At 69.8% G+C, this 57,671-nt stretch carries 45 protein-coding genes, 1 tRNA gene and 5 pseudogenes (1 of these 51 running past the window's edge); 32 read left to right on the top strand and 19 right to left on the bottom strand.

Annotation, left to right across the window (positions count from 1 at the left end; all coding sequences use genetic code 11):
* Nucleotides 1-477, top strand: partial view of a class I SAM-dependent methyltransferase gene (locus tag ACFY1J_RS35025; RefSeq protein ID WP_390732607.1) — the 3' portion only. 423 nt of this gene lie to the left of the window's left edge; the window shows 477 of its 900 coding nt (coding positions 424-900); the start codon falls outside the window, past its left edge; the stop codon is at nucleotides 475-477.
* Between the two features lie 19 nt (nucleotides 478-496).
* Here the strand turns inward: ACFY1J_RS35025 and ACFY1J_RS35020 are convergent, their stop codons facing one another.
* Entirely contained in the window at nucleotides 497-1,867 is a 1,371-nt protein-coding gene (locus ACFY1J_RS35020) for a glycosyltransferase family 39 protein (protein ID WP_390732606.1), read from the bottom strand.
* A gap of 266 nt (nucleotides 1,868-2,133) precedes the next feature.
* Here ACFY1J_RS35020 and ACFY1J_RS35015 point away from each other — a divergent pair.
* From ACFY1J_RS35015 to ACFY1J_RS35005, 3 genes and pseudogenes are all read left to right on the top strand, one after another.
* Nucleotides 2,134-3,210, top strand: a pseudogene (locus ACFY1J_RS35015) (helix-turn-helix domain-containing protein); the annotation flags it as partial.
* A 2-nt stretch (nucleotides 3,211-3,212) separates the two neighbouring features.
* Nucleotides 3,213-4,487 (top strand): WD40 repeat domain-containing protein, encoded by a 1,275-nt coding sequence (locus ACFY1J_RS35010; protein WP_390732605.1) that lies wholly within the window; start codon nucleotides 3,213-3,215, stop codon nucleotides 4,485-4,487.
* Between the two features lie 58 nt (nucleotides 4,488-4,545).
* The gene (locus ACFY1J_RS35005) at nucleotides 4,546-5,247 is read left to right on the top strand and encodes an SDR family oxidoreductase (RefSeq protein ID WP_390732604.1); all 702 of its coding nucleotides are present in this window, start codon (nucleotides 4,546-4,548) and stop codon (nucleotides 5,245-5,247) included.
* 59 nt (nucleotides 5,248-5,306) lie between these two features.
* Here ACFY1J_RS35005 and ACFY1J_RS35000 read toward each other — a convergent pair whose 3' ends face one another.
* Nucleotides 5,307-5,999 (bottom strand): glycoside hydrolase family 75 protein, encoded by a 693-nt coding sequence (locus ACFY1J_RS35000; RefSeq protein WP_390707024.1) that lies wholly within the window; start codon nucleotides 5,997-5,999, stop codon nucleotides 5,307-5,309.
* A 204-nt stretch (nucleotides 6,000-6,203) separates the two neighbouring features.
* On the opposite strand from ACFY1J_RS35000, the gene ACFY1J_RS34995 reads away from it, so the two are divergent.
* Nucleotides 6,204-6,815 carry a hypothetical protein gene (locus ACFY1J_RS34995; RefSeq protein WP_390707023.1) on the top strand — a complete coding sequence of 204 codons (612 nt, stop codon included), beginning with the start codon at nucleotides 6,204-6,206 and terminating at the stop codon, nucleotides 6,813-6,815.
* A gap of 125 nt (nucleotides 6,816-6,940) precedes the next feature.
* On the opposite strand, the gene ACFY1J_RS34990 is transcribed toward ACFY1J_RS34995, so the two are convergent.
* The gene (locus tag ACFY1J_RS34990) at nucleotides 6,941-7,777 is read right to left on the bottom strand and encodes an aldo/keto reductase (RefSeq protein ID WP_390707022.1); all 837 of its coding nucleotides are present in this window, start codon (nucleotides 7,775-7,777) and stop codon (nucleotides 6,941-6,943) included.
* A gap of 307 nt (nucleotides 7,778-8,084) precedes the next feature.
* Between ACFY1J_RS34990 and ACFY1J_RS34985 the strand changes: the two genes are divergently transcribed.
* From ACFY1J_RS34985 to ACFY1J_RS34930, 12 genes are all read left to right on the top strand, one after another.
* Entirely contained in the window at nucleotides 8,085-8,225 is a 141-nt protein-coding gene (locus ACFY1J_RS34985) for a pyrroloquinoline quinone precursor peptide PqqA (protein WP_390707021.1), read from the top strand.
* Nucleotides 8,226-8,248: 23 nt separating this feature from the next.
* Nucleotides 8,249-8,986, top strand: coding sequence for a pyrroloquinoline-quinone synthase PqqC (gene pqqC, locus ACFY1J_RS34980; RefSeq protein WP_390707020.1), 738 nt, complete (start codon nucleotides 8,249-8,251; stop codon nucleotides 8,984-8,986).
* Complete coding sequence (gene pqqD / locus ACFY1J_RS34975) at nucleotides 8,983-9,237, top strand: pyrroloquinoline quinone biosynthesis peptide chaperone PqqD (RefSeq protein ID WP_390707019.1); 255 nt, start codon at nucleotides 8,983-8,985, stop codon at nucleotides 9,235-9,237. The genes pqqC and pqqD overlap by 4 nt, the downstream gene beginning before the upstream one ends.
* Nucleotides 9,234-10,319 (top strand): pyrroloquinoline quinone biosynthesis protein PqqE, encoded by a 1,086-nt coding sequence (gene pqqE / locus ACFY1J_RS34970; protein ID WP_390707018.1) that lies wholly within the window; start codon nucleotides 9,234-9,236, stop codon nucleotides 10,317-10,319. Before pqqD ends, pqqE begins: the two co-directional genes overlap by 4 nt.
* Nucleotides 10,316-11,920 carry a glycoside hydrolase family 88 protein gene (locus ACFY1J_RS34965; RefSeq protein WP_390707017.1) on the top strand — a complete coding sequence of 535 codons (1,605 nt, stop codon included), beginning with the start codon at nucleotides 10,316-10,318 and terminating at the stop codon, nucleotides 11,918-11,920. Before pqqE ends, ACFY1J_RS34965 begins: the two co-directional genes overlap by 4 nt.
* Nucleotides 11,917-12,702, top strand: a complete 786-nt coding sequence (locus tag ACFY1J_RS34960) for a Tat pathway signal sequence domain protein (protein WP_390707016.1) — start codon at nucleotides 11,917-11,919, stop codon at nucleotides 12,700-12,702. The genes ACFY1J_RS34965 and ACFY1J_RS34960 overlap by 4 nt, the downstream gene beginning before the upstream one ends.
* 12 nt (nucleotides 12,703-12,714) lie before the next feature.
* Nucleotides 12,715-14,637: a glycosyl hydrolase family 28 protein gene (locus ACFY1J_RS34955; RefSeq protein WP_390707015.1), complete on the top strand. Its 1,923-nt coding sequence runs from the start codon at nucleotides 12,715-12,717 to the stop codon at nucleotides 14,635-14,637.
* Nucleotides 14,634-16,814, top strand: coding sequence for a discoidin domain-containing protein (locus tag ACFY1J_RS34950; protein WP_390707014.1), 2,181 nt, complete (start codon nucleotides 14,634-14,636; stop codon nucleotides 16,812-16,814). Before ACFY1J_RS34955 ends, ACFY1J_RS34950 begins: the two co-directional genes overlap by 4 nt.
* Entirely contained in the window at nucleotides 16,811-18,550 is a 1,740-nt protein-coding gene (locus tag ACFY1J_RS34945) for a carbohydrate-binding protein (RefSeq protein WP_390707013.1), read from the top strand. Before ACFY1J_RS34950 ends, ACFY1J_RS34945 begins: the two co-directional genes overlap by 4 nt.
* A gap of 130 nt (nucleotides 18,551-18,680) precedes the next feature.
* Nucleotides 18,681-20,087, top strand: a complete 1,407-nt coding sequence (locus ACFY1J_RS34940; protein ID WP_390732603.1) for a carbohydrate-binding protein — start codon at nucleotides 18,681-18,683, stop codon at nucleotides 20,085-20,087.
* Nucleotides 20,088-20,106: 19 nt separating this feature from the next.
* On the top strand, nucleotides 20,107-21,747 hold the full coding sequence (locus ACFY1J_RS34935; RefSeq protein ID WP_390732602.1) for a glycosyl hydrolase family 8: 1,641 nt from the start codon (nucleotides 20,107-20,109) through the stop codon (nucleotides 21,745-21,747).
* 44 nt (nucleotides 21,748-21,791) lie between these two features.
* Nucleotides 21,792-24,230, top strand: coding sequence for a PQQ-dependent sugar dehydrogenase (locus tag ACFY1J_RS34930; RefSeq protein ID WP_390732601.1), 2,439 nt, complete (start codon nucleotides 21,792-21,794; stop codon nucleotides 24,228-24,230).
* 7 nt (nucleotides 24,231-24,237) lie between these two features.
* Here the strand turns inward: ACFY1J_RS34930 and ACFY1J_RS34925 are convergent, their stop codons facing one another.
* Both ACFY1J_RS34925 and ACFY1J_RS34920 read right to left on the bottom strand, forming a co-directional pair.
* Complete coding sequence (locus tag ACFY1J_RS34925) at nucleotides 24,238-26,064, bottom strand: AMP-dependent synthetase/ligase (RefSeq protein ID WP_390707010.1); 1,827 nt, start codon at nucleotides 26,062-26,064, stop codon at nucleotides 24,238-24,240.
* A 301-nt stretch (nucleotides 26,065-26,365) separates the two neighbouring features.
* The gene (locus ACFY1J_RS34920) at nucleotides 26,366-27,244 is read right to left on the bottom strand and encodes a LysR substrate-binding domain-containing protein (protein ID WP_390707009.1); all 879 of its coding nucleotides are present in this window, start codon (nucleotides 27,242-27,244) and stop codon (nucleotides 26,366-26,368) included.
* Nucleotides 27,245-27,409: 165 nt separating this feature from the next.
* Here ACFY1J_RS34920 and ACFY1J_RS34915 point away from each other — a divergent pair, with 165 nt between their 5' ends.
* Entirely contained in the window at nucleotides 27,410-28,420 is a 1,011-nt protein-coding gene (locus ACFY1J_RS34915; protein WP_390707589.1) for a bile acid:sodium symporter family protein, read from the top strand.
* Here the strand turns inward: ACFY1J_RS34915 and ACFY1J_RS34910 are convergent.
* Both ACFY1J_RS34910 and ACFY1J_RS34905 read right to left on the bottom strand, forming a co-directional pair.
* Nucleotides 28,353-29,588 carry a DUF4185 domain-containing protein gene (locus tag ACFY1J_RS34910; protein ID WP_390707008.1) on the bottom strand — a complete coding sequence of 412 codons (1,236 nt, stop codon included), beginning with the start codon at nucleotides 29,586-29,588 and terminating at the stop codon, nucleotides 28,353-28,355. The genes ACFY1J_RS34915 and ACFY1J_RS34910 overlap by 68 nt on opposite strands.
* A gap of 10 nt (nucleotides 29,589-29,598) precedes the next feature.
* Nucleotides 29,599-31,512 (bottom strand): exo-alpha-sialidase, encoded by a 1,914-nt coding sequence (locus tag ACFY1J_RS34905; protein ID WP_390732600.1) that lies wholly within the window; start codon nucleotides 31,510-31,512, stop codon nucleotides 29,599-29,601.
* 158 nt (nucleotides 31,513-31,670) lie between these two features.
* Between ACFY1J_RS34905 and ACFY1J_RS34900 the strand changes: the two are divergent.
* Together ACFY1J_RS34900 and ACFY1J_RS34895 are read left to right on the top strand one after the other, a co-directional pair.
* A pseudogene (locus ACFY1J_RS34900) lies at nucleotides 31,671-31,748 on the top strand (MarR family transcriptional regulator); the annotation flags it as partial.
* Nucleotides 31,749-31,767: 19 nt separating this feature from the next.
* Nucleotides 31,768-32,298, top strand: coding sequence for an isochorismatase family protein (locus ACFY1J_RS34895; RefSeq protein WP_390707006.1), 531 nt, complete (start codon nucleotides 31,768-31,770; stop codon nucleotides 32,296-32,298).
* Between the two features lie 258 nt (nucleotides 32,299-32,556).
* Here ACFY1J_RS34895 and fdhD read toward each other — a convergent pair whose 3' ends face one another.
* Nucleotides 32,557-33,405, bottom strand: coding sequence for a formate dehydrogenase accessory sulfurtransferase FdhD (gene fdhD / locus ACFY1J_RS34890; protein ID WP_390707005.1), 849 nt, complete (start codon nucleotides 33,403-33,405; stop codon nucleotides 32,557-32,559).
* Nucleotides 33,406-33,412: 7 nt separating this feature from the next.
* On the bottom strand, nucleotides 33,413-34,663 hold the full coding sequence (locus ACFY1J_RS34885; RefSeq protein ID WP_390707004.1) for a 2-dehydropantoate 2-reductase: 1,251 nt from the start codon (nucleotides 34,661-34,663) through the stop codon (nucleotides 33,413-33,415).
* 384 nt (nucleotides 34,664-35,047) lie between these two features.
* Here ACFY1J_RS34885 and ACFY1J_RS34880 point away from each other — a divergent pair, with 384 nt between their 5' ends.
* Together ACFY1J_RS34880 and ACFY1J_RS34875 are read left to right on the top strand one after the other, a co-directional pair.
* Entirely contained in the window at nucleotides 35,048-35,995 is a 948-nt protein-coding gene (locus ACFY1J_RS34880; protein WP_390732599.1) for a beta-ketoacyl-ACP synthase III, read from the top strand.
* Between the two features lie 151 nt (nucleotides 35,996-36,146).
* Nucleotides 36,147-36,824, top strand: coding sequence for a GntR family transcriptional regulator (locus ACFY1J_RS34875; protein ID WP_390732652.1), 678 nt, complete (start codon nucleotides 36,147-36,149; stop codon nucleotides 36,822-36,824).
* Between the two features lie 246 nt (nucleotides 36,825-37,070).
* On the opposite strand, the pseudogene ACFY1J_RS34870 reads toward ACFY1J_RS34875, so the two are convergent.
* The 3 genes and pseudogenes from ACFY1J_RS34870 to ACFY1J_RS34860 form a co-directional block, all read right to left on the bottom strand.
* A pseudogene (locus ACFY1J_RS34870) lies at nucleotides 37,071-38,204 on the bottom strand (acetate--CoA ligase family protein); the annotation flags it as partial.
* Between the two features lie 4 nt (nucleotides 38,205-38,208).
* Nucleotides 38,209-39,441 (bottom strand): formyl-CoA transferase, encoded by a 1,233-nt coding sequence (gene frc / locus ACFY1J_RS34865; RefSeq protein ID WP_390707002.1) that lies wholly within the window; start codon nucleotides 39,439-39,441, stop codon nucleotides 38,209-38,211.
* An 11-nt stretch (nucleotides 39,442-39,452) separates the two neighbouring features.
* Nucleotides 39,453-41,150, bottom strand: a complete 1,698-nt coding sequence (locus ACFY1J_RS34860; RefSeq protein WP_390732598.1) for a thiamine pyrophosphate-binding protein — start codon at nucleotides 41,148-41,150, stop codon at nucleotides 39,453-39,455.
* A gap of 142 nt (nucleotides 41,151-41,292) precedes the next feature.
* Between ACFY1J_RS34860 and sucC the strand changes: the two genes are divergently transcribed.
* The 4 genes from sucC to ACFY1J_RS34840 all read left to right on the top strand — a co-directional run bounded on the left by sucC (nucleotide 41,293) and on the right by ACFY1J_RS34840 (nucleotide 45,493).
* Nucleotides 41,293-42,423, top strand: a complete 1,131-nt coding sequence (gene sucC / locus ACFY1J_RS34855) for an ADP-forming succinate--CoA ligase subunit beta (RefSeq protein WP_390732597.1) — start codon at nucleotides 41,293-41,295, stop codon at nucleotides 42,421-42,423.
* An 11-nt stretch (nucleotides 42,424-42,434) separates the two neighbouring features.
* Nucleotides 42,435-43,334 carry a succinate--CoA ligase subunit alpha gene (gene sucD / locus ACFY1J_RS34850; protein WP_390732596.1) on the top strand — a complete coding sequence of 300 codons (900 nt, stop codon included), beginning with the start codon at nucleotides 42,435-42,437 and terminating at the stop codon, nucleotides 43,332-43,334.
* A 326-nt stretch (nucleotides 43,335-43,660) separates the two neighbouring features.
* The gene (locus ACFY1J_RS34845) at nucleotides 43,661-45,223 is read left to right on the top strand and encodes an aldehyde dehydrogenase family protein (protein ID WP_390706998.1); all 1,563 of its coding nucleotides are present in this window, start codon (nucleotides 43,661-43,663) and stop codon (nucleotides 45,221-45,223) included.
* 185 nt (nucleotides 45,224-45,408) lie between these two features.
* Nucleotides 45,409-45,493: transfer RNA gene (locus ACFY1J_RS34840), tRNA-Leu, on the top strand.
* Here the strand turns inward: ACFY1J_RS34840 and ACFY1J_RS34835 are convergent.
* The gene (locus ACFY1J_RS34835) at nucleotides 45,458-47,167 is read right to left on the bottom strand and encodes a recombinase family protein (RefSeq protein ID WP_390706997.1); all 1,710 of its coding nucleotides are present in this window, start codon (nucleotides 47,165-47,167) and stop codon (nucleotides 45,458-45,460) included. The two genes, ACFY1J_RS34840 and ACFY1J_RS34835, sit on opposite strands and share 36 nt — an antisense overlap.
* Before the next feature lie 714 nt (nucleotides 47,168-47,881).
* Between ACFY1J_RS34835 and ACFY1J_RS34830 the strand changes: the two genes are divergently transcribed.
* The 6 genes and pseudogenes from ACFY1J_RS34830 to ACFY1J_RS34805 form a co-directional block, all read left to right on the top strand.
* Nucleotides 47,882-48,322, top strand: coding sequence for a hypothetical protein (locus tag ACFY1J_RS34830; protein ID WP_390732595.1), 441 nt, complete (start codon nucleotides 47,882-47,884; stop codon nucleotides 48,320-48,322).
* A gap of 35 nt (nucleotides 48,323-48,357) precedes the next feature.
* On the top strand, nucleotides 48,358-48,810 hold the full coding sequence (locus tag ACFY1J_RS34825) for a hypothetical protein (protein WP_390732594.1): 453 nt from the start codon (nucleotides 48,358-48,360) through the stop codon (nucleotides 48,808-48,810).
* A complete protein-coding gene (locus tag ACFY1J_RS34820; RefSeq protein WP_390732593.1) occupies nucleotides 48,807-49,088 on the top strand; it encodes a hypothetical protein in 282 nt (93 codons plus the stop codon). Before ACFY1J_RS34825 ends, ACFY1J_RS34820 begins: the two co-directional genes overlap by 4 nt.
* On the top strand, nucleotides 49,085-49,873 hold the full coding sequence (gene istB, locus ACFY1J_RS34815; RefSeq protein ID WP_390706994.1) for an IS21-like element helper ATPase IstB: 789 nt from the start codon (nucleotides 49,085-49,087) through the stop codon (nucleotides 49,871-49,873). Before ACFY1J_RS34820 ends, istB begins: the two co-directional genes overlap by 4 nt.
* Before the next feature lie 109 nt (nucleotides 49,874-49,982).
* A complete protein-coding gene (locus ACFY1J_RS34810) occupies nucleotides 49,983-50,567 on the top strand; it encodes a GNAT family N-acetyltransferase (RefSeq protein WP_390706993.1) in 585 nt (194 codons plus the stop codon).
* A gap of 314 nt (nucleotides 50,568-50,881) precedes the next feature.
* A pseudogene (locus ACFY1J_RS34805) lies at nucleotides 50,882-51,460 on the top strand (transposase); the annotation flags it as partial.
* Between the two features lie 95 nt (nucleotides 51,461-51,555).
* On the opposite strand, the pseudogene ACFY1J_RS34800 reads toward ACFY1J_RS34805, so the two are convergent.
* The 6 genes and pseudogenes from ACFY1J_RS34800 to ACFY1J_RS34775 all read right to left on the bottom strand — a co-directional run.
* Nucleotides 51,556-52,828 (bottom strand): annotated as a pseudogene (locus tag ACFY1J_RS34800) (IS256 family transposase); the annotation flags it as partial.
* Nucleotides 52,829-52,884: 56 nt separating this feature from the next.
* Nucleotides 52,885-54,102 (bottom strand): cytochrome P450, encoded by a 1,218-nt coding sequence (locus ACFY1J_RS34795; RefSeq protein ID WP_390732592.1) that lies wholly within the window; start codon nucleotides 54,100-54,102, stop codon nucleotides 52,885-52,887.
* Complete coding sequence (locus ACFY1J_RS34790) at nucleotides 54,099-55,322, bottom strand: MAB_1171c family putative transporter (protein WP_390706991.1); 1,224 nt, start codon at nucleotides 55,320-55,322, stop codon at nucleotides 54,099-54,101. Before ACFY1J_RS34790 ends, ACFY1J_RS34795 begins: the two co-directional genes overlap by 4 nt.
* Before the next feature lie 4 nt (nucleotides 55,323-55,326).
* The gene (locus tag ACFY1J_RS34785; protein WP_390706990.1) at nucleotides 55,327-55,860 is read right to left on the bottom strand and encodes a hypothetical protein; all 534 of its coding nucleotides are present in this window, start codon (nucleotides 55,858-55,860) and stop codon (nucleotides 55,327-55,329) included.
* Between the two features lie 43 nt (nucleotides 55,861-55,903).
* Nucleotides 55,904-57,106, bottom strand: a complete 1,203-nt coding sequence (locus ACFY1J_RS34780) for an IS110 family transposase (protein ID WP_390706989.1) — start codon at nucleotides 57,104-57,106, stop codon at nucleotides 55,904-55,906.
* Nucleotides 57,107-57,309: 203 nt separating this feature from the next.
* On the bottom strand, nucleotides 57,310-57,671 hold a 362-nt coding region (locus ACFY1J_RS34775; protein ID WP_390706988.1), incomplete at its 5' end, for a transposase.

The raw sequence follows: 57,671 nt of genomic DNA, 5'->3' as shown, positions 1-57,671 counted from the left end.
CGGGCCGGGCTCGCGGCCTTCGCGGCCCGGCTGGCCCCCGGCGGCACCCTGGCCCTGCTGGAGGGCGGCCTGCCCTCCCGGTTCCTGCCCCGGGACATCGGCATCGGGCGGCCGGGGCTGCAGGCGCGGCTCGACGTGGTCGAGGAGGAGTGGTTCGCACGGATGCGGGCCGACCTGCCCGGCGCCGTCGCCGTGACCGAGGACTGGCCCGCCCTGCTGGCAGCCGCAGGTCTGAAGCACACCCGCACCCGCAGCTTCCTGCTCGACCTGCCCGCACCCGCCTCCGACCGGGCCCGCGCCTACATCGCCACGACCCTCTCCCGGGTCCGCGAGGCCGCCGCCGACGCCCTCGACGCCGACGACCGCGCCACGCTGGACCGGCTCCTCGACCCGGCCGACCCGGCGAGCGTGCACCTGCGGCCGGACGTGTTCGTGCTGTCCGCGTACACGGTGCACACGGCCGTACGGCCCGTGTAGCCGCCAGGGCCGCGGCGGTTCAGCACCGTCCCGGGTGCGCGTACACACTGACCCGCGCGCCTCGCACGGTGCGGGTGCCGCACTTGTCGAAGTGTTCGGCGAGCGCCTGCCGCTTCGTCTCCTCCTGCGTGGTGGTGTCCAGCGGCTGCCCGGCCGGGTCGTGCAGGACGACGATCCGCCGGGCGGCGAGGACGCGGGCGCGGATGACGGAGGGGGCGGCCTCGGTGCCGTACAGCGTGCCGGAGTCCGCCGGGCCGCGGTCCAGGGCGAGATCACGCAGGCCGCGGAAGGAATCCGGGTCGACCAGGGACCACACCCGGCGCCGCGAGGGCGTGTACAGGATGCCGTCGGCGCCCTCGCCCGCCGTGCGGACGGCCGCGGCCACGGCGGTCACGTCGTCGACGCGGCTGTGCGGGGTGCGCAGACTCAGGGTGACCGGAAGCAGCGCCACGACGGTGGCCCCCGCGGCGAGCGCCGCTCTGGCCCGGATCAGGCCTCCCGCGCGCAGCAGCCGGTCCAGCGCCGCGCCGACCAGCAGCGCCGTCCCCGCCTGGCCGTAGAGGACGTAACGGTCCACGTACAGCGGCTTCACCAGCGACACCAGCAGGAGCAGCAGCCCGGTCACGATGAAAAGGGGCAGGGCCAGCTCCACGAGACCGACCCGACCCGCGTCCCTCCGCCGCGGCAGCAGCGCGGCACAGGCCGTCCCGAGCAGCGTCAGCCCGGCGAAGCCCACGAGCGCGCCCGTCCGGGTGCCGCCGATCCAGGCCACCTGCTCGGACTGGCCCATGCTCACCACCGCCAGGGGAGCCACGCCCACCCCGGCGAGCAGCGCCACACGCGCCCAGTCGCGGCGGGCCGCGCGGGGTACGGCCACCGCGTGCGCGGCCGCCACCAGCACCGCGAACTCGTGCAGCAGGCAGGCGGACAGCACGACCGTGCCGTAGGCCGCCCAGGCCCGCCCGGTGCCCGACTCCACCGCCCGGACCAGCAGATACGACGCCCAGACGACCAGCGCGCACACCAGCGCGTACGAACGGCCCTCCTGCGCGTACCGCTGGACCGGCGGCAGGACCGCGAACACCAGCCCGGCCGCCAGCCCCGCGCGCGGCCCGGCGAGCCGGCGGCCCAGCAGCGCCAGCGTCCCGGCCGCCACCGCGGTCGCCAGCACCGACGGCAGCCGCAGCACCAGCAGCGGATCGGCCCACCCGAAGACCCGGAACAGGGCGTGCATCAGCAGGTAGTACAGGCCGTGCACCGCGTCCGCCCGCTCCAGCGTCCGCCACAGCTCGGGCAGGCCGCGCCGCGCCATGTCGTACGTCACCGCCTCGTCCCGCCACAGGCTCCCGTCGCGCCGTACACCCCACAGGCCGAGGGCCAGGGAGAGCACGACGGGGGCGAGTACATGGACGTACCGGCGGGGGATGCTCGGGGCGGCGGTCGGGAGTGCGGTCCTCGGGGACCGGGTGACGGTGGCGATGGCGGGCTCCGGTACGTGTCGGGACGGCGGGTCCCGGTGAGCGGGGCCGCGTGGACGTGCACCGACGAGTCCAGGCGCCGCACGATTGATGGGCAGCCCCCGTCCCGAGCGCCAATCAATCGCCGTACGCGGGTTGTTAGCGTGGAAGGCGGCCGCGATGGACGGGGGAGACGTGCATGGGGCGTCGTGAGAAGCCGCTGGATCCGGGGGCGGGAGCGGTGCAGCGGTTCGCCTACGAGCTGCGCAAGCTGCGCGACGAGGCGGGCACGCCGACCTATCGCGCGATGGCGCACCGGGCCGGCTACTCCGGGCCGACGCTGTCTGCGGCGGCCGCCGGAGAGCGGCTGCCCACCCTGCCGGTGGTCACCGCGTACGTCACCGCGTGCGGCGGCGACCCGGGGGAGTGGGAGCGGCGCTGGCGGGCGGCCCTCGCCGAGGCGGCCGACGAACGGTCCCCCGGGGAGGACACCGACAGCCCGTACCCGGGACTCGCCCGGTTCGACACCGGGGACCGCGACCACTTCCACGGCCGCGACGACCTCGTCGCCGAACTCGTCGCCCACGTGGGGCGGTTCAGGGTCGGGGCGGTCGTCGGTGCGTCCGGCAGCGGCAAGTCGTCACTGCTGCGGGCGGGACTGATCCCCGCCCTGCGGGAAGCACACGACCGGCCTCCGTCCGCGATCCGCGTCCTCACCCCCGGCAGCCGTCCGGCCCGAACCCACCAAGCCCTGTTCACCCCGCACGACGCTCCCGGCGACACGCTCCTGGTCGTCGACCAGTTCGAGGAGGCCTTCGCACTCTGCGCCGATCCGGCCGAACGCGAGCTGTTCATCGGCCGGTTGCTCACCGCGCTCGACCCGGCCGCCGGGCTGCGCGTGCTCATCGCCGTACGCGCCGACTTCTACGCACGCTGCGCCGAGCACGGCCCCCTCGCGGAGGCGCTGCGCGACTCGACTTTGCTGGTCGGCCCGATGCCGCCGCAGCGGCTCCGGGAGGCCGTGGTCAGACCGGCGGCCGCGGCCGGTCTGGTCGTCGAACGCGACCTGACCGCCCGGATCGTCGCCGACGCCGCCGGCGAACCCGGCGGGCTCCCGCTGATGGCCCACGCCCTGCGCGAGGTCTGGCGGCGGCGCACCGGCAAGACCCTCACCCTGGCCGCCTACGAGTCCATCGGCGGCATCCGGGGCGCGGTCGCCCACACCGCCGAGGACGTGTACGCCCGCTGCACCCCCGCCGAGGCCGCCACCGCCCGCGTTTGAGCGGACACACCTTCTGGATACGCCGCCTCGCGGGCGAACACGCGGTCTACGAGGTGTGGGACGTGCGCGCCCGGACGCTGCTGGCACGGTACGGACGAGGAGACCGCGGCGGTGCGGGCCCCGTGCTGAGCGGTGACGACCGCTACGCCGCCTGGTGCGGAGAGGACCGGCGGACGCTGCGGGTGCTCGACCTCGCCAAGGGCCGCAGAGTTGGCACACGAGTGCCCTCGGCCACCGAACAGCTGCTGTGCCGGGGCGACGTGCTCACCTTCACCCCGGACGGCGGGGCCGTCGCGACCGCCACCACGTCCGGCGTGGTGACCTGGGACTTCCGTACCGGGCGGGAACGCCCTCGGCTGCCCGTGGCGGGTGGCGCGTACGAGGTGGTGTTCGCCGGTCCCTACGCGCTCACCTGGGCCCAGGGCTCCCTGGCCCTGTGGCGGACGGACCTTCCGGCCCCGGCCGACGATGGCCCGCGCGAGCCGCTCCTCACCCTTCCCGTCGAGAGCACGGCGCTCTGCGCACTGCGCCTCGACCCGGCCGACGGCGTACTGCGCTATGAGGAGGACGGCCGGACCGTCGGCGTCCACACCCTCTCCCTGCACGGTCTGACCGGCAGGACCTGGCGCGAGAAGGCAGCGGGCAGGGCGGCCTTCGACGCCTACGGACGGCCGGCCCGGCCGCGCCGCGCGAGCGTGCGCGGGGCCGAAGCGGTGGTGGTCGACCCGGCGGGCCGCACCGCGCTCACCGGTGAGGGATTGCTCGTCGACCTCGCGACGGGCAGGAAGAGGACGGCCGTCACCGGGGAGGACCTGCTCACCGCGGGCGCCATGAGCGCCGACGGCCGCCATCTCGCCACGGCCGACTACCGAGGCCGCCTCACCCTGTGGGATCTCCGCGCCCGCCACCGGATCGCCGTCCTGCGAGCCACGGGAAGTACCGCCGACCGGCTCGCCCTGGCCTTCTCCCAGGACGGCTCACTGCTCGCGGTGGGCGCGCCGGACGGCTCCGTGCAGGTGTGGGAGACGGCGCAGCCACACCTCGGGCCCGCGCCCCTCCCCGCCGGGGACGGCCCGGTCCTCGCGGTCGGATTCGGCCCGGACGGCGCCGAGTTGCATCTCGCGACGCCCCATCTGCCGGACCGGCTCGGTGCGTTGGCGCCGGATCGCGCGGCCGCCGAGGTGTGCTCGCGCGCGAACGGCGGTGCCACGAAGGCGGAGTGGCGCCGCTACCTGCCCTCGGTGCCGTACCGCGGTACGTGCGCCGCTTGACTTCGAGAGCGCTCCAAATGATGAACTCCCGTAGTTCACCGAACCACAGGGGGTAACCATGACCGACTCTCCGGTCGCGCTCATCACCGGCGGCGGCAGCGGCATCGGTGCCGCCGCCGCCCGGCAGTTGCTGGACGCCGGGCACCGGGTCGCCGTCACCGGGCGGGGTGAGCCGCGGCTGCGCGCGTTCAGGGAGGGGCTGGGCAATCCGGACGGGCTGCTGACGATCGTCGGGAACACGGCCGAGTACGACGACGTACAGGCGGCCGTCGCCGCGACGCTGAAGGAGTTCGGGCGGCTCGACACGGTCGTCGCCAACGCGGGTTCCGCCACCCACGACTCGGTCGCGGAGGGCGATCCCGCCGGGTGGACGGACATGGTGCTGACCAACGTGCTCGGCCCGGCCCTCCTCATCCGCGCCTCCGTCGACGCCCTGAAGGAGACCCGGGGCAGGATCGTGCTCGTCGGCAGCGTCGCCGGGTTCGTCAACACGCCCGGCAATCTGTACGGCGCCACGAAGTGGGCGGTCACCGGCCTCGCCGAGAACACCCGCCGCCAGGTCACCGAGTGGGGCGTGGGCGTGACCCTGGTCGCCCCCGGCCGGGTGGAGACCCCGTTCTGGGACGGCCTGGGCAGCCTTCCGCCCGGCCACCTCCTCACCGCCGACCAGATCGCCGACACGGTTGTCTGGGCCATCCGGCAGCCCGCCGGTGTCGACGTCAACACCGTGGTCGTCCGGCCGGTCGGGCAGCCCAACTGACGTACGCACAGGGCCCGGTACCGCCCCGGGCGCGGTACCGGGCCCTCTCCCCTCCCGGCTCAGTTGTTCTGCAGGAACTGTTTCGCCAGCTGGTCGCCGAGAGTCACCGCCGCGCTGTGGCTCTCGATGGGGGAGACCTTGGAGTTCTTGAACAGGATGTACGTCACGCCGGAGTCCACGCCGCCGGTCGCCGGGTCGGGGTCGATGCCGAGCGCCTTGGCGGTGGCGTACGAGGCCTCGCCGATGATCTTCGTGGGGCCGGTGTCGCCGACGACCGCGTACTCGACCTTGTTGTTGTAGATGACGGCGACCACTCCGCCGCCCTTGATGCCGGCGCCGGCGTAGTTCCAGATGCTGCTGGAGCTGGGCACGACGACATACGGCAGTGACTCGGCCTTCAGGGGCTTGCCGTTGGACTGGTGGAAGGCCGTGTCGTCCTGGTACCAGGGGTCGCGGTTCTCGTTGCAGTTGGTGGTGCGCTGGCCGTCGCAGTCGATGTCCATGTCGGCCTTCCAGAACACCGCGCCGTTCTTGCCGCACACGGGGATGGTGGCCGAGGTCTCGTCGTCGGTCTTGTACTTGCCGTTGGATATCTGCGAACAGGACTTCACCTTGGCGAGCAGATCGGCCGCGCTGACCGAGCCCTCCTGGGCGGACCTCGGGGTGGTGCCGGAGGCGCTTGCGGGGAGTACGCCGGCGGCGAGCAGCGCGGCCCCAAAGGCCGCGGCGAGGGTCAGTGTTCGAACGCGCACTGTGGGGGACCCTTCTGTTAGGAAACTTTCCTTACCGGGTCCGTACAACTTGGCGCTCTTTACGTGGCCCCGTCAAGCCTTGGGGCGCGAACGGGTGTTCCGTGTGCCGTTTGCGGTGATCTGCCCGCCAGAGAACACTGGCGATATCGGCCATTTTGGAATTTTGCGACCGATATGCACACGGTTTCTGGGAGGCGAGGCGTCATGTTCGTACGGACCGTCTATGTGACCGGTGATCCCACGAAGATCGATACGGCCATCAGAGCCCTGAACACGGAGGGCCGGGGCCTGCTCGAAGAACGTCCCGGCTACCGCGGTGCGGGCGTCTTCGTGGACCGGGAACTGGGCAAGCTCTTCTCGGCGAGCTGGTGGACCTCCGAGGAGGCCAGACACAACAGCGACGAGGTGATGCGCGAGCGGCGCGGTGCCCTCCTGGAACCGTTCGCGGGGACCGTGGCGGTCGAGAACTACGAGGCCGCGGTCTTCCATGCGCAGCAGATGCCGAGGACGTCCGGCGGCCTGCGCATCACCAGGCTGGAGTTCGAGCCCGCGGACACGGAACTGGTCGCCGATACGTTCCGGGCCAGTGTGCTGCCCCGGCTGGAGACCCTCCACGGGCTGGCCAGGGCCTCCCTGCTCGTGGACCGGGACCGCGGACGCGGCATGGTCCACATCCTGTTCATCGACCACGAGTCCATGGCCGCTTCCCGCTCGGCCCAGGCCATGGCCCGGCACGAGGGGACGGCCAAGGCGCATGTCACCGTGACCGGTCTCGAGGAGTTCGAGGTCGTCCACGCGGACGTGCACCCCGACTGAGGCCCTGTGTCGGGCGCTTGACCGGCGCCTCGCCCTGTCAAGCGTGTGCCCCGCCGGGCGGGAGACCGCCCGGCGGGGCACACGCGCGTACGGAAGCGGGCCTTGGCGCGGGCCGAGGACGGGCCTCAACCCATGTCGAAGGTGGCCGGGTCCGGACCCAGCCGCCGGTCCTCGTTCAGCGCGCTGATCGCCGCGAGGTCCTCGGTGTCCAGGCTGAAGTCGAAGACGTCGATGTTCTCCTTGATCCGGGACGGCGTCACGGACTTGGGGATCACGATGTTGCCCAGCTGGAGGTGCCAGCGCAGCACGATCTGGGCCGGGGTGCGGTTGTGCTTCTGGGCGATGGCGACGATCGCCGGCACCTCCAGCAGCCCCTTGCCCTGGCCGAGCGGGGACCATGCCTCGGTGTGGATGCCCTGCTGCGCGTGGAACGCGCGGGCCGCGTGCTGCTGCAGATGCGGGTGGAGTTCGATCTGGTTGACCGCCGGGATGACCGACGTTTGGTCCAGCAGGTGTTCCAGGTGCTCCGGAAGGAAGTTGGACAGGCCGATGGCACGCACCCGGCCGTCGGTGAGGAGCTTCTCGAAGGCCTTGTAGGTCTCGATGTACGTGCCCCGGGACGGCAGCGGCCAGTGGATCAGGTACAGGTCGAGGTAGTCCAGACCCAGCTTCTGAAGGGACACGTCGAAGGCGCGCAGTGTGGCGTCGTACCCCTGGTCGCTGTTCCAGAGCTTGGTGGTGACGAAGACGTCCTCGCGGGGCAGGCCGGAGGCGGCGATCGCCTTTCCGGTGCCCTCTTCGTTGCCGTAGATCGCCGCTGTGTCGATGCTGCGGTACCCGGCCTCGAGTGCCGTGGCGACGGCTCGCTCGGCCTCGTCGTCCGGCACCTGCCAGACGCCGAAGCCCAGCTGGGGCATCTCGACGCCGTTGTTGAGGATGATCGGGGGGACCTTGCTGCTCACGAGCTCTTGATCCTTCGCTTGTCGACAGGTGGTACCACCATCGTCAACGATCACGAGCCAGGATGCATTCCTGACCGCCGAATCCATCGGAACTGACCGGCGAGTCAGTTGCGGACACGGAGAATGGCCGGAAATGCATCCGACGTTATCGGTCCGGACCATTGACCGCGGCCCGTCATCCCGGGACTCTGAATCCCGCCGCCGAACGCGTCGATGAACTGGGTGCACACATGTGAACACCCGACGCCATTGGCGCCTGTCTGTGCATCAGAGACCCCCCCACCCTCAGGAAAGCGGGTACCTACACATGAATGAAACCCTGCCCGAGGCCCGCCAGACGGAACGGACCGTTCAGGAGACATCGGATGAAAATCTCTGGCAAAGCCCCGGCTACACCGTTGTGGAAACCGCACTCGAAGTGACCGCCTACGCCCTCGGCGACCGCTGACCCGAGGCACGGCGAACCGCACCATGACCGCGACACCCGTACGCGCCGACGGCACCGCGCCCCCGTGGCCGGCCGCCGAGTTCACCCGGCGGCTGTGCGCCGTCACCGCCGAGCGCTACCACGACCGCCACCCCTTCAACCTGCGGATGCACCGCGGCGAACTCACCCCCGGTGAACTGCGCCGCTGGATCGCCAACCGCTTCCACTACCAACGGCACATCCCCGTCAAGGACGCCCACGTCCTCGCCAAACTCGACCGTCCCGCGCTGCGCCGCGCCTGGCTGCGCCGCATCCGCGACCACGACGGCACGGCCGAGGGCGAGGGCGGCATCGAACGCTGGCTGCGGCTCGGCGAGGCGGCCGGCCTCACCCGGGACGAACTGTGGGACACCACCCGGGTGCTGCCCGGGGTGCGTCACGCGGTCGAGCGGTACGTCTCCTTCTGCCGCCGGCGTCCCGTGCTGGAGGCCGTCGCCGCCTCCCTGACGGAGCTGTCCGCACCCGACCTGATGCGCACCCGCATCGCCGCCTTCGAACGCCACTATCCATGGATCGACCCGGCCGGCCTCGCCTACTTCCGCACCCGCGTCGGCCAGGGCGCCCGCGACGGCGAGGAGGCCCTCGCCCTCGTCCACGCCTGGGCCCGCACCCGTGAGCAGCAGGAACGGGCCGTGGCCGCACTGGTCTTCAAGTGCGACGTGCTGTGGGCGCTGCTGGACTGTGTCGACGAGGGCGACAGCGGCGCCGGGGGCGGGCCATGACCTGGCGTCCCGTCCTGTCCCGGGGCGTGGTGCTGCGCCACGACCGGGTGCGCGGCACCGATCTCCTGCTGCTGCCCGAACGCGTGGTCGTGCTGCACGGCCGGGCGGGCGGTGTGCTGCGGCTGTGCGACGGCAGCCGGGAGGTGCGCGAGATCGTCGCCGAACTGCGCGCGGGTTACCCGGGGGCACCCGTCGCCGCCGAAGTCCCCTACTTTCTCTCCGCGTTGCGGAAGGAGGGCTGGCTGACATGACCCCGGATCCCCCGTGGGCCCTGCTCGCGGAGCTCACCCATGGCTGCCCGCTGCGCTGCGGGTACTGCTCCAACCCCGTCGAACTGGTCGGTCGGTCAGAAGAGCTGACCGCGGAGCAATGGGCCGGAGTGCTCCGGCAGGCGGCCGCGCTGGGCGTCGTACAGACCCATCTGTCGGGCGGCGAACCCCTGTTGCGGCGCGACCTGCCGGACATCGTCGCCGCCGCCGACACCGCCGGTCTGTACACGCAGCTCGTCACCAGCGGGCTCGGTCTGGGTGAGCGGCGGCTGGCGGACCTCCTGGACGCCGGACTGCGCAGCGTCCAGCTCTCCGTCCAGCACGCGGACCCGATGGCCTCCGAACGCATCGCGGGCGTCCGCTCGTTCGCGGCCAAGGAGCGGGCCGCCCGGCTGATCCGGGCGGCGGGAGTCCCCTTCGGGCTCAACGTCGTCCTGCACCGCGGCAACCTGGACGCTCTCGACGATCTGATCGCCCTCGGCGTGGCCTGGGGCGCGGACCGGATCGAGCTCGCCAACACCCAGTTCCACGGCTGGGCGCTGCGCAACCGGACCGTCCTGCTGCCGACCCCCGAGCAGACCCGGCAGGCCCACGACACGGTGACCGGCTGGCGTCAACGGCTCGGTGACGGGCCGGAGTTGGTATGGGTCGCGCCCGACCTGGTGGATGCCACGGCCAAGCCCTGCATGGGCGGCTGGGGCAGGGTCTCGCTCACCGTCGCACCCGACGGCACGACCCTGCCCTGCCCCGCCGCGGCCGCCCTCCCGGGCCTCGACCCGCCGAACGTGAAGGACCACCCGCTCGACCGGATCTGGCGGCGGTCCAAGGCCTTCAACGCGTTCCGCGGCGAGTCCTGGATGCCGGATCCCTGCCGCGACTGCGCCCTGCGCACCAGCGACCACGGCGGCTGCCGCTGCCAGGCGTACGCGCTCACCGGCGACGCCGCCCGCACCGACCCCGCCTGCCGGCACGCCCCCGACCACCACCTCGTACGCGACCTCGTGCACGGACCGCGCGAGACGTCCGCGTACGCGTACCGAGAAGCCCGAGAAGGAGGACCATGAGACGCCGACGCCTGCGGGCGGCACTGACGGCCGTCGTGCTCGCCGTCACCGCCCTGGCCGCGCTGCCCTCGGTGACCTCGACGCCCGCCGTCGCCGTGCCCCGCCCGGAGGCCCCCGCGCCGCCCGTGCACGAGGCTGAGGACGCGGTCATCGGCCAGGGCACCGTCGACTCCGACCACACCGGTTACACCGGCACCGGCTTCGTCAACTACGGCAATGTGAGCGGCAGTTACGTCGAGTTCACGGTCACCGCCGACCAGGCGGGCACCGAGCCGCTCGCGTTCCGCTTCGCCAACGGCACCACCGCCGACCGGCCCCTGGACATCACCGTCAACGGCGTCACGGTCGCGCGCGGCCTGTCCTTCCCGGGCGACGGCTCGTGGACGAGCTGGCGGACCCGGACCGTCGAGGCGGCGCTGCGGCAGGGCACCAACACGATCCGCGCGAGCGCCGTGAGCTCCGGCGGCGGACCCAATCTCGACTCGCTGACCGTGGGCCGGCCCGCCGCCGTCACCGACTGGTCGGTCGCCATGGTCGACTCCACCACCGCCCGCTACACGCCGAGCACGATCGGCGGCTGGTCGTACCCCGTCGGTCTGTACCTCTACGGCCAGTACCTCGTCTACCAGCGCACCCACAACGCGCGCTACCTGTCCTTCATCAAGAGCTACGTCGACCGGTTCGTGGCGAGCGACGGCTCGATCGGCCAGAGCTTCAACAGCCTCGACAGCATGCAGGCGGGACGGCTGCTGATAATCCTGCACCACGAGACCGGCCAGGACCGCTACCGGATCGCGGCGAAGAAGATCCGCGACCGCCTCGACACCTACCCGCGCACCCAGGACGGCGGCTTCTGGCACGCCGACTCCAGCAGCCGCGCCCACCAGCTGTGGGCCGACGGCGTCTACATGGTCAACCCGTTCCTCGTCGAGTACGGCAGGGAGTTCCACGACGCGACCTACGCCGACGACGAGGCCGCCCGGCAGCTCGCCGTCTACGGCGGTCATCTCCAGGTGGGCAACGGCCTGTTGAAGCACGCCTACGACGAGTCGCATACCGCGTCCTGGTCCGACCCGGCCACCGGTCTCGCCCCCGAGCACTGGTGCCGCGCGGTCGGCTGGTACTCCATGGCGATCGTCAACGTGCTCGACGCCCTCCCGGCCGACCACCCGCGCCGGACCGCGCTGCTGGGCATCCTGAAACGACTCGCCGCCGGCCTGGAGCACTACCAGGACCCGACCACCGGACGCTGGTTCCAGGTGATGGACAAGGGCGACCGCGGCGACAACTGGACCGAGACCTCCTGCTCCAGCATGTTCACCTACGCCCTCTCGCGCGGCGCCCAGCAGGGCTACCTCGACGCGCACTACGCGAGCGTCGCCGAACGCGGCTACCAGGGCGTCCTGCAGCGGATCTCGCTCGGTTCGGACGGCCGTACCAACCTCACCGACATCTCGATCGGCACCAACGTCGGCGACTACGCCTACTACATCGGCCGCACCCGGGCCACCAACGACTTCCACGGGCTCGGCGCCTTCCTGATCATGAACGAACAGCTGCGCGCCCGGCCCCGCACGCCCACTCCTTGGGAGCAGCCATGACCCCCACCCGCAGGACCCTGCTGGGCGCGGCCCTGACCGGCGCGACCGCGGCCGCCGTCGGCCTGCCCGCCACCGTGGCGAGCGCCGCCTCCTGGCAGCTGAAGTGGTCGCCGTCCGCGAGCGCCGACGGTCTCGGCGCCTTCGAGACGATCGAGGACGACCGCGCCGACTCGCACCCCGCCGGAAAGCCCCACATCCGCCCCGAGGGCGACAACTGGCGGTTCACCATGCACACGGTGGACCGGGACACCATGACCGACCGGCAGCGCCAGGAGGTCACCGGGCTGCGCACCTCGTCCAGCAGTTATCTGACATGGCTGCCGGGGCAGACCTGGCGGCTGACCTACTCGATGTACATCCCGAGCTCGCTGAAGGCCACGACCACCTTCACGCACATCATGCAGATGAAGCAGCCCGGCAACGGCAGCTCGCCGATCGTCGTGCAGTCCCTGCGCAGGGTCAACGGCGCCCAGACCATCGAGCTCCAGCTGCCGATCTCCGGGACCCTGGTCGGCCGTACCTCCCTGGATCCGCTGCACGACCGGTGGACCGACGTCGACTTCCAGATCAAGGTCGGCAACGACACGTCCGGCTCGGTGCGCTGGATCCTCAAGAGCGGCGGGACGACCCTGATCGACAAGTCGCGCACCGGCGTCGACACCTTCCTGGCGGACCGCGTGCGCCCGAAGTGGGGCATCTACCGCTCCCTCGGCGACAGTTCCGGCTCGCTCCAGGACTGCCACCTGCTCCTCACCAATCTGCGCGGCTACCAACTCGTCTGAGGAGAAGGCCCGATGACACCCCCACGCGCCCCGCACCGAGCCCTCTTACTCGCGTTCCTGGGCTTCCTCGTCACGCTCGGTCTGTCCCACCCGCCGGCCATGGCCGCCTCCGCGTCCCCCGCCACCCCGACCGGGGCCGTCTACGACATCCGCTCCTACGGCGCCAAGGGCGACGGCTCCGCCAACGACACCCCCGCCGTGCAGAAGGCCGTCGACGCGGCGAGCGCCGCCGGCGGCGGAACCGTGCTGGTCCCGGCGCCCGGCACCTACAAGTCCAAGAACACGATCCACATGAAGAGCCATGTGACGCTCCAGGTCGACAAGGGCGCCACCCTCCAGGGCTCCAACGCGGACACCTACGACCCGCCCGAGTCCAACCCGAACGACAAGTACCAGGACTACGGCCACAGCCACTTCCACAACGCGATGATCCACGGGGACCGGCTGACCGACATCGCCTTCACCGGCGGCGGCGTCATCGACGGCGGCGGCAACCTGATCACCGGCAACCCGAAGTCCGGCGAGGCCGACAAGATCATCTCGCTGACCCGGTGCGACGGACTGCATCTGGGCGACGGCCTGACCCTGCGCCGCGGCGGCCACTTCGCCGCCCTCATCAACGGCTGCGCGAACGTCACCTCCGACCACCTGACCATCGACACCGCGAGCGACCGGGACGGCTGGAACATCATCAGCACCACGAACGTCACCGTCACCAACGCCCACATCAAGGCGAACGACGACGCGCTGGTCTTCAAGAGCGACTACGCGCTCGGCGCCAAGCTCCCCAACGGCCATGTGCGGGTGAGCGACTCCTACCTGTCGGCGGTGTGCTGCAACGCCCTGATGTTCGGCTCGGAGACCTGCGGCGACTTCTCGGACTACCAGTTCGCGCGGATCAGGATCGAGGGGTCCGACAAGTCGGGGCTCGGCATGGTGTCGATGGACGGCGCGAAGATCTCCGACGTCCACTACCGCGACATCACCATGACCGACGTCCACTCGCCGATCATGCAGAAGATCGGCACCCGCAAACGCTGCGGCAACAACCCGGGCGTCGGCTCCATCAGCGACATCACCTACGACAACATCACCGCGACCGGATCCAGCCCCTCGTTCAGCCCGACGCTGTGGGGCGAGGCGGGCCCGAACCGCATCAAGAACGTCACCTTCACCCACGTCGACCTCACCGTGCCCGGCGGCAACGGCACCATGGGCACCGGCGTGCCGAGCAACGACCCGAACAACTACAACCCCAACAGCATCGGCACCCGCCCGGCCTACGGCTGGTACCTGCACAACGCGGAGGGCATCGCCTTCACGGACAGCTCCGTGCGCCTCGCCGCCGACGACGGCCGGCCCGCGGTCATCGCCAACTCCGCGAGCTCGGTGAAGTTCACCCGGTTCACCGCCCAGCGCGGTGGCAACGCGCCGTACGACATGGGCTTCCAGGCGGTGACCGGCTACTGCGTGGCCGACAGCCACACCACCTCCGGTGGCGCGCTGCGGATGTCCAGCACCGGGTCCACGAGCGACTGCGGGGTTCCGGGCACGCGCTACGAGGCCGAGAACGCCGCCTCCTCGGCCGGCAGCACCGTCGACACCGACCACGCGGGCTACTCCGGCACCGGCTTCGTCAACACGCCGAATGCCAGCGGAAGTTATGTCGAGTGGACGGCCGACGCGGCGACCGCCGGGACCCGGACGATCTCCCTCGGCTACACCAACGGCACCACCGCCGACCGCCCGATGGACATCGCCGTGAACGGCACGGTCGTCGCCGCGCACGTCTCCTTTCCGCCCACCGGCGACTGGACCGCCTGGCGCACCGTCGACGTCACCGTCCCACTGACCGCCGGCGCCAACACGATCCGGACCACGGCCACCGCCTCGGGCGGCTGCCCCAACCTCGACTACCTGGACGTACCGGCATGAGCACACGCAGACGCACGATCCCGGCGCTGCTCGCGGCGGTGGGGCTGCTCCTGGCGGCCCTGCTGCTGCCGTCCCCGGCCCGGGCCGACCTGCAGAACCCGCGCCAGGACTTCCTGCGCGCCGCCACCGGCGGCCTCTTCCTGCACTGGGGCGAGCGCACCGCCCCGCAGCACACCAGTTGCAGCGCCTGGGAGAACGACGTCACCAGCGGTGGCTGGACCCCCGACTACTGGGTGAAGGAGGCGCAGAAGCTGCACACCCAGTACCTGGTCCTGGCCACCTTCCACAGCCGCCTCGGCTACGCCCGCCCCTGGCCCTCGGCCGTCCCCGGCAGCTGCGCCACCCGGCGCGACTTCCTCGGCGAACTGATCACCGCGGCCAAGGCGAAGGGCCTGAAGGTCATCCTCTACATGACCGACGACCCGCAGTGGCACAACGAGGGCGGCCACGAGTGGCTCGACTCGGCCGCGTACTCCGCCTACAAGGGCCACTCCGTCGACCTCACGACCCGCGACGGCTTCGGCGAGTACTCCTACGACCTCTTCTTCGAGGTCATGAACCGCTACCCGGACCTCGGCGGCTTCTGGATCGACAACGACAACGCGTACTGGGAGAGCCACAACCTCTACGCGCAGATCTACCAGAAGCGCCCCCAGTACACGATCAGCAACAACAACGAAGACACGCCGATCATGGACATGATCAGCAACGAGCAGAAGACGGGGATGACACCGGCGTACGACTACCCCCAGGCGGTCTACACGGCCCAACCCCGCCTCACCGAGGCCGACTTCAAGCTGCCCTCCACCGGCGCCTGGTGGTACGACGGCTCGAACCCGACCGTGGACCGGATGCTCACCCTCGGCCGCCTGATCACCAACGCGGGATCCTCCGTGAAGGCGCTGATGGCGGAGACGGCAATGGTCAACGGGAGATTTCCGGCCAACCAGGAGGCCTTCAACAACTTCGCGAGCGGCTACCTGAACCCGATCTGGGAGTCCCTGCACGGCGTCGAGGGCGGCGGCTACATGTACGGCGGACTCAAGCCCGGCTTCTGGAACGACGGCGCCCACGGCGTGACGACCATCGCCAAGGACGACCCGGGCCGCCAGTACATCCACGTCCTGACCCCGCCCACCACCGGCACCCTGCGGGTCCGCGACAACGGCTACCGGATCGCCTCCGTCACCAACCTCCGTACCGGAGCGCCCATTTCGTGGTCCCAGGCGGGCGGCGTCCTCACCCTGACGGGGCTGGGCGGCTGGGATCCGTACGACACCGTCTTCAAGGTCGTCACGGCCGGGCGCCAGGGCCTGCTGCCCGCCTCCTCCTACACGATGAGCGCGAGCGCCTCGGCGAGCGGACACGGCGCCCCGGCCGCCGCCGACGGGAACCACCTCACCTACTGGGACAGCGACAAGACCCTCCCGGTCACCCTCACCTTCGACCTGGGCTCGGCCAAGCGCGTGCAGTACCTCGGGCTCAACCAGCGCGAGGACTCGGTCGCCTACGCCCGCTCCGACACCGAGCAGTCCGCCCGGATCAAGGACTACAAGGTGTTCCTGAGCAACGACGGCTCCAACTGGGGGAGCGCGGTCAAGTCCGGTCAGTTGCCCAGCCGGCGCGGCATGCAGGGCATCGACCTGACCGCGGCGAACGCCCGCTACGTACGGCTGGAGGTCGACAGCACCTGGGCGGCCTCGACCGACACCACCCGCGCCAAGCGGCTGCGCATCGACGAGGCCTGGATCGCAGCGTCGTACGCCACCCCGGCCACCGGGACACCACCCCAGCGCCACGAGGCGGAGGACGCCGTGTACTCGGCGGGCGGAACCGTCGACACCAACCACACCGGATACTCCGGGACCGGCTTCGTCAACACGGCCAACGCGGTGGGCGCGTACGTGGAATGGACCGTCACGGCCTCCGGCGCCGGCACCGCGCGGCTCACCCTCCGGCACGCCAACGGCACGACCACGGACCGTCCGATGGACCTCAGCGTCGACGGCAAGGTGATCGCCGCCGCCAAGTCCTTTCCACCGACCGGAAGTTGGGACAGCTGGGAGGACGTCACGGCCGATGTTCCGCTCACTGCCGGAACCCACACCGTCCGCGCCACGGCGACCACCGCCGCCGGTGCGCCCAACCTGGACTACCTGGAGGTGAGCGAGCCATGAGACCGACCCGACGGATCGGCCGCGCGCTGATCGCCGCCGTGCTGGCCGCGCTGCCGGCGGGCGTGCTCCCCTTGCTCGCCGCGCCGCCCGCCGCCGCGTCCGGCAACGGGCTCTCGTTGCGGCCCGCGATGGGCTGGAGCAGCTGGAGCTTCGTGCGCCGCTGGCCGACCGAGGACAAGATCAAGGCCCAGGCCGACGCGCTGGCCGCCAGCGGTCTGGCCGGCCACGGCTTCGTGTACGTCAACCTCGACGACTTCTGGCAGAAGTGCGACTCAGGCGGATTCGTGGTCGACTCCTACGGCCGCTGGGCCGTCGACACGGCCAAGTTCCCCTCCGGCATCAAGGCGCTGGCCGACTACGTCCACGCCAAGGGCCTGAAGTTCGGTTTCTACGTCACCCCGGGCATCGCCAAGAACGCCGTCCTGAAGAACACGCCTATCGAGGGCACCTCGTACCACGCGGCGGACATCGCGGACACGTCCACCCTGGAGAAGAACTACAACTGCAAGAACATGTACTACATCGACTACTCCAGGCCCGGCGCCCAGGAGTTCGTCAACTCCTGGGCCGGGCAGTTCGCCTCGTGGGGTGTCGACTACCTCAAGATCGACGGGGTGGGCAGCGCCGATGTCCCCGACGTCCAGGCCTGGGCGAAGGCCCTGCGGGCCACCGGCCGCCCGATCACCTACGCCCTGTCCAACAACCTCCCCGTCGCGAACGCCACGACCTGGCGCTCGCTCGCCAACAGCTGGCGCACCCAGGGCGACGTCGAGTGCTACTGCGGGCCCGGACCGAACGGCAGCGGCTATCCGCTGACCGACTGGAAGCACGTCTCCGCCCGCTTCACCTCGGCCGCCACCTGGCAGCAGTACGCCGGACCCGGCGGCTGGAACGACCTCGACTCCCTGGAGATCGGCAACGGCGACCAGGCCGGCCTCACCGCCGACCAGCGGCGCTCCCACTTCACCCTGTGGGCGATGGCCGGCGCGCCCCTGCTGCTCGGCACCGACCTCACCCACCTCGACCCGGTCGACACGGCGATGCTCACCAACGACCGGATCGTCGCCGTCGACCAGGACGGATACGCGGCCAAGCGGATCGTCTCCAGCGGCGTCAACCAGGTGTGGAGCAAGCGCGAGGACTCCGGCGACCACGTCGTGGCGCTCTTCAACACCGGCACCTCCGGCAGTTCGACGGTGAGTGTCACCTGGTCCCAGCTCGGCTTCACGGGCTCCGGTGAGGTCACCGACCTGTGGTCGGGAGCGCACAAGGGCGCCGTCGCCGACTCCTACAGCGCCACGTTGCGACCGGGGGAGACGCGGCTGATCCGGGTCACCCCGCTCGGCGCGACGACCGTACGGCACCAGGCGGAGGGCGCCGGCACCTCGGCGGGCTCGACCGTCGACACCGACCACCTCGGCTACACCGGCACCGGCTTCGTCAACACGGCCAACGCGGCCGGCGCGTACGTCGAGTGGACGGTGAACTCGCCGAGCGCGCGGAGCGCGTCGGTGGCCCTCCGGTACGCCAACGGCGCGTCGACCGGCCGTCCGATGGACGTCAGTGTCAACGGAAGGGTCGTCTCGGCGAACCGTGCCTTCGACTCGACCGGCTCCTGGGACACCTGGGCCTCGTCGACCCTGACCGTGCCGCTGGTGGCCGGCCCGAACACCGTCCGGGTGACGGCGGCCACCGCGAACGGCGCGCCCAACCTCGATTCTCTCGACGTGAGTTGAAAGCGCCTCACTCCACACCCCAATCACGTCCTCCCCGTTGTGTTGTCGGCGGGGAGGCGCGACCCTAAATGTTAGGAACCCTTCCTAACACTTAGCCTCCCTCCCCACCCCACTTCTGGAGGTCGATCCCGTGCACGTCCTCGCACCCGCACGCCGCCCACATCCCGGCGTGATCCTCGCCGCACTGTGCGGCCTGCTGCTGTCCCTGCTCTTCGCCGTCTCCCCATCGTCCAGCGCCGCCGGAACCGGCGCCGCGGCGACCGACTACCAGGCCGAGAACGCGACGCTCTCGCAGGGCACGGTGGCGACGAACCACACGGGCTTCACCGGTTCCGGGTTCGTCGACTACACCAATGTCGCCGGTTCGTACGTGGAGTTCACGGTGGACGCGGCCGCGTCCGGCCAGAGTGCGCTCACCTTCCGGTACGCCAACGGCACGACCGCCGACCGGCCGATGAACATCTCCGTCAACGGCACGGTCGTCGCCTCCGGCGTGTCCTTCCCGCCCACCGCGAACTGGGACACCTGGGCCACGAAGACGGTCAACGTCACGCTGAACGCGGGCAGCAACAAGGTCCGTGCCACCGCGACCGCGGCCACCGGCGGCCCCAACCTGGACCGGCTCACCGTCGGCGGCTCGACCGGCGCGGCACCCGGCATGGCGGTGGCGCCCTACGAGTACTTCGGCTGGGGCAGCCCGCCGAACCCCACCGCCGTGATGTCCGCGACCGGCGTGAAGTGGTTCACCCTCGCCTTCGTCCTCTCCGACGGCGGCTGCAACCCGGCCTGGGACGGCTCGCGCCCGCTGACCGGCGGCGACGACCAGGCGAAGATCAATTCCATCCGCTCGGCCGGCGGTGACGTGATCGTGTCCTTCGGCGGCTGGAGCGGCGCCAAACTCGGCGAGAAGTGCTCCAGCGCGTCCGCCCTCGCCGGGGCCTACCAGAAGGTGATCAACGCCTACGGCCTGAAGGTCATCGACATCGACATCGAGAACACCGAGTGGTCGAGCGCCACGGTCCGCCAGCGCGTCGTCGACGCCCTGAAGACCGTCAAGGCCAACAATCCCGGCCTCAAGACCATCATCACCTTCGGCACCACCACCAGCGGCCCCGACTCCACCGGCGTCGACATGATCAACCGGGCCGCGAACTCGGGGCTGGCCAACGACATCTGGTGCATCATGCCGTTCGACTTCGGCGGCGGCACCAGCAACATGGGCACCCTGACCACGCAGGCCATGGAAGGACTCAAGGCCCGGGTCAAGTCGGCCTACGGGTACAGCGACTCCGTCACCTACGCGCACATCGGACTGTCGTCGATGAACGGCAAGACCGACGACGCCGGCGAACTGGTCCGCCTCGCCGACTTCCGGACGATGCTCGCCTACGCCCAGCAGCACCACATCGCCCGCCTGACCTACTGGTCCGTCAACCGCGACCGGGCCTGCGGCTCCGGCACCGACGCCGACTCCTGCAGCGGCGTGTTGCAGCAGCCGTACGACTTCCTCAAGGTCTTCGCCCAGTACACGGGCTGAGAAGGGACACGCAGCGATCATGAGATTCCCCAGATACGGACGCGCCCTCGCCCCCTGTGCCGCGCTGGCGCTCGCGCTCCCGCTGCTCGGCCTGAACGCGGGCACGGCCTCCGCCGCGACCGACCTCCAGGCGGAGGACGCCACCCTCTCGCAGGGCACGGTGGCGACGAACCACACGGGCTTCACCGGTTCCGGGTTCGTCGACTACACCAATGTCGCCGGTTCGTACGTGGAGTTCACGGTGGACGCGGCCGCGTCCGGCCAGAGTGCGCTCACCTTCCGGTACGCCAACGGGACCACCGCCGACCGGCCGATGAACATCTCCGTCAACGGCACGGTCGTCGCCTCCGGCGTGTCCTTCCCGCCCACCGCGAACTGGGACACCTGGGCCACGAAGACGGTCAACGTCACGCTGAACGCGGGCAGCAACAAGGTCCGTGCCACCGCGACCGCGGCCACCGGCGGCCCCAACCTGGACCGGCTCACCGTCGGCGGCTCGACCGGCGTCGGACCCGCCGTGCCCTTCGGCAGCCATCAATTCCCTTACACCGCCGGGACGTTGAGGCCCAGTGGAGACCAGTCGGGGCTCGACCAGGCGGTGATCGCCAAGTACACCGCGTGGAAGTCGGCCTTCGTGAAGCAGAACTGTGGCAACGGCTGGTACGAGGTCATCTCGCCCGACGCCGACCACCCCTACGTCGCCGAGGGGCAGGGCTACGGCATGGTCGTCACCGCGCTGATGGCCGGCGCCGACCCCGACGCGAAGAAGATCTTCGACGGCATGGTCAAGTACATGCTGGCCCACCCGTCCGTGCACAACTCCGACCTGCTCGCCGCCGAACAGGACTCCTCCTGCCGGAGCGTGGACGGCTCGGACTCGGCGACCGACGGCGACCTCGACGTCGCGTACGGCCTGCTGCTCGCCGACAAACAGTGGGGGAGCGCGGGCACGTACGACTACAAGAACCTCGCGGTCCGGCACATCAACGCCATCAAGGCGAACGAGGTCAACCCGAGCACGCATCTGATGAAGCTCGGTGACTGGAGCTCCTCCGGCGACCAGTACTACTACATCAGCCGGTCCTCGGACTGGATGGTCGACCACTTCCGCGCGTTCCGGCGGGCCACCGGCGACAGCGCCTGGGACACCGTCCGCACCGCGCACCAGAACCTGATCACCTCCCAGCAGACCAAGTACGCCTCCAGTACCGGCCTGTTGGCGGACTTCGTGGTCAACACCAACACCACCCCGAAGCCCGCGAGCGGCCAGGTCCTGGAGAGCCCCAACGACGGCGACTACGGCTGGAACGCCTGCCGTGACCCGTGGCGCATCGGCGCCGACGCCGTCACCAGCGGCGACACCGCCTCCCTCGCCTCCGCCCGCAAGCTCACCTCCTGGATCAAGGCGAAGACCGGCGGCAACCCGAACAACATCGTCACCGGCTACCACCTGAACGGCTCGACGTTCGACAGCGGGCACGACATGGCGTTCACCGCGCCGTTCGCCGTCGCCGCGCTCACCGACCCCGGCTCCCAGGCCTGGCTCGACGCCCTGTGGACCAAGCTCACGGGCACCGCGATCAACTCCTCGCTCTACTACGGCGGCAGCGTTCAGCTCCAGACGATGATCGTCGCCTCCGGGAACTACTGGGTCCCCTGATGTCCCCCACACCCACCCCCACACCCGCTCTGACGGAGGTTCGGATGCGCAGCAGGAAACCCTGGCCGAGAAGGCTCGCCACCGGCGCCGTCGCGCTGCTGTGTGCCGGCCTGATCCAGGCCGTGCCGCAGTCCGCGACGGCGGCCCCCACCCGGTACGAGGCCGAGAACGCCGCCTACACCACTGGCTCCACCGTCGACAGCAACTACGCCGGCTACTCCGGCACCGGCTTCGTCAACACGCCTAACGCGGTGGGCAGTTACCTCGAATTCACCGTCAACGCGCCGAGCGCGGGCACCGCGACCCTCGCCCTGCGCTACGGCAACGGCACCACCGCGGACCGCCCGGCCGACCTGGCCGTCAACGGCACCGTCGTGAAGGCCGGTTACTCCTTCCCGTCGACCGCAGCCTGGGACGCGTGGACCACCACGAGCACGACCGTCCCCGTCACCGCCGGAACCAACAAGATCCGGATCACCGCGACCGCCGCCGGCGGCCTCGCCAACATCGACTACGCCGAACTCGAATCCGTCTCGGCCGCCACGGACTACCAGGCCGAGAACGCCGCGATCTCGCAGGGCACGGTGGCCACGAACCACACCGGCTACACCGGCAGCGGCTTCGTCGACTACACCAACATCACCGGCTCCTACGTCGAGTTCACCGTCAGCGCGGCGAGCGCGGGCAGCGCCTCCCTCGCGCTCCGGTACGCCAACGGCACCACCGCCGACCGGCCGATGGACATCGCCGTCAACGGCACCGTCGTCGCCTCCGGCGTGTCCTTCCCGCCCACCACGAACTGGGACACCTGGGCCACGAAGACCCTCGACGCGAACCTGACGGCCGGCAGCAACAAGATCCGCGCCACCGCCACCACCGCGGGCGGCGGCCCCAACCTCGACCGGCTGACCGTCGGCGCCGCGGCCGACACCCAGGCCCCCAGCCGGCCCGGCCAGCCCAGCTGTTCCGCGATCACCGAGGACGGCCTGACCCTCGCCTGGGGCGCCTCGACCGACAACGTCGGCGTGACGGCGTACGACCTCTACGAGCACGGCAACAAGATCGGTGAGGCCGCGGGCGACGCGACCTCCAAGGACCTCACCGGGCTGAGCCCCAACACCACCTACAACCTGACCGTCATCGCCCGCGACGCGGCCGGCAACGCCTCACCGGCCAGTCCCGTCGTCGACTGCACGACGAAGCCCAGCTCCGACACTTCACCGCCGACCGCGCCCGGCACCCTGTCCACGGCTAACGTCACGGTGAACTCGGTCGACCTCAGCTGGGGCGCGTCGAGCGACGACCGTGGGGTCACCGCGTACGACATCCGCAGCGGGTCCACCGTCTACAAGACGGTCACCTCCGGCACGTCGACCACGCTCACCGGCCTCGCCTGCAACAGCCCGTACTCCCTGAACGTCGTCGCCCGCGACGCGGCCGGCAATGTCTCCCCGCCGAGCAACACGGTCACCTTCACCACCAAGGCCTGCGCCACCGACGGCGGGGTGCCCTCCTCCATCGCCACGTTCTCCACCGGCTGGACCATCCCCTGGGGCACCTACTGGATGCCCGACGGACAGTCCGCGCTGATCACCGAGCGGGACGACTTCCGCGTCTGGAAGATCACCAAAAGCGGCACCAAGACGCAGGTCGGCACCGTGCCCAACGCCGTCACCACCAACGGCGAGGGCGGCCTGCTCGGCGTGGCCGTCGACCCCAAGTGGGACACCAACCACTACGTCTACTTCATGCACACGGCGTCCGAGGGCAACCGGGTCGTCCGCATGACCTACAACGGCACCTCGCTCACCGACTACAAGGTCCTGCTCCAGGGCATCAAGAAGAACCGCTACCACAACGGCGGCCGCCTCGCCTTCGGCCCCGACGGCTATCTGTACGTCTCCACAGGCGAGGCCCAGACGCCCGACCTGGCCCAGGACAAGAACTCCCTGAACGGCAAGATCCTGCGCATGACGACGGACGGCAAGCCGGCCCCCGGCAACCCGTTCGGCAACTATGTCTACAGCTACGGCCACCGCAACCCGCAGGGCCTCGCCTTCGACCGCAACGGGCGGCTGTGGGAGGCCGAGTTCGGCAACAGCTCCAAGGACGAACTGAACCTGATCAAGCCGGGCGCCAACTACGGCTGGCCGACCTGCGAGGGCAGCTGCAGTGTCTCCGGCATGACCAACCCCAAGGCCACCTGGAACGTCTCCGAGGCCTCGCCGAGCGGCATCGCCATCGTCCGCAACGTCGTCTACATGGCGTCCCTGCGCGGCGAACGGCTGTGGCGCATCCCGATCAACGGCGACAACGAGAGCGTCGGCACGCCGACCGCGTACTACGTCGGCACCTACGGCCGGCTGCGCACGGTCACCAAGGTCCCGGGCTCCGACCAGCTGTGGCTGTCGACCACCAACTGCGACAACAACGGAGGTGCGGCGGACGGATCCGACAAGATCTTCCGCGTGACCATCAACTGACGACACGTCAGGCCCGGTAGAGGGCCTGCACCTCGTTGGCGTAGGCGCTCTCGATCGCCTTGCGCTTCAGCTTCAACGACGGGGTGAGCAGGCCGTGTTCCTCGGTGAACGGCTGGGCCAGGATACGGAAGGTACGGATCGACTCGGCCTGCGAGACGAGGGTGTTGGCGGCGACCACCGCGCGCCGCACCTCCGTCTCCAGGTCGGCGTCGCGCACCAGCTCGGCCGCGCTCAGCTGCGGCTTGCCGCGCATCTGCAGCCAGTGCTCTACGGCCTCGGTGTCCAGCGTGACCAGGGCGGCGATGTACGGGCGGTCGTTGCCGACCACGATGCACTGGTTGACCAGCGGATGGTCGCGGACCCGCTCCTCCAGCACACCGGGCGACACGCTCTTGCCGCCGGAGGTCACCAGGATCTCCTTCTTGCGGCCGGTGATGGTGAGATAGCCGTCCTCGTCCAGGGCGCCCAGGTCGCCGGTGGCCAGCCAGCCGTCGTGCAGCGTCGCGTCGGTGGCCTTCTGGTTGTTGAGGTAGCCCTGGAAGACATGGCCGCCGTGCAGCCAGATCTCCCCGTCGTCCGCGATGTGCACCGTCGTGCCCGGGACGGCCTGCCCGACCGTGCCGTAGCGGGTGCGCTCGGGCGGGTTGGCGGTGGCGGCCGCGGTCGACTCGGTGAGGCCGTAGCCCTCGTAGATCTGCACGCCCGCGCCCGCGAAGAACAGGCCGAGGCGGCGGTCCATCGCCGAGCCGCCGGACATCGCGTTGCGGATACGGCCGCCCATCGCCGCGCGCACCTTCGAGTAGACCAGCTTCTCGAAGAGCTGGTGCTGCATGCGCAGACCCGCCGAGGGGCCGGGTCCGGTGCCCCAGGCCTTGGCCTCCACCGCCTCCGCGTACTTCACCGCGATCTCGACGGCCTTCTCGAACGGCCCGGCCTTGCCCTCCTTCTCGGCCTTGCGGCGGGACGCGTTGAACACCTTCTCGAAGATGTACGGCACCGCGAGGATGAAGGTCGGCCTGAAGGCCGCCAGGTCGGGCAGCAGGGCGGCGGCGTTCAGCTGCGGCTGGTGCCCGAAGCGGACGCCGCCGCGGATCGCGGCCACCTCGACCATCCGGCCGAAGACATGCGCCAGCGGCAGGAACAGCAGCGTCGACGCCTCGTCGCCCTTCTTGGAGTGGAACACCGGCTCCCAGCGGCCGATCATCGTGTCCGCCTCGAACATGAAGTTGCCGTGCGACAGGACACAGCCCTTGGGGCGGCCCGTGGTGCCCGAGGTGTAGATGATCGTGGCGATGGAGTCGGGGGTCACCGCCCGCCGGTGCCGGTGCACCGTGTCGTCGTCGATGTGCGCACCGGCGTCGTACAGCTCCTGCAGCGCGCCCGAGTCCAGCTGCCACAGCTGGTGCAGGTGGGGGAGCCGGTCGATGACGGTGGCGATCGTCATCGCATGGTCCTCGTGCTCCACGATCGCGGCCGTGCACTCGGCGTCGTACAGCATCCAGAAGCACTGCTCGGCGGAGGAGGTGGGGTAGACCGGCACCACCTGGGCGCCGATGGTCCACAGGGCGAAGTCGAAGAGGGTCCACTCGTAGCGGGTGCGGGACATGATGGCGACCCGGTCGCCGAACCGGATGCCGCGGGCGAGCAGCCCCTTGGCGAGGGCGAGGACCTCGTCCCGGAACTCGGCCGAGGTCACGTCACGCCACTGTCCGAGCTCGTCCTTGCGGCCCAGGGCGACGTGCAGCGGGTCTTCCAGGGCATGCTCGAAGACGGCGTCGGCCAGACCGCCCACCGGCGGCGGCGATGCCAACGGAGGGTTGGTGAACTCGTGCAAACCCCGCTCCCCGCTCCTCGCTCCTCAGTGGCGCTCCGCGTAGGCGGTGAAAGCTACCCCACCAGGACGCGGTACGGGAGGGGGTGCGAAATCGAGCAATGTTCACGAATGGGCGGGCCGACGTCTGGAAAATGCGCTCACATGGGGAAGGGTCGGACAGAATACTTACGCTTCAGTAAGTTTCGACACCGCAATCTCCACTGAATCTGTACGACGCGATTACGGCGTATGCCTGCCGCCTCGCGGTCGGTCACGGGGCCCGTGGTCCCCTCGCCCCGTCCAGTGCGGCCCGGCAGAAGTATCAGCGGCCGCCGCGCCGGCGCGGATGCAGGCGGTCGCCGCCTGTCAGGATGGCTGTCGCCAGTGCGTTTGCCGCGTCCTCCGCGGAGGGGCGGCGGCGGCCGTGTACCAGGACGAAGTCCACCTTGCCCAGTTCCGGCAGGCCCGCTCGGTCGGGTACCCGGAACAGGCCGGGCGGTACCAGGCCCCGGGAGTGGGCCATCACGCCGAGACCCGCGCGGGCCGCCGCGATCAGGCCGTTGAGGCTGCCGCTGGTGCAGACGATGCGCCACGGGCGGCCCTGCCGCTCCAGTGCCTCCAGGGCCCGTGCCCGGGTGATGCCGGGCGGGGGATAGACGATCAGCGGGACCGGGCGCTCGGGGTCCAGGCGGAGCCGGTCCGCGCCGATCCACACCAGCTCGTCGTGCCACACCAGCTCGCCGCGCGGATCCTCCGGCCGGCGCTTGGCCAGCACCAGGTCGAGCTTCCCCGCGGTCAGCTGCTCGTGCAGCGTGCCGGACAGCTCCACCGTCAGCTCCAGGTCGACCTCGGGATGGTCGTACCGGAAGCCCTCCAGGATCTCCGGCAGCCGGGTGAGGACGAAGTCCTCCGACGCGCCGAAGCGCAGCCGGCCGCGCACCCGTGTGCCCGTGAAGAACGCCGTCGCCTGCTCGTGCACCTCCAGGATCCGGCGGGCGAAACCGAGCATGGCCTCGCCGTCCTCGGTCAGCTCCACGGAGTGGGTGTCCCGGGCGAACAGCTGCCGCCCGGCGGCGTCCTCCAGGCGCCGCACATGCTGGCTCACCGTCGACTGGCGCAGCCCGAGCCGCTTGGCGGCCTGCGTGAAACTGAGCGTCTGGGCGACCGCCAGAAAGGTCCGCAGCTGGGAGGGGTCGTACACGCAGCCAGGCTATCGCGGAACGTGATGACTGTCAGAGTGGTATGCCTGATTCCCGATCGGCAGCCGGGAGAGGACGATGGAGAGGGGCCCTCCGGCCCCGATCCGGACCCTCACGAGACGTACAGCAAGTGGAGCACCGTGAAACGCCTGCGCCGGCCGAGTCGGATGCCGATCGACCCGTACATCCTGCTGCTGCTCGGGACAGTGGGCGTAGCGGCGCTCCTCCCGGCCCGGGGTACGGCCGCCGATGTCGCCTCCGGCGCGTCCACCGCCGCGATCGCCTTCCTGTTCTTCCTCTACGGCGCCCGGCTGTCCACGCGTGAGGCGCTGGACGGGCTGCGCCACTGGCGGCTCCACACCACCGTCCTGGTCTGCACCTTCGTGATCTTCCCGCTGCTCGGTCTGGCCGCCCGCGGACTCGTACCGGTGCTGCTCACCCAGCCGCTCTACCAGGGCCTGCTCTTCCTCACGCTCGTGCCGTCGACGATCCAGTCGTCGATCGCGTTCACATCGATCGCCCGCGGCAATGTGCCCGCCGCCATCTGCGCCGGCTCCTTCTCCTCGCTCGTCGGCATCGTCATCACCCCGCTGCTGGCGGCGGCGCTGCTGGGCAGCAGCGGTGGCGGATTCTCCGCCGACTCGCTGATCAAGATCGTGCTGCAACTGCTGGTCCCGTTCCTCGCCGGCCAGGTGCTGCGCCCGTGGATCGGCAAGTTCATCGCCCGCCACAGGAAGGTCCTCGGCCTGGTCGACCGCGGCTCGATCCTGCTCGTCGTCTACACCGCGTTCAGCGAGGGCATGGTCCAGGGGATCTGGCACCGGGTGAGCCCCGTACGGCTGGCCGGACTGCTCGTCGTCGAGGCCGCGCTGCTCGCCGTGATGCTCGCCCTGACCTGGTACGGCGCCAAGGCGCTGCGCTTCGGTCGCGGGGACCGGATCGCCATCCAGTTCGCCGGGTCGAAGAAGTCCCTGGCCTCCGGACTGCCGATGGCGAGCGTCCTGTTCGGCGCGCACGCCTCCCTGGCCGTGCTGCCGCTGATGCTCTTCCACCAGATGCAGCTGATGGTGTGCGCGGTCATCGCCAAGCGCCGGGCACACGACCCCGAGGTCACGAGCCCGTCCGCGTCAGCCGGAGGGTCACGAACCGCGGTCGGTACAGGTCCACGTTCCCGCTGATGCCGACCGAGGCGGTCGTGGTCTCCAGCCAGTTGACGTCGTAGCTGAGCACCAGCCGTCCGCCCCCGGCGCCGAGCGCCGGATGCACCTGCGGGTTGTACGCGGCCACCTGTCCGCGCGGCAGCCGCGCGCCGAAGCCCCGGCCCGGTCCGTGCCACGGGCCGGTAAGGGAGCAGGCCCAGTACCAGGTGACCCTGGTCAGACCGGTCGTGCCCGCCGCCATGGTGAACAGGACGTACGACCCCTCGTCCCGGACCACCGAGAACGCGCTGCCCACCCCGGTGCGCCGCCCGTCCCCGAGCACCGGTCGCGCGGCGGGCGCGGACGTCCACCCGGAGCCGTCCCAGTACCGCCAGGCCCCCGGCTCGGCCAGTCTGCCCTCCGGCACCCGTGCCAGATAGGCCGAGGAGGGCCTGCGGGTGGCCGCCTGGCCGTCGTCACCGCCGAAGACGTACGTCCAGCCGCCCCGCGCGACGAGCGTGGTCCCGAACAGCACGCGCCGGGACGGATCCGGCACCAGCCGCTGGTCGAGGACCGGTACGACCGACTCCACCCGCAGGTCGGGCAGCGACAGCGTGGCGACCTCGGTGGCGCCGGGCACGCCGTAGATCCACGGGTACTGACCGGCCGTCCGCACCCACAGCAGCACCCTGACGACGCTCTCGGCCGAGCCGGGGGAGCGGGGCTCGACCCGGGCCGCGACCGGCCAGCGCCACTGGTCCGGGGCCGGGTCCGGGAACAGCGGGGCGGGGAGGGTGGCGGTGAGACGGCCCCGGTCCATCACCACGGCCGAGTTGCGCACCATGGGGGCCGAGGCGTCACGCCAGGCGTGGGGTTCGCCCAAGGAGTTGGGCGGCCCGTGCACCTGGCCGAGGTAGGTGTCGGAGAACAGCCACAGCACCCGGCCGTCCGGCAACCGCACCGAGTGGGTGCCGTCGCCGCCGGTCCAGTCGTCGGTGCGGACCGGGTCGTCGCCGTACCGGGCGAATGCGCCGGTGAGCGCGGCGTCGTACGTCCAGGAGGCGACCGTACGGGCCCCGCACCCACCGCCGCCCTCCCCGTGGCGGTCCTGGGGGAGGGCGGTGAGCAGCACGGCGGCGAGGACCAGGGTCAGCAGCAGGCCGACCCCGGTTCCCGTCCGCCGTCGTGCTCGTGCGTCCTCGGGCACCCCCGGGACGTTAGTGGCCGCCGCTCACATGGTCCATGGGCAGCCACAGCACGGTGTCCTTCACCGACCGGAGCATCTGCGGGTCGGACAGCTCGTCGTCGCTCAGCGCGCGGTCCCAGACGTGGACGTCGTCGATGGCCCCGGTGAAGAAGGCCCGGCTGTCCATGCGCTGGCCGATGTGCACACCGAACGGCGAGTTGCGGCTCACCGAGCCCGCCACATCGGCGACGGACGACTGCACACCGTCGAGGAACAGCGACAGCCGTCCTCCCCCAGGCTCTCGGCTCCGCTCGAGCAGGGAGGTGCCCCCGTCCCGGCGCAGCGCCAGATGGTGCCACTGGCCGTCGTTGTACGCCCCGGTGGTCCACAGCGACGCCGTGCGCACGGTCGACGCGCCCTCGCGTACGGTCATCAGGGCCCGCACCCGGTTGCTGTCCGGTTCGCCGCGCAGCCACACCTGGGGCTGTGTGGAGCCGATGCCACCCATCCACAGCAGCGGCTGCTCACCGGTGGCGGCCGAGTACCGGAACCACAGCGACGCGGTGAAGTCCTTGGTGCCGAGCGGGAGTTCGTCGTGATACGGCAGACGTACGGCGTCGTCCACGCCGTCGAACTTCAGGGCGCCGCCCGCCACGCCTTCGGTCTCCTCGGCGTCACCGAGTACGGCCGCCCGCGGGGCGTGCCGGGCGCGGTCGGCGGTGGTCGGGTCGGGCCCGCGGCGCGGCTGGAGCCAGTCCTCGGTGAAGCGGGCGAAACGGATCTCGTCGCGTGCGTCGACCGCCCCGCCCTCGTACATCAGCCCCACGGTGTCGTGGTCGACGCGCACCATGTCGGAGTAGCCGGACCAGTCCGTGGTGACGACCGTGCCGCGGTCCACGCTGTCCCAGGTGCGGCCGCCGTCGTAGGAGGAGCGGATCATCATGGTCCGGCGGCGGTCGGGGTCGCCGGGGCAGGCCAGCAGGATGCGGCTGCCCAGGCGCAGGGTCGAGCCCTGGACCTGCGGGGTGTAGAGGTCGGGGAGGTCGCGGAAGGGGGCGACGAAGCTCTCGCCGCCGTCGCGGCTGACGGTCTGGGTGCGGTGGCCGAGGTCGGTGCCGTCCTGTTCGCGCCCGCTGACCAGGAGGGAGCCGTCGACGCGCTCGGTGAGGGTCAGTTCGGACGGCTTCTGCCGGAAGGTGCGGTCCTCGGCGATGGGCCAGGTGTCGGTGGCCCCGATCCGCCAGTGGTCGCCGCCGTCGTCGCTGACGATCAGCGCCCCGTGATTCGCGGTGACCCGGCTGCCGTCCCAGGTCTCGGTGTTGACGCCGAAGACCAGCCGGCCGGCGTCCTTGCCGCGGGTGAGCTGGAGGCCGTGCACCGGGCCGGTCGCGTACCAGGAGTTCCAGTCCGCGGGCAGGATCTCGGGGCTCAGATCGTGCGGCTTCGACCAGGTCAGTCCGTCGTCGTCGCTGTACTGCAGATGCGGGGTGCGATCACAGGGGACGGAGCAGCTGGCGGCGTCCGTACGGCCCGTGTTGTATGTCTCGGCCAGCAGGATGCGGCCGGTCTCGCGGTCCACGATCGGCGCCGGGTTGCCATGGGTGTCGCCGGCGCCCTCGTTGACCACCCGCAGCGGGCCCCAGGTGCGCCCGCCGTCGGTGGAGCGCTTCACCACGATGTCGATGTCGGCCGCGTCGCCGCAGTTGAGAACGCGGCCCTCGGCGAACGCGAGGAGCGTGCCGTCGGTGGTCTGCACGACGGCCGGGATGCGGAAGCAGGCGTATCCGGGGTCCTGGGACGCCTTGAAGAGGATCTGCTGCTCGAAGTCGGGGTTGTCGGCGGCCGGTTGGGCGGCGTGCGCCGGATTCGGCAGCACCGACAGCGCGGCCGCCGCGAAGGCGGCGGCCAGGGTGGCTCTCAGTCGTGCGCGAACTCTTGACGGCATGGTGCGACCTGCCCTTCATGCGTCGGAGGCATAGGGACATGAGTCATCCGGTCATCGGGACATTCGGACATCCGACGTCCAACGTGCACTTCATCGACGGTAGTTGGGGCCTCGGGCGCCTCACAAGGAGCGTGCAGCCACTTCGCGGTTCAGGGACGCTGCTCGCCCCGCTGTCGTCCGCCGAACGTGACCAGTTCATGGGCCTGTTGATCCGGATTTCCGGTACGGACGGCTGACGGCGGCTAACGTTCCGTCATGACCGCACCCCTGGCGCTCGATCCGGCGCGCACCGCACTCGTCCTAGTCGATCTGATGGACCGCATCGTCGCGCTGCCCCTGGAGCCCCGTAAAGGCACCGAAGTCCTAGTCGCTGCAGAGGAGTTGGCGGACGTCTTCCGTTCGGCCGGGGCACTCGTCGTGCTCATTCGTGTCGAACGGCCTGCGGTCGCCGAGCAGCCGCCCGGCAGCGGACTGGTCGCCGGACTGCTGCGGGACGGCGACCTGGAGATCGTGAAGCGGACGATCGGCGCCTTCCAGGGCACGGACCTCGACGCGGGCCTGCGGCAACGCGGCATCACCACACTGGTGTTCGGCGGAATCGCCACCAACCTGGGCGTCGAGTCCACCGCCCGCGCCGCGCACGACCTGGGCTACGACCTGGTCTTCGTGGAGCCCGCCATGGCAGCGTTCACCACACCGGAACACGAGGCATCGGTGCGCCTGGACTTCCCGAGGCTGGGTTCGGTGGTGCCTTCGGCGGCAGAGCTGCGCTTCAACCCGGCCTGACCAGCCAACGAGCCCACACAAGCAATCGGCAAGGGCCCACCGACGTCGCCCTTCCCAACGCGCCGGCCCGAGGGAGCCGAAGGGGCGCGCCGGTGTCCAGAGCACGAACGCGCGGAGGCCCGAAGGGCTGAGCACGATCGGGCTCTCGACACCGGCTTAGGCGCCCCGTAGGCGACCGAGCAAAACAACAGCAGCCCCCGCCGGCGCAGGGGGCGCTCCCCGCCGGCGGGGGCCCGCCGCCGTGTCGCGGGGAGCCGGTCAGGCCTGGGCGGCCGCGGCCTTCAGGGCAAGCCGGTGTTCACCCGCGTACACGTTCATGGAGCTGCCCCGCAGGAAGCCCACCAGGGTCAGGCCGGTCTCGGCGGCCAGGTCCACCGCCAGGGAGGACGGGGCCGAGACGGCGGCCAGCACCGGGATGCCCGCCATCACGGCCTTCTGCGCCAGCTCGAAGGAGGCCCGGCCCGACACCAGCAGGACGGTGCGGGACAGGGGCAGGTCGCCGTTCTGCAGGGCGCGGCCGACCAGCTTGTCGACGGCGTTGTGCCGGCCCACGTCCTCCCGTATGTCGAGCAGCTCCCCGTCCTCGGTGAACAGGGCCGCCGCATGCAGCCCACCGGTCCGGTCGAACACCCGCTGGGACTCCCGCAGCCGGTCCGGAAGGCTTGCGAGCAGCGCGGGCTCGATGCGTACGGGGGGCGTGTCGGAGACGGGCCAGCGCGTCGTCGTACGGACCGCGTCGAGGCTCGCCTTGCCGCACAGGCCGCACGACGAGGTGGTGTAGACGTTCCGCTCCAGCGTGATGTCGGGAATGGCGACGTCCGGCGTGGTCCGTACGTCCACCACGTTGTAGGTGTTGGAGCCGTCGACCGTCGCGCCCGCGCAGTAGACGATGTTCTGCAGATCGGACGCCGCCGCCAGTACGCCCTCGCTCACCAGGAAGCCGGCGGCCAGCGCGAAGTCGTCGCCCGGGGTGCGCATGGTGATCGCGAGGGGCTTGCCGTTGAGGCGGATCTCCAGGGGCTCCTCGGCGACGAGCGTGTCCGGGCGGGTGGAGACGGCGCCGTCCCTGATGCGGATCACCTTGCGTCGTTCCGTGACTCGTCCCATGTTCTGATCAGCCCCGGTTCTGTACGTGCTGGTAGCCGAATCGGCCCTTGATGCAGAGATTGCCGTGGGTCACCGGGTTGTCGTGCGGCGAGGTGACCTTCACGATCTCATTCTCCTGCACATGGAGGGTGAGGTTGCAGCCCACTCCGCAGTACGCGCACACCGTGGTCGTCGCGGACTGCTTCGACTCGTCCCAGGTACCCGCCGCGCGCATGGCGAACTCCGACTTGAACGACAGCGCCCCCGTCGGGCACACCTCGATGCAGTTGCCGCAGTACACACAGGCCGAGTCGGTCAGCGGCGCGTCGTGCTCGACGGCGACACGGGCGTCGAAGCCACGGCCGGCGACGGAGATCGCGAAGGTGTTCTGCCACTGGTCGCCGCAGGCGTCCACGCACTTGTAGCAGAGGATGCACTTGTCGTAGTCGCGCACATACAGATCGTTGTCGATCCTGGGTTCCTCGTCGAGACGGGCCGCGTCCGGGCCGAAGCGGTCCGGCTTCGCCTCGTCGAGTTCCAGCGGCTTGCCGCGCTCCAGGTCCTGGAGCGTGGAGGTGCGGTGGTCGCCGACGCGTTCCGCGCCGGCCAGCCGCCGCTCGATGGACACGCCGACCTCGCAGCCGAGGGCCTCGGCGACGGCGAGCGTCTCGCGCATCATGGTCTCGATGACCCGGCGGGTGCCGCCGTGCAGACACATCTGCCGCATGGTCGCGCGGGCCAGCGCGCTGATCGGGTTGAAGGAGATGTTGCCGAGCAGCTTGAGCCAGATGTCGTTGCGCAGATCCGGCTCGACCGGGCACTTCAGGCCGCCCGAGCGCATGGCCTCGCCGAAGGCCAGACAGCGGGGCGATACGTCGCGGTCGGGCTCGCCGATCGAGAACCGGGTGCCTTCCAAGTGCCGTACGACGCCCGGCCCTTCGAGTTCCGTCGCCGCGTAGACGACGCAGCCGACGGCCCGTTCGGGCGCGAGCACCGCGCTGACCGCGCCGCCCGGGTCCACGCTCTCGACCCGGTGGCCGTCGTACGGGCCGCCGTGCCGGTGGAAGTACCACCAGGGGATGCCGTTCTGGGCCGCGACCACCGCCGTGGTGTCGTTCAGCAGCGGCTCGATCAACGGCCCGCACGCCGCGTACGAGTTGGCCTTCAGGCCCAGGAAGACATAGTCGACCGGGCCGATCTCGGCCGGGTCGTCGGTGGCGTGGGCGCGCGCGGTGAAGTCGCCGCGCGGGCTGAGCACCCGCACTCCGTGCCGCCTCATGGCCGCCAGGTGCGGTCCACGGGCGATGAGATGCACATCGGCGCCCGCGCGGCACCGACGTAGGCGCCGATCGCACCGGCGCCGAGGACTGCGACTTTCACGGAAACGCTCCGTTCGGTTCGAGGGATACCGCGGAGGTGGTGTGGAGGTTGGTCACGGCCGAATTCTGTCGTCGAAATATTGTCTACAGTATGGAAGGTGGGACGGCAAGGGTTCGCGCGTCGCTGTTCCGGTGTCTGTGGGGGAGTGGTCGGACGTCCGAAGGTCTGATGGAAGCCGACAACGAGGTCGCCCGAATCCTGTGGCTTCGGCTGCCGCCGTACCCGTGAGTCACTGACAAGACTGGTGCATCCCGCAACCAACGGCAACGAGGGGGAGCCCCACATGAATGGCTCGCGCATCACCGCAGTCGGCCATTATCAGCCCGCCAAGGTACTCACCAACGAGGACCTGGCGGGCATGGTCGACACGAGTGACGCATGGATCCGCAGCCGGGTGGGCATCCGGACGCGGCACATCGCGGGGCCCGCCGAGCCCGTGGACGAGCTTGCCGCGTACGCCGCCGCCAAGGCGCTCGCGGCGGCGGGGCTGACGCCCGGCGACATCGACCTGGTGCTGGTCGCCACCTCCACCGCGATCGACCGCTCGCCGAACACCGCGGCCCGCGTCGCGGCCCGGCTCGGCATTCCGCAGCCCGCCGCGATGGACGTGAACGTCGTCTGTGCCGGGTTCACGCACGCGCTGGCCACCGCCGACCACACCGTCCGCGCGGGGGCCGCGACCCGCGCCCTCGTGATCGGCGCCGACAAGATGTCCGAGGTGACCGACTGGAGCGACCGCACCACCTGCGTTCTCGTCGGCGACGGGGCGGGGGCCGCCGTCGTGGAGGCGTGCGGGCCGGGGGAGGAGCCCGGGATCGGGCCCGTGCTGTGGGGGTCGGTGCCGGAGATGGGGCACGCCGTGCGGATCGAGGGCACACCGCCGCGGTTCGCGCAGGAGGGGCAGAGCGTCTACCGCTGGGCCACCACCCAGCTGCCGCCCATCGCGCGCCGTGCCTGCGAGAAGGCCGGCATCGCAGCGGAGGAGCTCGCCGCGGTCGTGCTGCACCAGGCCAACCTGCGCATCATCGAGCCCCTCGCCGAGAAGATCGGCGCCGTCAACGCCGTCGTCGCGCGTGATGTCGCCGATTCGGGCAACACCTCCGCCGCCAGCATTCCCCTCGCGCTGTCCAAGCTCGTCGAGCAGGGCGCGATCTGTGGCGGTGACCCGGTGCTGCTGTTCGGCTTCGGCGGCAACCTGTCGTACGCCGGTCAGGTCGTACGGTGCCCGTGAGGGGCCGCGCGGGCGGGTGGGCGCCGCCGCGCGCCCCGTCCGCGGTGTGATGCGCCCGACTCCCCCTCTTCGTGGCGCTTGTGCGCCGTAGACTGTAGACGAAAGACAATCGATACTGGGCTTCCGGCCCTGTCGAGGAGGGGGAGCGCGAATGTTGTCGCCCGGACTGCCGCAGGGTGCGGTGCCCAAGCTCGAACGGCCCGGCCCGCTGCGCGACCGTGTCTACGAGGCCCTGCTCGAACTCATCACCACCCGCGCGCTGCAGCCCGGCCAGCACCTGGTGGAGAGCGAGCTCGCCGGGCACCTGGGTGTCTCCCGGCAACCCGTGCGGGAGGCGCTGCAGCGGCTCAACACGGAGGGCTGGGTCGATCTGCGGCCCGCCCAGGGAGCGTTCGTGCACGAGCCGACCGAGGAGGAGGCCGACCAGCTCCTCACGGTCCGTACGCTCCTGGAGGCCGAGGCGGCCCGGCTGGCCGCCGCGAACGCGGGCAGCGCCGGAATCGGGGCGCTGGAGGAGCTGTGCGCCGAGGGCGAGAAGGCCGTGGCCGCCGACGACGTGGACGCCGCCGTCGCCCTGAACGCCCGCTTCCACGCCAAGATCATGGATCTGGCCGGCAACGCGGTCCTCGCCGAGCTCGCCGGCCAGGTGGACCGCCGCGTCCGCTGGTACTACACACCGGTGGCCCGCCAGCGCGGCCACCAGTCCTGGATCGAGCACCGCGCCCTCATCGCCGCTATCGCCGACCGCAACGAACAGCAAGCCACGGACCTCATGCGCGAACACACGGAACACACCCGGCGCTCGTATCACGACCGCGCTGAGTCCTGAGCACCGGCCGAGGAGGAACCGCGCGGCAGCTCCGCCAGGGCCGAGAACGCGCCGCATCGTCGTGCGGGCGGTGTCCGGCCGGTGAGGCCGGCGTAGGTCCCGTGCCGCCAGAGCGGCGCCGCTGGTCCGCCCTCGCCAACGTGGGGCGGACCAGCGGGAGTTGATATCGTCGACGCGAGCACAAAGACGCAGCCGGCCGGCGCGTACGTGCTCCGCCCTGCGCATCCTCGCGCAGCTGGACCTCGCCCCGAGCAGGCGCACGCCGTGCCGCTCGGCGATCGCCACGATCTCGTCCTGCAGTTCGTGCTCGCCGGTCTCGGCGAACCCGGAGGGGATGAGCACGGCGTTGGGGATCTTCTTGCGTCCCACCTCCTCCAGCGCCGCGGCCACGAACCTGGCGGGTATCGCGAAGACCGCCACATCCACCTCACCGGGAACGTCCGTGACACTCTTGTACGCCTTGCGGCCCAGAATGTCATCGGCCTTGGGGTTCACCGGGTGGATCTCCCCGGCGAAGCCGCCGTCGACGAGGTTGCGCATCACCGAGTTGCCGATCTTGCCCTGCTCGTTGGAGGCGCCGATGACGGCGACGGAGGCCGGCTGCATCAGCCGCCGCATCGAGGTGAGGATCTCCTCGCGGGTGTACTTCCTACGGGGCGGCGGCTGGCTCTCGGCGAGGATCACCCGGATGTCGGCCGCGACCGCGCCCTGCTCGGTGGCGATCACCGGATTGAGGTCCACCTCGGCTATCTCCGGGAAGTCGGCGACCAGTTGGGACACCCGCCGGATCTGCTCGGCGACCGCCCACCGGTCCACGCCCGGCGCACCGCGCACCCCGCGCAGCACCTCCGCCGCCCCGATGGAGTCCAGCATGGACAGCGCCTCGTCGCCGTCGACGGGCGCGAGCCGGAAGGTGACGTCCTTCAGCACCTCGACCAGCACCCCGCCGAGGCCGAACGCCACGACCTTCCCGAACGTCGGGTCGGTCACCGCGCCGATGATGACCTCCTGGCCCCGCGGCAGCAACTCCTGGACCTGGACGCCCTCGATACGGGCCTCGGGGGCGTACGCGCGCGCGTTCTCGACGATCCGGTGGAAGGCCGCCCGTACGTCCGCCGCGCCCTCGACGCCGACCATCACCCCACCGGCGTCGGTCTTGTGCAGGATGTCCGGGGAGACGATCTTCATCACCACGGGTCCGCCGAACCGTGCCGCGTACGCCACCGCCTCGTCGACGTCCGTCGCCAGCTCCTCGCCGGGTACGGCGATCCCGTACGCGTCGGCGATCACCTTGCCCTCGGGCGCGGTCAGCGCGGTACGTCCCCGGGCGCGCACGGAGTCGAGGAGCGACCGCACCCTGAGCACCCGGTCTTCGGCCATCACGTCAGATCACCCCGTTCGACTTGAGCAGGCGCAGTTCCTCGTCGCCGAGGCCGAGCTCGCCGATGTAGACCTCTTCGTTGTGCTCGCCGAGCAGCGGGGAACCGGTCACCTCGACGGGGGAGTCGGAGAGCTTGAGCGGGCTGCCGACGGTCACGAACTCGCCGCGCTCGGGATGCGGTACGCGGACGACCATCTCGTTGGCGATGAGCGACTCGTCCTCGATGATCTCCTTGGTGGACAGGATCGGCCCGCAGGGGATGTTGTGGGCGTTGAGCCGGTCCAGCACCTCCCACTTGGGCAGCGTCGAGGACCATTCCTCGATCAGCTGGAACATCTTGTTCAGCCGGGGCAGCCGGGCCTGCGGTGTCGCCCACTCGGGGGCGTCGGCCAGCTCGGGCCGGCCGATCAGCTCGGTGATCGGCCGCCAGCCGACGGGCTGCACGATGACGTACACGTAGTCGTTCGGGCCGCCCGGCGCGCACTTGACCGCCCAGCCGGGCTGGCCGCCGCCGGACGCGTTTCCGGAGCGGGGAACCTCCGCGCCGAAGTCGTCGTTGGGATATTCAGCGAGCGGCCCGTGTGCCAGGCGCTGCTGGTCCCGCAGCTTCACCCGGCACAGGTTGAGTACAGCGTGCTGCATAGCCACGTTGACCCGCTGCCCACGCCCGGTTTTCTCGCGCTGGAACAAGGCCGCGAGAATCCCCGCCACGGCGTGCACACCCGTCCCCGAGTCCCCGATCTGGGCCCCCGTCGCCAGCGGCGGTCCGTCCTCGAAGCCGGTGGTCGACATCGACCCGCCCATGGCCTGCGCGACGACCTCGTACGCCTTGAAAGCGGTGTACGGGCCGTCCCCGAACCCCTTGATGGAGGCATAGACGAGCTGCGGATTGATCTCCTTGATGCGGTCCCAGGTGAACCCCATCCGGTCGATCGCGCCCGGCCCGAAGTTCTCGACCATGACGTCCGAGCGCCGGATCAGCTCGGTGAGGATCTCCTTGCCGCGCTCGGTCTTGGTGTTGAGCGTGATGCTGCGCTTGTTGCAGTTGAGCATCGTGAAGTAGAGGGAGTCGACTTCAGGGAGGTCGCACAACTGCTTCCGTGTGATGTCACCGGTCGGCGCTTCCAGCTTGACGACGTCGGCGCCGAGCCAGGCGAGCAGCTGGGTCGCGGAGGGGCCGGACTGGACATGGGTCATGTCGAGGACGCGAATGCCCTCAAGTGCCCTGGCGGTCATGGGCGTTCACCTCACTTGTACATGGTCTGGTTCATGGTTCCGGGGGCGTACGCGTCCGGGTCGACCCAGACGTTGATCAGCGAGGGCTTCCCCGACTCGCGGGCGCGCCGCAGCGCGGGGCCGATGTCGGCGGGGTCGCGGACCTCCTCGCCGTAGCCGCCCAGCATCTGCGCGAACTTGTCGTAGTGGACGTCGCCGAGGGTGTTGCCGACCCGCTCGCGCTCGGCGCCGTACTTGGCGGCCTGGCCGTAGCGGATCTGGTTCATGGAGGAGTTGTTGCCGACGATGCCGACGAAGGGGAGGTCGTAGCGGACGAGGGTCTCGAAGTCCCAGCCGGTGAGGGAGAACGCGCCGTCGCCGAAGAGGGCCACCACTTCCTTGTCGGGCCGCGCCTGCTTGGCCGCGAGCACGAAGGGGACGCCGACGCCGAGGGTGCCCAGCGGGCCCGGGTCCATCCAGTGGCCGGGCGACTTGGGCTGGACGACCTGCCCGGAGAAGGTGACGATGTCGCCGCCGTCGCCGATGTAGATCGAGTCCTCGGTGAGGAAGTCGTTGATCTCGCTGACGAGTCGGTACGGATGGATGGGCGAGGCGTCCGACTTCAGGCTCGGCAGCCGCTTCTCGATCGCGGTCTGCTCGGCGGCGCGCAGCTCGTCGAGCCACTCCTTGCGTTTCGACGCGCCGCCGTTGCCGTGTCCATTAAGAGCCTGCCCGGAGGCGGCTTCGGTCACCGACTTCAGCACCAGGCCGGCGTCGCCCACGATCCCGAGGTCGATGTCCCGGTTCTTGCCGACGGTCCGGTAGTCGAGGTCGATCTGCACGACGGTCGCCTCGGGGGAGAGCCGTTTGCCGTAGCCCATGCGGAAGTCGAAGGGCGTGCCGACGATGACGATGACGTCGGCGTGGGAGAAGGCGTAGCGGCGGGACAGCTGGAAGTGGTGGGGGTCGCCGGGCGGCAGGGTGCCGCGTCCCGCGCCGTTCATGTACGCCGGGACGGTCAGGGTGCGTACGAGGTCGATGGCCGCTGCCGTGCCCCGGGTCGTCCACACCTGGCTGCCCAGCAGGATCGCGGGCTTCTCGGCGTGGACGAGGAGGTCGGCGAGCCTCTCGACCGCCTCGGGGTCGCCGGCCGAACGGGTGGAGGCGCGGTAGGCGCCGGGCTTCGGCACCCGCGCGTTCGCCGTCGGCACCTTGGCGTCGAGGACATCGCGCGGTATCTCCAGGAAGGAGGGGCCGGGCGCGCCGTGGTAGCACTCGCGGAACGCCATCGACACCATGTCGGCCGCGCGCGCCGTGTCCGGCACGGTGGCCGCGAACTTGGTGATCGGCGTCATCATGTCGACGTGCGGCAGGTCCTGGAGAGACCCCATCCTGTGCTGGGTCAGGGCTCCCTGGCCGCCGATGAGGAGCATCGGGGACTCCGCGCGGAAGGCGTTGGCGACACCGGTGACGGCGTCGGTGGTCCCCGGGCCGGCGGTGACGACCGCGCAGCCGGGTTTGCCGGTGATGCGCGCGTAGCCGTCGGCCGCGTGGGCGGCGACCTGCTCGTGGCGTACGTCGACGACCTCGATGCCCTCGTCGACGCAGCCGTCGTAGATGTCGATGATGTGGCCGCCGCACAGCGTGTAGATGCGGTCGACCCCCTCGGCCTTCAACGCCTTGGCAACGAGATGACCACCGGAAATCACGTCCTGGGTGTCGTCGGGCATGGCGAAGTCCTGTCCCTTCGTAGGGGGTTGGAACGCTTTCGTATATTGCATACAGTCGACGAATACTGTATGAAGCTTGTTATCCCGCATCCGGTGGGTGGTGTCCAGGGGGCGTGCGACACTTTCAAGACAGGAGCCGGATTTGGACCTGTACGAACACCAGGCAAGGGAACTCTTCGAGGAACACGGCATCTTGGTGCCGCGTGCCGAGGTCACGGACTCGCCCAAGGAGGCCCGTGAGATCGCCCGCAGGCTCGGCGGCCGGGCCGTCGTCAAGGCGCAGGTGAAGACCGGCGGCCGGGGCAAGGCGGGCGGAGTGAAACTCGCCGCCGACCCGGCGGCGGCCGAGCTGACGGCGCGCCAGATCCTCGGCATGGACATCAAGGGGCACCCGGTCCGCAAGGTGATGCTGGCCCAACCCGTGGACATCGAGACCGAGTTCTACGTCTCCTACGTGCTCGACCGCGCGGCCTGCCGTTTCCTCGCCATCGCCTCCGCGCAGGGCGGCATGGACATCGAGGAGGTGGCGGCGAGCAGGCCCGAGGCCGTGGCCCGGGTCCCCGTCGACCCGGCCCGGGGAGTCACCTCGGCCAAGGCGACCGAGATCGCCGACGCGGCAGCCCTGCCGCCGCAGGCCGTCGACGTCCTCGTACGACTGTGGCAGGTGCTGGTCCGCGAGGACGCCCTGCTCGTCGAGGTCAACCCGCTCGTCCGCACCCGGCAGGGCCGGCTCCTCGCCCTCGACGGCAAGGTCACCCTCGACGACAACGCCCGCTTCCGACAGGCCCGTTGGGGCGCCGCTGACACGGATCACCACGACCCGCTGGAGGCCGTGGCCGCCGCCCGCGGCCTCAACTACGTCAAGCTCGACGGCGAGGTCGGCATCATCGGCAACGGTGCCGGGCTGGTCATGTCGACCCTCGACGTGGTCGCCGGCCGTGGCGCCCGCCCGGCCAATTTCCTGGACATCGGCGGCGGTGCGTCCGCGCAGATCATGGCCGACGGGCTGTCGTTGATCCTCTCCGACCCGGCCGTGAAGTCGGTCCTCGTCAACGTCTTCGGCGGGATCACCGCGTGCGACGCGGTCGCCGAGGGCATTGTCCGGGCCCTGGACACGGTCCGGCTGACCAAGCCGCTGGTAGTGCGCCTCGACGGCAACAACGCGGCAGCCGGTCGCGCGATCCTCGACGGCCGGGCGCACCCGCTGGTCCAGCAGGCCACCACGATGGACACCGCCGCCCGCCAGGCCGCCCAACTCGCCCACACAGCCTGAGGAGCCGGCACATGGCGATCTACCTCACCAAGGAGAGCAAGGTCCTCGTCCAGGGCATGACCGGCGGCGAGGGCATGAAGCACACCCGCCGGATGCTCGCGGCCGGAACGGACGTCGTCGGCGGCGTCAACCCGCGCAAGGCCGGCCGCACCGTCGACTTCGACGACCGTGCCGTCCCGGTCTTCGGGTCGGTCCGCGAGGGCATCCAGGCGACCGGCGCGGACGTCACCGTCGTCTTCGTCCCGCCCGCCTTCGCCAAGACGGCCGTGACCGAGGCCGCCGACGCCGGCATCGGCCTCGCCGTCGTCATCACGGAGGGCATCCCCGTCCATGACTCCGTCGCCTTCACCACGTACGCACGGTCGAAGGGCACCCGAACCATCGGCCCCAACTGCCCCGGTCTGATCACCCCCGGCCAGTCCAACGCGGGCATCATCCCCGCCGACATCACCAAGCCCGGCCGGATCGGCCTGGTGTCCAAGTCGGGCACGCTGACGTACCAACTCATGTACGAACTCCGTGACATCGGCTTCTCCACGTGTGTCGGCATCGGCGGTGACCCCGTCGTCGGCACGACCCACATCGACTGTCTGACCGCCTTCCAGGACGACCCCGACACCGAGCTGATCGTCCTCATCGGGGAGATCGGCGCAGACGCGGAGGAACGCGCGGCGGCGTACGTCCGCGAGCACGTGACCAAGCCCGTCGTCGGCTACATCGCCGGGTTCACCGCGCCCGAGGGCAGGACCATGGGGCACGCGGGCGCGATCGTGTCGGGTTCGACGGGCACGGCGGCGGCGAAACGGCGGGCACTGGAGGCGGCCGGGGTACGGGTGGGCGGGACACCCACGGAAACGGCACGACTGGTACTGGAGATCCTGGAAACCCGGAGAGACACCACCCGGGACTGACTCGGGACCATGGCCGCCCACCCGCTCACCATGAGCCCGGTCGGCAGCGCAGTCGCGATGAGCCCGGCTACCAGGTGACCGGTCGCCACGTTCCCGGCCACCAAGTGACCGGTCGCCATGTTCCCGACCACCGAGCGACCGGTCACCATGTTTCCCTACGGCCAAGAGCGCGTCCCGGACGCGGCCTCCCGTCCCCGCCGGAGTCCGCGTCCCCCCGCGCGAGCCCGTGTCTCCCCGCCCGAGTCCGCGTCGAAGCGGGCTCAGGCGTCGGGGACGACCCTTGCCACACCCCGCCCCGATCGCCGCCCCGAGAGCGGAGCAGACGAATGGCACCCACGCTCACCACCACCCGCCCCACCCTCACGCTGAAGCCCGGCACCTCCTGGAGCGACGCCTGGCGGCGCTGCCTGGCCGTCGCCCCCGAGGCCTTCCGGGACGACCGCGTCCTCAACCTCCACGGTGCCGCCTGGCAGCCGGACGGCCGGGCGCTGCCCGCGACCACCCCGGTCGACGGCAGCCCGATCGCGGGCGCGCCGCGGCTGGACCGGACCACCGCCCAGCAGGCCGTACGGGCCTCGCTGGACCAGCACCGCGCCTGGCGGCATGTCCCGCTGGAGGAGCGCCGGGCCCGGGTCGCGGCCGCCCTCGACGCGCTGACCGAGCACCGCGAACTGCTCGCGCTGCTGCTCGTCTGGGAGATCGGCAAGCCCTGGCGGCTCGCCCAGGCCGACGTCGACCGGGCGATCGACGGCGTGCGCTGGTACGTCGACGGCATCGAGCCGATGGTCGCCGGCCGGGCCCCGCTGGACGGGCCGGTGTCCAACATCGCGAGCTGGAACTACCCGATGAGCGTGCTCGCGCACGCCATGCTGGTGCAGGCGCTCGCGGGCAACGCGGTCATCGCCAAGACACCGACCGACGGCGGCGTCGCCTGTCTCACCCTGGCCTCGGCGCTGATCGCCCGCGAGGGCATCCCGGTCACCCTCGTCAGCGGCAGCGGCGGCGAGCTCTCGGAGGCGCTGGTCCGCGCGCCCGAGATCGGCTGCGTCTCCTTCGTCGGCGGCCGTGACACCGGCGCCGCGGTGGCCACCGCCGTCGCCGACCTCGGCAAGCGGCACGTCCTTGAACAGGAAGGGCTGAACACCTGGGGCATCTGGAACTTCTCCGACTGGGACGCGCTCACGGCCGTCATCCCCAAGCTGTTCGACTACGGCAAGCAGCGCTGCACGGCATACCCGCGCTTCGTCGTCCAGCGCACCCTGTTCGACGAGTTCCTGGCGGCCTACCTGCCCGCGGTCCGCAGGATCAAGGTCGGCCATCCGCTGGCCGTCGGACACCCCGACGACCTTCCGCCCGAGCTGGACTTCGGGCCGGTGATCAACGCGGCCAAGGCGGCGGAGCTGCAGGCCCAGGTCGCCGAGGCCATCGACCGCGGCGCCGTCCCGCTGCACCGCGGCAGCCTGTCCGACGCCCGCTTCCTGCCCGGCCAGGACACCTCGGCGTACGTCCAGCCGGTCACCCTCCTGGGGCCGCCCCCTTCCTCCCCGCTGCACCACGCGGAGCCGTTCGGCCCGGTCGACACCATCGTCCTGGTCGACACGGAGGCGGAGCTGCTCGCCGCGATGAACGCGTCCAACGGCGCTCTGGTCGCCACCCTCTCCACCGACGACCGTGCCGCCTACGACCGGCTGGCCCCGCAGATCCGCGCGTTCAAGGTCGGTCACGGCAAGCCCCGCTCCCGCGGCGACCGCGACGAACTGTTCGGCGGCTTCGGCGCCTCCTGGCGCGGCGCCTTCGTCGGCGGCGAGCTCCTGGTACGCGCGGTGACCCAGGGCCCGGCGGGTGAGCGGTTGCCCGGAAACTTCCCGGACTACCAGCTCATGCCGTGACCCCGACCCCGGTGGCACCGGTCACGGCCGGTCGCCACCGGGCCACGCCACGACGAGCGCGGCGACCGTCTTACGAGTCGCCGCCGGGTCTTCGTACGGATATGCAGGTGAAACGCACTCCGAAAGCTTGGTATTGTTGTCCGTGTCGCCGCGGGGAACACTCCCGGCAAGGCGACAGACACCTGGTCCGGGTGGCGGAATGGCAGACGCGCTAGCTTGAGGTGCTAGTGCCCTTTATCGGGCGTGGGGGTTCAAGTCCCCCCTCGGACACAACCACTGACGATACGGTGACGAGGGCCTCGACCTTACGGTCGCGGTCCTCGTTGCGTGTTCGTAGCTGATGGTGATGCCCAGGGCGTCGTAGAGCGGGCCTTTCTTCTCGACGGCGGCGGTTTGGATGCGCTGTGCAATGTCTCCAAGACTCTCAGTGATCTGCCGGATCTGTCGCGCGTCGAGCGGGGATTGCTTCTTCCGGGTGACGGCGGGGTGCGCGTCGAGCTTCTTCTGCGTCGCGTCCTTGTCTCGCTGGGTCTCGTTGATCCACTGGGTGACGACGGCGGGGTCGGCTCCGGCATCGAGGGCTGCTTGGTAGCGGGCGAGCCGCCGCTCGCATTCCTTGATCGCCTGGCGTGCTTGAGTCTGCTCGGGGGTCTGGGGCTCTGCGGTGCTTGCTGCGGCGCTGGCGTGGGTGAGCGCTTCGATGGTGGCGGAGAGCCGGTCGGGGGCGAAGGCCCGGGCGATCCACCGGTCCAGGGCCTGGCACACGATGTCTTCGCGCAGGTAGACGGTGCGCGGGTGGGTGAGATCGGGATAGAGGGCGGCTTCTTCCTCTTTGAATTCGCAGCGGTAGTAGACGCGTTTGCGGATGGTGGCGGGCTGCATCTTGCGCCCGCACAGGCTGCACCGGATCCGGCCGCGCAGAGCGTAGGGGCGCGCGCCCCGTTTGCCGGCGCGCTCCTGCCGTCCCTGGTTGCGGGCGCGCTGCGTGCGCACGGTGCGGGCGGCATCGAAGAGAGTGGGGCTGATGATCGCTTCGTGGGCGGGTTCGTTGGAGTGGATCCACTCATTGGGCGGGTTGTGGGTCATGTGGGTGCGGTGGCCGAGGGTGACGTCGTCGACGTCGAGGAGGCGTTCTTCCTTGCGCTGCTTGTTCCAGACCTCGTGACCGGTGTAGCGGGGGTTGAGGAGGATGGCGCGCACGGCACCCTGCTGCCATGCGGTCTTCTTGCGGTGCGGATTGCGGGCGGCGTCGTGCGCGGAGGGGCAGGGAACGCCTTCCCGGGTGAGCAGGGCGGCGATGGCGCTGTAGCTCATGCCCTCTACATACATGGTGAAGATCCGCTGCACGACGGGTGCGGCGGCGGGGTCGGGCTTGAGTTTGTGGATGCGCTGGCCTGCGGCGGCCTTCGAGGGGTTGGGGTGAGGTCCGGCGTCGGCGATCCGGTAGCCGTAGGGTGGCCGCCCGCCGAGATAGCGGCCCTGGAGCTGGGCCTGCGAGCCCATGGCGGTCCGGACGCGGATCTTGATGCGGTTGTGCTCGCCCTTGCTCATGCCGCCGAAGACGGACATGACCAGGTCGTGGGCTTCGTTGTCCGGGTCAATGGGTCTGCCGACCTCCGGGACCCACAGCGGGATTCGGAAGTGGACGAAGACGGGGAAGGTGTTGCCGAACTGGTTGCCGTAGAAGGTGCGCTGCGGCTCTCCGATCACGACGGCGTCGAATCCACGGTTGGGGTTGCGGAGTGCTTGGAGGAGTTCGTTGGCGCGGGGCCGGCGCTGCCAGGGCAGAGAGCGGCTGTGGCCGACGTCGAAGTATTCGGCAACGATCTGGCCCCCGGCGGGCTCGATCAGGGCTAGGGCGCGGGTGAGCTGCCAGTTTCTGGAGGCCTCGGGATCTTGGAGGTCCTCGGTAGAGCAGCGTCCGGCGAAGGCGAAACGAATCACGTGCGGTCAGACCCCCGGGTGTAGGGCGTGGAGCGCGTTGCGGGTGTTATGTGGCGGTCTGTCGTACCTCGAATGGGCGAGAAGAGCCAGCGGGGTCCGCCCGCGCTAGCCGTTTCCGGCTTCGGGGCGCGCTTGGGAGGGATCGGCGACCAAGGCGTGAAGGAGGTGCAGAAGGGCGGCAGCGACGGACTCGCTCACTTCGGGTGGCTCGTCGGGGAGCGACACGCGGATCTTCTGGGGGGCGTCCGGACTTGAGCATGCCTCGGATGCGGGCTGGAGATGCGCTGTGGCGCCGGGACCAGATAACTCCTCGATGCTGACACATCCCTTATAGGGGTGTTGCACGGCAGCTTTGCCGTCTTGCGTCGGCCGAGGACTGGGCGAAGCGGAACCGTCGCGAACGTGGGCGGGCCGTTGGTGGCGACGACGGCCGTCTCGATTGGAACCCGGCGTAACATCTGAATGTCGCTGCCGTCCGGTATTTTCCCAGGTCAGAGCGCTGCGGCGCGGCGAAAATCAGCGGCCGGGTTGAATCCGGGTCGAATTTCGCCGTGTGTGTGCAGAGCGACGTTCTCCGCCCGGCGTGCGAGTTGACGAAAGTGCTGTGAACAGCGGAAATGCTTCCGGCGACCGGACGAGGTGTCCGGTCCGGGCGAATATGGATTATCCGGGCATTGGTGCGGCTCTGTCAGACTCCGCTCGTATTCTCACGCCGTGAGCGCATCTCAAGATTTGGAAGCGTCCGTAAGCGGCGTGACAGCTCCCGACGTCTGGCCGCCTCAGCCGGCGCCGCTCGACACCGGGAGCCGTGGGCGTGAGGACCGATTGCGGATGCTTCGGCAGATGCGGTCCGTCTGGGAGGAAAACAACCGGGCACGCCACGAGCGGATCAAGAAGGAACTCGCGGTTGCTCAGGCGCGGCAGGCCGAAGTCACCGCCTACTGGAATCATCACAAGACCACGGTCGTGGGCCGGTGGGACAGCCGTACCGGGCTGCTTGCCGAGGCCCGCGTTCGTGAGTGGGCAGTGACCGCAGGACTTCAGCTGGGCGCGAGGGGCAGAGTGACCGGCGAGCTCTGGCTCGACTACTCCACGAATGAGCTCGCGGCTGGGTCGCAGATCAAGGAAGCTCCGGATCCGCTCTTCGGCCACTGATCGAAGAAACAAGGAGCCGCGCCTGGTCCGCTAACGTGGTCGACACGGCAGACGAGCCGGGCGGACGGCCGCGTGTAGCTCCTCAGGGGGCTTCCCGAGGAACGTCCGGACTCCACAGGGCAGGGAGCCGTATCACCGTCAAAATGTGTTCCTACTCCGTCCCGGTCCGGTTCATCGACCGCAAGGTCACCGCCCACCTGACCGGCGACACCCTGGTCGTCTTCGAAGGCCGCCGCGAGATCGCCCGCCACGTCCGGCTCGCCGGACGTGGCAGGGAGCACCTGGTCCTGGACCACTACCTGGAGGTGCTGCTGCGCAAGCCCGGCGCGCCTCCGAGGCGCTGCACCAGGCCCGCGCCGAGGGCACCTTCACCGCCGAGCACGAAGCGTTCTGGGCTCTGGCCAAGCAGCAGCTCGGCGAGATCGACGGGACGAAAGCCCTGGTCAGGATCCTGCTCCTGCACCGCCATCAGCAGCACGCCGACGTGATCGCGGGCCTTCGCGCCGCCATCGCACTGGGCACCTGCAGCGAGGACGTGGTGGCTCTGGAGGCCCGCAAGGCTGCACAGGCCGACGGCCGGGCCCCGACCGTCACCGCCGCCCCGGCAACCCCCGATCGGCCGGAGCCTGCCGACCCGCAGCTGCCGCAGGTCAGCCACCTCACCGCACACCACCTGGCCAGGCCCCTGCCCGAAGACGCCCGCCCCCTGCCCCGCCTGGAGCAGTGGGACGAACTGCTCCACCTGCGCCGGAAGGACTCCTCATGACTGCCGCTCATCACGCCCTGACCGCACAGGCGCCCGACGCCGCGATCGACACCGCCTGCCGCATGCTGAGGCTGCCCACCATGCGAGCCCAGGCCGCCGACACCATCGCCCGCGCCGAACGCGAGGGCCTGTCCTACGCAGGCTTTCTCGCCGAGCTGCTGATGGCCGAGTGTGAGGACCGCGACCGGCGCCGGGCCGAACGCCGCATCCGCGCCGCGCATTTCCCGCGGGAGAAGTCCCTGCGCGACTTCGACTACCGCGCCAACCCCAACGTCGACCCGGCCGTCATCCACAACCTCGCGATCTGCGACTGGATTACCAAGGGCTACCCGCTCTGTCTGATCGGGGACTTCGGCACCGGCAAGTTCCACCTGCTCATCGGCCTGGGCACCGCGGCCGCCATGGCCGGCTACCGCGTCCGCTACACCACCGCAGCCAGCCTGGTGAACGAGCTCGTCGAAGCCGCCGACGACAAACAGCTCGGCAAGACCATCGCCCGCTACGGACGCGTCGACCTCCTCGAAATCGACGAGCTCGGCTACCTCGAACTCGACCGCCGCGGCGCCGAAATGCTCTTTCAGGTTCTCACCGAGCGAGAGGAGAAAAACAGCATCGCGATCGCCTCCAACGAGGCGTTCACCGGCTGGTCCAAGACCTTCACCGACCCGCGCCTTTGCGCGGCGATCGTCGACCGGCTCACCTTCAACGCCACCCTGATCGAGACCGGAACGGAGTCCTACCGCCTGGCCCGCACCAAAGCGAACAAGACCAACGGGATCAAGTAGTGCCCAGCACGCGAACCCGCGGGGCCTGGCGAACTGCCGTGGCGGCCGTGACGCGCTGGCGACCGGCTCGTTGTTGACGAGTGTGGTCAGCGTCGGGCGATCATGGCGCATGACTCGCGCTCTGTCGACGCCGCCCGTCATTGCCTCCGGTTTACTCGGGGGCTCCCCTCAACCCGTGCTCCCCGCCACCGGGGGCTTGCTGCTGCGCCCCTGGGAAGAAGCCGACGCACCAGCATTCCTGTCTGCTTACCAGGATGATGAGATCCGCCGCTGGCACACGCGGCGGCCCTCCTCCGAGGCCCAGGTCCGGGAATGGTTCGACGCATACCGCCAGGATTGGAAACGCGAGAAGGGCGGCCACTGGGCGATCACCCACGACGGCGACGAGGTACTCGGCCGACTGGCACTACGCGGCGTGGACTTCGACGACGGCATAGCCGGCGTGGCCTACTGGGTACTCCCGGCCGCCCGCGGCGCCGGTGTCGCGTCGCACGGCCTCGGGGCGCTCACCGCCTGGGCCCTGAACGAGATCGGCTTCCACCGTCTGGAGCTGGACCACTCCACCCGCAACCATGCCTCGTGCAGGGTCGCCACCAAGTCCGGCTACCTCCTGGAAGGCACCAAACGCAGCGCCGCCGTCCATGACGATGGCCGACACGACATGCACCTGCATGCCCGCATCCGAGGAGACTGAGCCTGCTCGATCCATCACGCAGGCCCTCCTGACCTGCGACGAGACGAACACTGCCTCCCAACGCGTGATCGAAAGGACCGGCGGCCAGTTCATCGACAGGGCCAGCGACAGGGGCGTTACTGGGTGCCGACGCCCTGATCAGCCGCCCGGTGGTCCCAGATCAAACCGCCCTCCGGAGCCACTTCACGACGCCTGAACTTCACTAATCATGCGTGAACTGGGGCCAGTTGGAGTCGCGTTGGCGGGGCCGCTGAACGGGTCTGGCACAAGTTCCGTGAAGCGTGCACGGTGAGCCCGACCGGCTCATCCGGACCCCGCAGTACCGCCCCACTCTGGTCGATCCCTACCGCAAGTACCTGCGCAAACGCCGGGCCACGGACCCCGCCGTCCCCGTCACCCACCTGCTCGCCGAGATCCGCGAACTCGGCTACACCGGCAGCGAGAACCTCCTGGTCCGCTACATCACCCAGGGCCGCGTCGAAGCCGACCACGCCACCCTCTCCCCGCGGCGCACCGCCCGACTCCTGCTCACCGATCCCGCCCACCTCAAGGAGGAACAGGCCGCGCTGTGCGACAAACTGTCCGCCGCCTGCCCGGAGATGGCCGCCCTGGCCACCCAGGTCAGCGACTTCGCCGCACTCCTCACCCCCGCACCGGGCAATCCCGGGCGGCTCAACGCCTGGATCGCCCGGACCCGCGCGGCCGACCTGCCCTTCCTGCACTCCTTCGCCACCGGCCTGGAACGCGACCGGGCCGCCGTCGACGCCGCCCTCACCCTGCCCTGGCACAACGGACGCACCGAGGGCGTCAACCACAAGATCAAACTGCTCAAGCGCCAGACCTACGGCCGGGCCGGCTTCCCGCTCCTCCGCCAGCGCATCCTGCTCAGCTGATGCTCCGCCAAACCCGGCGATCCCCGGCTACGAAAATCTTGGAAGAGCCAATCGAACGGTGTTTCTGGGGTTGTTGGGGGTTCAGCGGGGGGCGGGGAGAGCCGGCCGTCGAAGGTGATCTCGAAAGCATTCAGGGCGGCCTTCCATCGCTGTGACCAGCGTTTGCGTCCCTGCCCGGTCGGGTCGAGAGACATGATGGCCATGGAGACGCATTTGATCGCGGCTTGCTCGTTCGGGAAATGACCACGGGCCCTCACGGCCTTGCGGATCCGAGCGTTCACGCTCTCAATCGCGTTGGTCGTGCAGACAACTCGTCTTATCTCGCTGTCGAATTGGAGGAACGGCACGAACTCGGCCCAGGCGTTCTCCCACAGCCTCACGATCGCCGGATACTTCTTGCCCCAGGCGTCACAGAACTCCAAGAACCGCTCCTCCGCGACGTCCTGCGTGGGGGCCGTGTAGATCGGCTTGAGCGCCCGTGCGATCTTGTCCCAGTCCTGGCGGGCCGCATAACGGAACGACGCCCGAATCAGGTGAACGACGCAGGTTTGCGTGATCGCCTGGGGTCAGACCGTCTCGATCGCGTCCGGCAGGCCCTTGAGCCCGTCGCAGACGACCATGCAGACGCCTTCCGTCCCGCGGTTCTTGATCTCGGTCAGAACCTGGAGCCAGTACTTGGCGCCTTCGCCGCCGTCGCCGGCCCACAATCCGAGGATCTCGCGGGTGCCTTCGACGGTGACTGCGAGCACGACGTAGATCGGACGGTTGGCGACCTTGCCGTCTCGCAGCTTCACGTGCACGCAGTCGATGAACAAGACCGGATAGAAACCGCCCCGAGTCCAGCGGCCGGTTCTGCCCTTCGTTCATGCCGTCGATCACCTTGTCGGTGATCGTGGAGATGGTCGTCTTGGACACCTCGGCGCCATAGACCTCGGCCAGGTGAGCGGAGATCTCCCCGTGCGTCAGACCGCGGGCGGACAACGACAACACCATCTCGTCGACACCGCTCAGCCGACGCTGCCGCTTCTTCACGATCTGCGGCTCGAACGAGCCCTCGCGGTCGCGGGGAACCTCGATCTCGACCGGGCCGACCTCCGTCGTCACGGTCTTCGAGCGGGTGCCGTTGCGGGTGTTGCCCGAGGTCGTTTTCTCGTGCTTCTCATGCCCGAGGTGGTCGGTGATCTCGCCCTTGAGGGCGGACTCGAGGATCCTCTTCGTCAGCTGCTGGAGCAGTCCGCCCTCGCCGGTGAGCTTGATCCCGTCGGCCTGGGCCCGGTCGACCAGCTGGCTGATCAACTGGTCGTCCAGCGACTCAGGCTTCAGCCCCACCGGCTTCGCTTCCTCCACGGCCTCAGCCGACACGGTCACGTCTGTCATCAGGTGTCACTCCACGTTCAAGATCCACCGTTGACCGTACAGTCCCGTCAGTCCCGCTCACGTAGTTGCGTCCGTACGGGCAGGCTTTGAAGCCCGCGCTTGTGGAACGACGGCCACCACTGCAGTTCGTCGGCTGGGACGGCGAGTTCCAATACGGGGAAGCGTTCGAGGAGGGTTTGGATGGCGATCTCCGCTTCGAGTCGCGCGAGTGGCGCACCGAGGCAGTAGTGGATGCCATGGCCGAATGCCAGATGGGTAGGGGCGCGGCCTGGGTCGAAAGCGTCGGGCGAACGGAACTCGCGTTCGTCCCTGTTCGCTGAGGCGATGGAGACCCAGACTCGGCTGCCGGTCGGTATGACGGTATCGCCGATTGAGATGTCTTCCAGGGCGAATCGGCGCACGCCCAGGGGGAAGGGAGGGTTCCAGCGCAGGGTTTCTTCGACCACCGCTCGGATCGGGACGGTGTGGTGCCGGACGCCGTCCATCACCTCGGGGTGTAGCAGCAGACCGAGTGTCGCGTTGCCGATCAGGTGTACGGCGTTGTCGTACCCGGCGAACAGGGTGAGGAAGGCGAGTGAGAGCAGCTCCTGTTCGGTGAGGGCCTCCCGCTCGTCCCGGGCGTGGGTCAGGGCTGACAGAAGGTCCTCGGCCGGGTGACTGCGTTTGTCCTGGATGACCCCGGTCAGGAACTGGTGCATCTGCCGCATCGCTGCGCGTGAGTTCGTCGCCGACTCAGGTGAAGGTGAGAGCAGGGTGTCTGTCCAGGCTCTGAAGTCGTGACGGTCTTTCCCGGGGATGCCGAGCAGCTCACAGATGACACCCATGGGGAGTGGGAGGGCCAGGGTCTGCATGAGGTCCGTGCATGGGCCGACCTCCGTGTCGAGCAGGTCGGCCGCCATGGTCTGGATACGGTCGCGGAGGATCGCGATGCGCCGTGGTGTGAAGACCGTCGTGACGAGTCGGCGCAGGCGAGTGTGGTCGGGCGGATCCATGTTGAGCAGGTGAGCGTCGAGCTCAGGAGGCATGGAGGACTTGTACTCGCCGCTGGTCTTGGCGTTTGCCTTGTTCAGGGAGAGTCGGGGATCTGCCAGAGCTGCGCGGGCCTCGGCGTACCGGGTGATCAGCCATACAGGCTCGCCGTCGGGAGTTACGGTGCGGCGGACAGGGGCGGTTTCGCGGAGCTGGGCATAGGTGCCATGCGGGTCAGCGAAGAGGGCTTCGCTGAGCAGAGACGAGATGCTGCCGGTTCGGTTGGTGCTGCTCATGCGTCTGCTGTTGTCGACTGGAGCCGCTTGAGAATGGCGGGGATGACGTTGGAGGTGCTGAAGGCTTCGGCGACCTGAGCCAGACGAGCACCTTCCTTGTTGAGGTCACCGTTGGCGACATCGTCAAAGTCTGGGCCGTGCCCCTCTGACGCGTCGTGGCCGGCAGACCGAGCCTGCAGGGCTGCCGCGATTTGCGCGGCTTCTGTCACGGCATCCGCCTCGTCACCGGTGATGTTTTGAGCGGCGACTATTTCTCGGGCCATGCGACTGATTTCGGCGTCGTGGTAGGGACGAAGCCTCATTTCACCGTCGAGTATCTCGATCACCTGGCGGCTGAGGAAGAACGGTAGGTCGCGTGCCAGTTCCCTGCGGGAGGCCGGCGGGGCGACGAGGACGACTTCGGGGAAGGCGTGGGTGATCGCCTGCCAGAGCGGGTAGCGGCGGTGGAAGGTGCGGTAGTCGGATATCCATGCCGTGACCCTGCCGAGGCCGACGCCCCAGGCAGGCATGGTGAACCCTACGGCGAAGAGAGCTGCCGCGACGCTGGCGAACATGGGAGCGACAACGGAGTTGACGAAGTTGAGTGGTGACATGCCGAGCTTGTCCCAGATGAGGGAGATGGCCTTGGGGAGGCAGTAGCCCAAGCCGGTGACCGCGCCCACGGTAACGACGCGCAGGCCGCGGCGCAGCCAGGGCTTGCTGACAATCTTGGAATAGCGCCCGCAGAGGCGGATCAAGCCGATCATGCTGACCGTGAACAGGGTCTGGTGGACGAGGAGGAACTCCGAAATGTACGCGGTCCTGGCGTAGTGGACGTCGAAGTCAAGGGGGTGCGATGCGTCGGTGGCGTCCCCCACGAAGAACAGCACCCAGTTCGTGGTAACCGTGGCGATGGCGTATCCGAGAATCAGCCGGTGACGGAGCCGGACCTTCGACTGCGTAGATGACCAGCTGACGAGGAGGGCCAGGAATGAGGTGAGGCAGATCTCCACGGTGGTGTAGATGATCAGTGAAGTGATGTTGGGTGTGCCAACCAGCGCATCGACACGTACGTACACCGCCGGGGCAGCGAAGCCGAACGGTGCGGCGAACGTGCCGATCGCCAGGCACAGCAGCTGCAGTTCCTTATTGCCCCAGTCCCGGGCAAGGTCCTTGGCCTTGAAGGCGAATGCGCTCCACGTGATAAGGGAGAGCATCCCGTAGACGACGTTGAAGAGCACTCAGCTATGTCCTTTGTGAGGAACTGCGCTCAAGGGAGCGCTCGAGGTGGCTAACAAGGTTGATCACGCTTTCCGAGAGATTTGCCGTCGGCCGGGGAGCGGCGTTGGTGGCCTGCAGGGGGATCAGCGAGGCAACGAGCTCGGCCGCCTTTTCCTCGCTCTGTTCGTAACGGGTGCGCCCGAGGACAGTGCGGACGAGCGCAGGGTCGATGTTCGGCAGAAGGAGTCGGGAGATCTCCGCCTGCTCAGCCGGGGTGGACTCGTGTTCGCAGAGCATGTGGCCGATTTCGTGGAGGACGATGTGGCCCTGGTGAGCTTTCCTGGCGTTCGCCTGGTAGACGACGTAGTCCACGTCGGGGGTAGCGACCCACATGCCGCACAGGCCGCGGTCGGCGGGGAGCGGCATCGGCACGAGGGAGATGGGTCGCCCCCGGCGTTCCTCGATTTGGTCAACGAGAACGTTGATGTTGAACGGCTCGGGTAGGTCAAGTTGCTGGACCAGATCGGCGCAGTAGCGACGCAGTTCCCTGTCGTTCATTCCCGCTCCCCCCGGGTAGCCACGGCCCACCACTGAATGAAGATCACTCTAGTGCTCCCCCTTGCCCTGCGGCTGCCGGCTCGGCTGGCAACGGTGGAAGGCTTCCCAATCTGTAAGTCAAGCGGCCTGAGTGACTGGAGGCCAGCACGGCCTGGACGTGACGTTTCCCTTCAGTGCGTTTCCTGTCGTAGAAACGCCGCGAATTGGGGTCACGCTGGATGCTGACGAGCGCCGAGGTGTAGAAGACCCGTTGCAGGCGTCGGTGATAGCGCTGAGGACGGTGGAGGTTTCCGCTGACCTTGCCCGAATCCCGCGGCGCCGGCGTCACCCCCGCGAAGGCAGCGAGGCGGTCTGGGCTGGGGAAAGCGTCCAGATCGCCACCGACTGCGACAAGGAACTCGGCGCCCAGCACCGTGCCGATACCTGGCAGGGACTGGATCACCTCAGCGAGTTCGTGCTCGCGAAACCGACCCTCGATGAGTTTGTCGGCCTCGGCGATCTTGTCGTTGAGGGCGATCACCTCCCTCGTGAAGGTGAGCACCATCGTCGCGATAGCTGTCTCGCCCGTGACAGCGGTGTGCTGCCGTTCGGCGGCCTCCACGGCCTTTGCAGCGAGAGCTTCGGCACCGCGGACCTTGCGGTTGCGCAGCCAGGTGGTCAACCGGCGCTGGCCGGTGCGCCGGATCGCAGCGGGAGTCTGGTAGCCCGTCAGGAGCAGCGGCGCTCCGCTGGTGCCCAGGTCCAAGGCCCGTTCCAGGGCCGGGAACATGCCGGTCAGCAGGGACCGGAGTCGGTTGATGGTGCGGGTGCGTTCGGCGACCAAATCGAGACGACCCTCGGTCAGCAGCCGCAGTTCCACGACAGCATCGTCATCAGGGCGGATCGGCTGGAGATCACGCCGCATACGAGCCTGGTGGGCAATGACGCGGGCGTCCCGGGCGTCGGTCTTGCCCTGGCCGCGATAGCTGTCCGAGGCCCGACCGATCGCGACGCCGGGGATGTAGAGCAGCTCCTGGCCGTGGTTGGCGAGCAGCGCGATCAGCAGTGCAGGCTCGCCGCCGGTCATGTCCAAGGCCCAGGTGACGGCTCGGCCGTCAGCGAGGTCCAGGACGTTGCCAAGGAGTTTCAGCAGCTCAGGCTCGTCATTGGCCACCCGCCGCGACAGCAGCGTAGCGCCCTCGCTGTCCAGCACCAGGCAGTGGTGGTGGGTCTTGCCGCAGTCGGTTCCCGCCCATATCCGGCTCATCGTGCTCCAGCTCGTCGTGCGTGCAGTACGTACCACGGACGACCTCGCCGGCATTGCTCTACGCAGCGACCTGTTCGCACTTCCCAATCGGCGGCCGAGTCGTCTTGGGGAGCCGGGCGGCCAAGCCTTTCGAGCCACAGCTGGCAGCCGCATGAAAGCCACACCCAGCTCCCCTGGGTGCCACAACCTCCTAATGCCGCTTGTCAAGCCGCAGCCGGGACAGGCAGCGCCCGTTGGTAGCACTGTCCGTCACGTATCAGGGCCCACAACACGTTCACCCTTCGCCGGGCCAGTGCCAGGACTGCCTGCGTGTGGCGCTTGCCTTCCGCGCGCTTCCTTTCGTAGAACCGGCGGGATTCCTCGCAGCGGCGGATGCTCAGCAACGCCGACTGATAGAAGACGCGTTGCAGACCGCGGTGGTAGCGCCGGGGCCGGTGCAGGTTGCCGCTGACGTTGCCCGAATCCCGGGGCACGGGGGCGACGCCGGCCAGGCTGGCCAAACGGTCTGGGCTGCCGAAACGGCTGAGGTCACCGCAGGTGACGCCGAGGAACTCGGAGCCGAGGA

The organism is Streptomyces sp. NPDC001406 (genome assembly GCF_042895285.1).
Taxonomy (GTDB): domain Bacteria; phylum Actinomycetota; class Actinomycetes; order Streptomycetales; family Streptomycetaceae; genus Streptomyces.
This window is presented reverse-complemented; position numbering and strand designations above follow the sequence as displayed.

Coding starts and splice junctions, on each gene's coding strand:
- ACFY1J_RS35005 (WP_390732604.1), top strand. CDS start 4,546: ATGACCGACTCTCCGGTCGCGCTCATCACCGGCGGCGGCAGCGGCATC.
- ACFY1J_RS34995 (WP_390707023.1), top strand. CDS start 6,204: ATGTTCGTACGGACCGTCTATGTGACCGGTGATCCCACGAAGATCGAT.
- ACFY1J_RS34985 (WP_390707021.1), top strand. CDS start 8,085: ATGAATGAAACCCTGCCCGAGGCCCGCCAGACGGAACGGACCGTTCAG.
- pqqC (WP_390707020.1), top strand. CDS start 8,249: ATGACCGCGACACCCGTACGCGCCGACGGCACCGCGCCCCCGTGGCCG.
- pqqD (WP_390707019.1), top strand. CDS start 8,983: ATGACCTGGCGTCCCGTCCTGTCCCGGGGCGTGGTGCTGCGCCACGAC.
- pqqE (WP_390707018.1), top strand. CDS start 9,234: ATGACCCCGGATCCCCCGTGGGCCCTGCTCGCGGAGCTCACCCATGGC.
- ACFY1J_RS34965 (WP_390707017.1), top strand. CDS start 10,316: ATGAGACGCCGACGCCTGCGGGCGGCACTGACGGCCGTCGTGCTCGCC.
- ACFY1J_RS34960 (WP_390707016.1), top strand. CDS start 11,917: ATGACCCCCACCCGCAGGACCCTGCTGGGCGCGGCCCTGACCGGCGCG.
- ACFY1J_RS34955 (WP_390707015.1), top strand. CDS start 12,715: ATGACACCCCCACGCGCCCCGCACCGAGCCCTCTTACTCGCGTTCCTG.
- ACFY1J_RS34950 (WP_390707014.1), top strand. CDS start 14,634: ATGAGCACACGCAGACGCACGATCCCGGCGCTGCTCGCGGCGGTGGGG.
- ACFY1J_RS34945 (WP_390707013.1), top strand. CDS start 16,811: ATGAGACCGACCCGACGGATCGGCCGCGCGCTGATCGCCGCCGTGCTG.
- ACFY1J_RS34935 (WP_390732602.1), top strand. CDS start 20,107: ATGAGATTCCCCAGATACGGACGCGCCCTCGCCCCCTGTGCCGCGCTG.
- ACFY1J_RS34930 (WP_390732601.1), top strand. CDS start 21,792: ATGCGCAGCAGGAAACCCTGGCCGAGAAGGCTCGCCACCGGCGCCGTC.
- ACFY1J_RS34915 (WP_390707589.1), top strand. CDS start 27,410: ATGCCGATCGACCCGTACATCCTGCTGCTGCTCGGGACAGTGGGCGTA.
- ACFY1J_RS34905 (WP_390732600.1), bottom strand. CDS start 31,512: ATGCCGTCAAGAGTTCGCGCACGACTGAGAGCCACCCTGGCCGCCGCC.
- ACFY1J_RS34895 (WP_390707006.1), top strand. CDS start 31,768: ATGACCGCACCCCTGGCGCTCGATCCGGCGCGCACCGCACTCGTCCTA.
- fdhD (WP_390707005.1), bottom strand. CDS start 33,405: ATGGGACGAGTCACGGAACGACGCAAGGTGATCCGCATCAGGGACGGC.
- ACFY1J_RS34885 (WP_390707004.1), bottom strand. CDS start 34,663: ATGAGGCGGCACGGAGTGCGGGTGCTCAGCCCGCGCGGCGACTTCACC.
- ACFY1J_RS34880 (WP_390732599.1), top strand. CDS start 35,048: ATGAATGGCTCGCGCATCACCGCAGTCGGCCATTATCAGCCCGCCAAG.
- ACFY1J_RS34875 (WP_390732652.1), top strand. CDS start 36,147: ATGTTGTCGCCCGGACTGCCGCAGGGTGCGGTGCCCAAGCTCGAACGG.
- frc (WP_390707002.1), bottom strand. CDS start 39,441: ATGACCGCCAGGGCACTTGAGGGCATTCGCGTCCTCGACATGACCCAT.
- ACFY1J_RS34860 (WP_390732598.1), bottom strand. CDS start 41,150: ATGCCCGACGACACCCAGGACGTGATTTCCGGTGGTCATCTCGTTGCC.
- sucD (WP_390732596.1), top strand. CDS start 42,435: ATGGCGATCTACCTCACCAAGGAGAGCAAGGTCCTCGTCCAGGGCATG.
- ACFY1J_RS34845 (WP_390706998.1), top strand. CDS start 43,661: ATGGCACCCACGCTCACCACCACCCGCCCCACCCTCACGCTGAAGCCC.
- istB (WP_390706994.1), top strand. CDS start 49,085: ATGACTGCCGCTCATCACGCCCTGACCGCACAGGCGCCCGACGCCGCG.
- ACFY1J_RS34810 (WP_390706993.1), top strand. CDS start 49,983: ATGACTCGCGCTCTGTCGACGCCGCCCGTCATTGCCTCCGGTTTACTC.
- ACFY1J_RS34795 (WP_390732592.1), bottom strand. CDS start 54,102: ATGAGCAGCACCAACCGAACCGGCAGCATCTCGTCTCTGCTCAGCGAA.
- ACFY1J_RS34785 (WP_390706990.1), bottom strand. CDS start 55,860: ATGAACGACAGGGAACTGCGTCGCTACTGCGCCGATCTGGTCCAGCAA.
- ACFY1J_RS34780 (WP_390706989.1), bottom strand. CDS start 57,106: ATGAGCCGGATATGGGCGGGAACCGACTGCGGCAAGACCCACCACCAC.